The organism is Streptomyces sp. NPDC001732, assembly GCF_053596315.1.
Map to the genome: position 1 here is coordinate 1 of NZ_JBSFFY010000043.1, position 54599 is coordinate 54599.

Here is a 54599-nt window from a genome sequence, read left to right on the forward strand (position 1 = left end):
GCCGTTGTGACATGTCACAACGGCGACACCGGGCCCGGGGGAACGGTCGCCGCCGCCCGCCCGCGGCGCGGCAGGTGCGGAACGAGTCCTGCGGGGGCGCGAGTCGGAGGCCGGGGTGCCGTCAGGCGGCGTCGCCGGGCCGTTCCCCGAGCAGCCGCGTGCGGAACAGGTCCAGGACCGTGTCCAGGGCCTGCCGCGTGGGCTGGCCGGGCTCGTCGACGAGATGCTCCGTCAGCACGGAGTGCGGCGGCATGACGGCCGCCGGGTTCGCGGCGCCGTCGTCCAGCTCGACGGCGACGAAGGCATCGCCCAGTTCGCGCCGCAGATACGCGAACCGGTCCCCGGGCACCAGCCGGTCGCCCCGGAACCGCAGCCCCAGGACCTGGAGTCCCTCGCGCTCGCACCGCCGCCGGACGACGGCGAGTTCCTCGGCCCCGATGTCGATGGTGCCCGCACGGCGCGGGAGAACGGCGAGCGGCAGCGACGGCTGGGAGAGCACCGGCGCGACGAGCCGTTCGTCCGTGGCCATGGCCAGGGCGAAACCACCGGTCACGCACATGCCGACGGCGCCGACGCCGGGGCCGCCGCAACGCTCGTGCTCGGCCGCCGCCAGCGCGCGCAGCCACCGCACGACCCGGGAGCTGCGCCCCGTGGCCAGGACCGTGAACTCCCGGCTCACGCACACCTGCCGCATCGACGACGCCATGCAGCGGGCGGTGCCCGTCCAGCCGTGGGCGGCGGGGTCCGCGTCACGACCGGGGGTGCCGAAGAGCACCGGGAGCACGGCGGTGCAGTTCAACGCCGCCACGCGCTCGGCGAACTCCAGGACCTTGGGGGTGATGCCGGGAATCTCCGCCATCACGATCACGGCGGGTCCTGTGCCCCGGCGCAGTACCCGGCGGGTGGTGCCGTCATGAGTGAACGTGTCCTGCGTGAAGCCGTTGAGATCGTGGTCGGCCATGGGCCCGCTCTCCCTCCGTCGTCTTCTCCGCGCCACAAGTTACCGTGAAGTAAGGCTTGTTGGCGAGGAACGACGGGACGCCGTCCGGCGCGCGGCCCCGGTCGCCGGGGAGCGGGCCCGCCCCGCCGGGCGGAGTCAGTCGGTCAGCGCCAGGCGCAGCGCGAAAGCGGCGATGACCGTACCGCTCACCCGGTCCAGGAGCTTGCGCGCCCGGGGCTTGCGCAGCCAGGTGCCCAGGGCGGACACGGAGGCGATGAGAACACCGGACCAGAGCACTCCCAAGGCGATGTGAACGCCGGTCAGCAACAGGCCCGTGGAGAAGTGCGGGGCGCCCGCCGGGATGAACTGCGGCAGCACCGCGACGTAGAAGACGCCCATCTTCGGGTTGAGGAGGTTCGTCAGGGTGCCCTGGCGCCAGCCGGCGAAGAAGGTGTCCGTGCTGCCCGCGGCCTCCACCGGCGCGGTGTCCCCGGCCCGGCCGCGGAAGGTGTCGCCGATCATCCGGGCGGCCATCCACAGCAGATAGGCCGCCCCGGCCCAGCGCAACACCTCGTAGGCGACGTGGGAGGCGGTCAGCAGGGCGGTCACACCGAGCGAGGTGAGCGCGCCCCAGAGGAAGGTGCCGGTCTGGATGCCCAGGACCACTCCCCAGGCGCGGGCGCGCCGGCCGAGAGCGGCGGTGCGCAGGACGAGGGCCGTGTCCAGGCCGGGGGTGAGGGTGAGGAGCCCTACGACGAGGGCGAAGGACCATAGCGCAGTGCTGGTTGCCATGGAATTCCACGATATACGCGCAGACGCACGGCGCAGCCGCCAGAGGCTGTGCCGTGCGTCACCGGCCGGGGCCGTGAGGCCCCGGGCTCACACGGCCGGCAGGCCGGTCAGCTGCTTCCCGTGCAGGGCCGCCAGCCGGTTGCCCTCGGACGCCAGGTACCACCGCTGGATGTCCTTGGTGCCGTCGTTGTAGGTCCAGCGCAGTTCCCCGTTGCCGGCGTCGAAGGCGAGGATGCCGCCGTTGTCGTCGAACTCCGTCGCCCCGTAGAGGGTGTTGCCCACCTTGACGAACTGCCACGGGTAGGCGACGTCCAGCGAGCCCTTGTTGTGCCAGATCTTCTTCCCGGTGGCGGGCTCGACCGCCCACAGGCCGTGCGCGGTGTCGGACGCGTAGAGAACACCGTCCAGGAGCGCCGGGTCGTTGAACCGGTTGAACTCCTCGGTGGCCAGCGACCAGCGTTCCTTGCCGTCGGCCAGGTCGAAGGCGCGCAGTTGGCGGCCGTTGGCGATGACGACCAGATCCTCGTGGATGACGAAGTCGAGGTTGTTGGACCGGCCGATCTTCTTCGTCCACGTCTGCTGCCCGGTCGCGGTGTCGCGGACGGTGAGGTTCTCGCGGAAGTCGGTGTAGACGAGGCGGCGGCCGACGGCCTTCGCGGTGACGCCGGTCTCCTCCGTGCCGTGGTCGCGCTGCTCGCGCCAGACGACCTTGCCGCTGGTGGTGTCGATCGCGGCGATCACGTTGTCCGGCGTCCGGAAGTCCTTGTCGAGGATGCCCGCGAGGACGTACACGTGGTCGCCGTCCGCGGCGATCGGACGGGGCTGGGAGTACTGGGTGCCCAGGTGGCTGCGCCAGGTCTCCTTGCCCGTGGCCGGGTCCAGGCCGACGACGTTCCCGTCGTACTGGGCGCTGGCCAGGTAGAGGGTGCCGTTGCCGATGAGCATGTTGGCGCCGGGGGTGGTGACCTCCTTGCGGGACCACACCTCCTTGCCGGTGGCGAGGTCGCGGCCCACCAGGGGGTCGCCGGACACGAGGACCACGCCGCCGACCACGGTGAGGGCGTGGTTGCCGGACAGGGCGTTGTTCGCCGTCGCGTTCTGCCACAGGGCCTTGGGCGCGGTGTTCGGCGGCGGAGTGGTGAAGGAGTCGTCGCCCTTGCCGCCACCCGGCTTCTGCGTGGTGCCGCCGGATGTGTCCTCCGGTGTGCAGCCCCACACACCGGCCCCGAGCAGCGCCAGTCCCAGGCCCTTGCCGGCCAGCTTCATCACCTGTCGGCGTGACGCGTTCTCTCGGATCATGGTTCTGTCCCCGTCTTCCTGCGATGTCGATGCCCGGCGCGCCGGATGCGGTGGGCGCTCGGGAGTGTCCGTGGAGCCCCGCCCTGCCTGCGGCCTGCGGATGGGGCTCCGCGGGCATGCCCTCGGAGCCGGATCAGATTAACCATCGAATTTCGGCCACCCGCGGCTCAGAACGCGGCCGGGACATCCCTGTGACCGAGCTGTCACGGTGATACAGAGAAAATTTGCCGGAGTTGCCCTGCTCTGTGCGGGTGGGGCCGGAGGCGATCCGGCCTCCCGCCCCGGCCGGCAACGGAGCGCCCCCGGATCCGCCGCAACGACCGGGAGCCCGGCCGGCGGGGCGGCGGTTTTGGCCGTGAAGCGGCGCTCGCGCATCGTATGTACACGGCAGGGGGCGCTCGATAGCCTGGCCGCATGGGGGAGAAGTTACGCGCGGTCGTACGGGATGTGGTGACGGAGAAGGCCCCGCAGGAGCTGGTGCTGCTCGATTCCCTGGAGTCCGTCGACGACGAACGGGTCACCGTTGTGTTCGCCGGACGGACGGCCCGGGAGGACACCCTCGGTTTCGGCCTGACCGAGGCCGCGGCCCTGGTCACACCGGTGGTGTGGCTGGTCCTGAACGAATTCGCCACCAAGGGGGCCGGCGTCGCGGCGGACAGCCTGCTGGCCCGGACCCGGGTGGGGCTGCGCAGGGCCCTTCGCCGCCCGGAGGTTTCCCCGGAGCGCGAGATGCCCGCCCTGACCCCCGACCAGCTCCGTGCCGTTCACGGGCGCGTGCGGGAACGGGCGGTGGCCGGAGGGCTCGACGACACGGTGGCCGAGGGGCTGGCCGACGCGGTGGTCTCCAGGCTGGCCAGGGAGGAACCGGCCGGCCCGCGGCGGGACGACACCGGGGAGCAGTCGGGCCCGGAGTGACGGGGAAGGCGCCGACATGGCTTCCGTCGAGACCCGAGACCTGGCGGGGCGCGCGACGACGCGGCGTTTCCTGCTGCTGGTCCTGGTTCTGCTGGCATCCTGCACGGCCCTGATCAGCAGGACGGCGCTGACCGTCGACGCCGCCGTCGCACTGCCGCGGTGCATGCGGAACAGCGGCGTCGACCCGGACGCACCGGCCTGGCAGATCGGACTCGCCGTCCGGTTCCATCAGGACGTCGTCGGCTGCCGGTCCGGCGCGGCCGAGGCCGCGGTGTACACCGCGCTGCTGTACACCGCGGCCGTCGTCGCGGCAGCTCTGCTGCTGTACTGGTGGCTGCCCCGCTGGAAGCGGCGGGGCGGCCGGCTCCCCGAGGTGCCCGGCACCGGCGAGGACGGGACAGCGATGCGCCGCCGGATGCCGAACGAGATTCACCGGCAAGCGGGTTGGCCGGTCCGGCCGGACCAGGGGGCCGCCCCGGCCGTGCCCGGCCGGGAGGAGACGGTGGACCGGGCCGGGGAAGGAACGGCGGACCGGGCCGGTGCGGGAACGGCAGGCCGAGCCGGAGCAGGAACCGGCGGCGACGCCCCGGATTCCCTTCCGGCGCACCTGACCCTGCTGGTGCGCCGGGCCGGTCTCTCCCGCGCCCCGGACTTCGTCGTCCGCCCCCGGGCCCTCTCCGCCGGTGCCGTGGCCTTCGGCCGCGCCCACCGGTACACCGTCTGCCTGCACGCGGGACTGCTGGCGCGCCGGACGACGGACCCGCGCAGGTTCGAGGCCGTGGTGCTGCACGAACTGGCCCACATCCGCAACCGTGACGTGGACCTGGCCTACCTCACCGTGGCGCTCTGGCGGGTCTTCCTGGCCATGGTGCTGATGCCCTGCCTCGCCGTCCACGGCCTGCTCGTCGTCCAGGACCGGGTGCTCGGGCCGGGACGTCTCTACTGGGAGGGGGCCGCGCCCGGCCTCGGCGAGCTGGTGCTCGGCGTCGCGCTGGTGGCGCAGACCCACCTGGCGCGGGCCGACATCCTCCGTCACCGGGAACTCGTCGCCGATCACGACGCCGTGACGTGCGGCGCCGACCCCGAGGTCTGGTCGGCCCAGCGCCCGTCGGCACGCGGCGCAGGACGGTGGGCGGCCGGGGTGCGCCGGGTGGCACGGCCGCTGCGCACCCACCCCTCCTGGTCGCAACGGTACGAGGCGCTCACCCGGCCCCCGGTTGCGGACCGCGGGGGCACGAAGACGCAGTTCGCGCTGTTCCTCGGCGCGCACGTCACGCTCGTCTACTGCGTGGTGTCCTGGTTGCGGCTCGGCGCGGTGCCCGCGAACACGGTCTTCTCGCTGGCCTATACGACCGTCCCCCTGATCGTGGCCACGGGCAGCGCCGTGGTGCCCCGCAAGACGGAGCGCTCCTCCGGCCGACCGGCCGGCAGACCCACCGAACCCACCGAAGCCGCCGGACCCGTCGAGGGCACCGGGCCCACCGCCCCCCGTGCGGGCCGGGCGCCCCTGATCGGCCCGGGTCCGGCAGGGCACGCACATCACCCCCGGCCGGGGATACGCCGGGGATCGCGAACCGTTCGTGCCTTCTGGCTGGGGCTCTGGATGCTCCCGGCGCTCTACGTCTACAACCCCCTGGCCGGCCTCGCGGAACCCACCGACACCATGGACGATGCCCTCACCGCGCCGTGGTTCTCCCCGCCGCTCCCCTCGTCGCCCCGGCCGCCGCGACCGGACGCGGTCACCCGCGACCGGATGGTCGCCTGGTACGCCGACGGCGGCCGGGAGATCCTCCGGCGCTACGAGTTCCAACTCTCCCGGAACCCGGGGAAGGACACCTCCGACGGCGCGGGGGACGAGCTCCTGCGCAGCCGCTGCGAGGCGATGCGCAAGGTTCTGGCGGACAGCCTGGAACTGCCTCCGTACCCCGAGCCGTCCGGCGAGAGGAGTCGGCGCACCCTGCTGACCTCGGTCGCCGAGGGCGACCGGCTCGCCTGCGCGTCCGGGAGCGATCGCGCGGCCCGTCTGCGGCTCACCGCGAGCATCTGGTACCTGGGAGCGGGCAACGCCCTCGCGCGGTTGCAGGGACTCGACCCCGAACAGGGCTGAGCCCGGCCGTCCCGTGCGCGACGGCGGCCGACTCTCTCCTCCGCCCCGGCGCGCACACCGGGCGCCCCCGAGCCGGACCGCCGACGCAGGGGGCGCCGCACCGGAAACGGTCCGGTGCGGCGCCCTCGGGTCTCTCGTCCGGGTCAGGCCAGGGACGCGGCGCGGGCGGGGTCGATGGCGTGCTGGAGGGGCTCGTTCCGCACGAAGCGGCTCAGTTCGTCGAGCACGAGCTGCCCGAGACGGTTGCGTTCGGCCCCGAGAGCGCCGCCCAGATGGGGAGTCAGGACGACATTGGGCAGGGTGAAGAGCGGCGAGTCGGGAGAAGGGGGCTCCGGGTGCGTGACATCGAGTACGGCGGTGAGGTCCGGCCTGGTCCGCAGCACCTCCGCCACGGCCGCCTCGTCGACGAGCGCGCCGCGCGCGGTGTTGATCAGTGTCGCGCCGGGCTCCATGGAGTTCAGCAGCCGGGCCCCGATCATGCCGCGGGTCTCGGGCAGGAGCGGTGCGTGGAGACTCACCACCTGGCAGGTGGCGAAGAGCTCCTCGACGCCGACGAGCCGCACGCCCGCCTGCCGGGCGGTGTCCGCCGAGGCGACGGGGTCCGTGGCGAGGACCTCCACGTCGAAGCGGGCGAGGTGGGACGCGACGAGACGGCCGATGTGCCCGAGCCCCAGCAGACCCACGCGCGACCGGTAACCGCCGGGGACCCTCGGGTTGTGGGGGAAGCCGCGGCTGCTCGCCACCTCCCGGCCGATGCGGTGGACCTGCTTCAGCCCCAGGAGGATCTGGGCGAGGGAGAACTCCGCCACCGGGACGGCGTTGGCCGCGGCCGCCGAGACGATCGGGATGCCGCGCGCCCAGAACTCCGGTGTGGTCAGGTGCCGCACGGAACCCGCCGCGACCAGAACCGCCTCGAGGCGGGGGGCGTGGGACAGGAGTGCGGCGTCGAGAACGGGCGCGCCCCAGCCCGTGAACAGTATGTCGACCTCCCGCAGCACCTCGGGGTCCTCGCCGAGCTGCTGCCCGGTGAGGGGCGGACCCTGCCAGCGCGCGAGCCTGCCGATTCCGGTCAGTACCTCGTCGGGGTAGACGTCCGCCCTGCGTTCTTCCTCCATGACCAGCAGTGCTGTCGGTCCGGTGGCCGGCTCGTTCATGTCGGTGCGCTCCTCAGCTCTTCCGCTGACGGAACGTCAGCGAATCGACCCACGACTCCCGGTCGGGCGTGTGGGGAAATGTCTGACTGGATGTCGAGGATTGGCGTGGCTTGTTCGGTACCTCGGCCGACGCGCTTGCAGCACGATACATCGGATGACTGCAAAGCCCCTCAGGTGAAGCTTAGCCGCCTGCCGTTCGAAGTCCCGGGGGTCGTTGCGGGTGCCCGTGATCGTCGCGAAGCGGAGTGATCGGTTCCTCGGAGGGCCGTACTGTCGCCCCATCAGGCAATACCTCGGGATGTCCGGCCTCTTCGCGGAGGTGTCTGGCCACAAGTGCGGTGCGGGGGAGAGGATGTGCCCGGAGTCTCGCGGGCTTCCGCGAGATTTTTGTATTCATCGGACTATTGACCGTGGATTCGGACCCCGTTAGCGTCCCGGGCAAGCGCTTTCCAGGCCAGCTGTGATGCGTCGAAACAGGAGTTGTCATGCAGAGATCGCGGTGGATCGGTGCGGGTGTTCTCGCTTCGGCACTGGTCCTCACCAGCTGTACATCAGGGCCTGCGGGAGTGGACGCCAAACAGGATCCCAAAGCCCCCCTCGAACTGTGGACCAGGACGACACCGGGCGGACCGGGGGAACAGGGGGCGCTCCGGCTCGCCGCCGCCTTCGAGAAGGCCACCGGCTACAAGGTGAAAGTCACGGCGATCTTCGACGACTTCGAGACCAAGCTGCAGCAGCGGGCCGCGCAGAAGAAGCTCCCCGACATCGTCATGAACGACGTCACGCAGCTCGGAGCCATGCACAGCCAGGGCCTGCTGCGGGAGATCGACCTGGGCAAGCTCAAGAACAGCGGACAGGTCGTCGGCCAGGGGCTGGACTCCGGCAAGAGCGTGGACGGCAAGCAGTACGGCCTGCCGTACTCGGCGCAGGCGTCCGCACTGCTCATCCGCAAGGACTGGCGGGAGAAGCTGAAGCTCCAGGTCCCCGGCAGCTGGGACGACTTCGCCGCGATGGCCAAGGCCTTCACCGAGAAGGACCCCGACGGCGACGGCAAGAAGAACACCTTCGGCCTCGCCGCCCCCCTGTCCACCAAGCGCGGCTACGCCTCCTGGTACTTCTCCAACTTCCTCTGGGCCGCGGGCGGCGACTTCATCACCGAGACCGGGGACGGCAAGTACAAGCCCGCGATGGCCACGAAGGAATCGGCCGCGGCGATGAAGTGGTTCCGCGACCTCGGCTGCAAGGACAAGGCGGTCCAGCCCGGCGCCGTGACCATGGAGACCCCGCCCACGAACGAGACGTTCGAGGCGGGCCGGACCGGCATGTTCGTCGTCGGCCCGTACCTGCTGCCCCGCTTCGACGAGACGCTCGGCAAGGACAAGTACGAGGTCGTGCCGATGCCCAAGGGCCCGAAGGACGCCACCGTGCTCGCCGAGGGCGGCTCCGTCTACCTCATGGCCGGTTCCGAGAACATGGCGGGCCAGGACGCCTTCGCCGACTTCGCCATCTCCGCCGAGGGCCAGAAGACCGGCATGCAGGGCGAGACCGGCTTCACCGTGCAGCTGCCCGTCAACAAGACGGTGAAGATCTCCGAGGTCCGCCCCGACCCCCGCTGGACGACCTACGCCGAGGTGTACCAGAACTCCGGCCGGTACGCCCCGTCCGTCCCGAACTGGACCCCCGTACGGCAGACGACCGCCGAGACCGTCAACGCCCTGATGGCCGACTGCAGCCTGGACGTCGACACCAAGCTCGGCGAACTCGACAAGCAGCTCGCCGACATCCTCCAGGAACAGGGAATCGCCGCGTCATGAGCCTTGACCAGGCGGATCCGGCCGCCCTCCCGGCGGCCGGCCCCGCCGCCCGGACCACGGGCGGCCCGGCCGGCGGGGCCGCTGCCGGCCGCCGCGGGCGCAGCGGCCGGGGCGGCCGGTGGTGGACGCCCTGGCTGTTCCTGGCCCCCGCACTGCTCCTCTTCCTGTACTTCAAGTTCATCCCCATGGCCAGCGCGCTGACCATGTCCTTCCAGGAAGTCCAGCCCTACCTCGGCAACAAGTGGGTCGGCACCGAGAACTACTCCACGGTGCTCCAGTCCGACGGCTTCCGCGAGGCGGCGTGGCACACCGTCGTCCTCGCCGCCGGGCAGACCGCCGGCTCGATGGCCCTCGGCCTCGTGCTCGCGCTGCTGATGGAAGGCCAGGGACGCCGCCTCGGATTCGTGCGCTCCGCCGCGTTCCTGCCGGTGGTGGTACCGATCGCGGTCGTCGCCGAACTGTGGCGGATCATGTACCACCCGACCGGGGACGGCATGCTCAACTCCCTCCTCGGCCTGGTGGGGTTCGGCCCCTCGGGGTTCATCAACGACCCCGATTCGTCGATGGCCTCCATCATGGTCACCGGCATCTGGCGCGGCGCCCCCTACGACATGATGATCTTCCTCGCCGGTCTCACGAGCGTGGACCGCGGCCTGTACGAGGCGGCGAAGGTCGACGGCGCGTCCAGGCTCCAGCGGGTGTGGCACGTGACGGTGCCCGGCCTGCGCTCGGTGTTCTCGATCCTGTTCATCCTCGCCGCGATCCGCGGACTGCGCGTCTTCACCGAGGTGTTCCTCCTCACCAACGGCGGACCCGACGGCTCCACCGAAGTCGTGATGACCCTGATCTACAAGCTCGGGCTGGAGCAGAACCGACTCGGTGTCGGCGCGGCGGGAGCCGTCCTGCTCTTCGTCGCGACGCTGATCCTGACCATCGCCGTCCACCTGTTGCGACGGAGGGAGAGCAAATGAACGCGCCGACCGAGACGGCCCTGGGCCTGACCGAGAGCAGGAGCGCGGGCGGGCGGATCCTGAAGGCCGTCACCTACCTGCTGGTGCTGATCGTCTTCGCGGGCCCCCTCCTGGCCCTGCTCGTCAGCGCCTTCGGCCACGTCAAGGACCCCACGCAGCTGAGCATCATCCCCTCGGGCACGACCCTGGACAACTTCAGGATCGCCTTCGACCAGGGCGTGCTCGCGTACCTGCTGAACTCGTTCTTCGTGGTCGGCTTCGGACTGCTGCTCCAGGTGGCCGTCTCCGTCCTCGCCGGATACGCGCTGGCCAGGAAGGTCTTCCCCGGGATGACACTGGTGCTCGTCGCCATCCTGGCCACACTCATGCTGCCCGAGGAGATCCTGGCCCTCCCGCTGTCCGTGATCCTCGCCGACCTGCCGGTGGTCCACTTCAACCTCATCGGCACCCTGGCCGGAATGATCGTCCCGCTGGGCGCGTGGGGATTCTCCATCCTGGTGATGACCGAGTTCATGAAGGACGTGCCCAAGGAACTGGAGGAGGCCGCGCGCATCGACGGCGCCGGGGACCTGCGCATCTTCGCGCAGATCATCATGCCGATGTGCAAGCCGGCGCTCGGGGTCATCGGGGTCTTCGGCTTCACCATGATCTGGGACCAGTACCTGCTGCCCCTCCTGGTGTCCACCGACTCCTCCTCCTACACGCTCCCGCTGGCGCTGCGAACCCTGCGGGTCGACCCCGCCGTCACGCCCGGGGTGGTGATGGCCGCGTCCCTGCTGGCCCTCCTCCCCTCCGTGATCGTCTTCCTGTTCTTCCAGCGTTCCTTCGTCCACGGCCTGTCCTCCGGAGCCCTGAAGGGCTGACCCGGCAGAACACCCGGCGCCCCTGCTGCGCGGGCCGGCCACGAGAGACCGCCGGCCGGCCCGCCACCACGCGCCGCGCCCGCCCCGCCCCACCCCGCACGCCCCCCTTCCGGTCACACCGCACGGAGCGCCGACAGCGCCCCGACGGACATCGACGACAAGGAGCAATGCCCCCATGACCCCGAGCGCCGACACCCCCTCGGTGGCCCCGTCCGAGCCCGCCGCCACCCCGGCCCCCGCCGGGAGCCCGGAGACGACCTGGTTCACCACCGACCGGTTCGGCATGTTCGTCCACTGGGGCCTGTACTCCCTGGCCGCACGGCACGAGTGGGTCAAGAACCGGGAGAAGCTGACCGACGAGCAGTACCAGGTCTACTTCGACCACTTCGACCCCGACCGCTACGACCCGGCCCGGTGGGCCAGGGCGGCCAGGGCGGCGGGCATGCGCTACGTCGTCCTGACCACCAAGCACCACGACGGCTTCTGCCTGTGGGACAGCGCCCTCACCGACTACAAGGTCACCAACACCCCCCACGGCCGCGACCTCCTCGGGCCGTTCGTCGAGGCGTGCCGCGCCGAAGGGCTCAAGGTCGGCTTCTACTACTCGCTGATCGACTGGCACCACCCCTCCTTCCCCGTGGACGGCACCCACCCGCAGCGCGACGACGAGGAGTTCAAGGCCGCCCACGCCGACCGCGACATCCGCGACTACCAGCGCTACCTGCACGGCCAGGTCCGGGAGCTGCTGACGTCCTTCGGACGCATCGACTACCTGTTCTTCGACTTCTCGTACGCGGGCCGGATCTGGTGGGGAGGCAAGGGCCCCGACGACTGGGACTCCCCGAAGCTCCTGGAGACGGTCCGCGAACTCCAGCCGCACATCCTCGTCAACGACCGCACCGGCCTCCCCGGCGACTTCGTCACCCCCGAGCAGTACCAGCCCTCCGGCCCCATGACCGAGAACGGGCGGCCCGTGCTGTGGGAGGCGTGCCAGACTCTCAACGGAAGCTGGGGCTACGACCGCGACAACCTCGACCACAAGAGCGCCGACCTGCTGATCCGCATGCTCGTCGACGGCGTCTCCAAGGGCGGCAACCTGCTGCTCAACGTCGGCCCCAACGGCCGAGGCGACCTCGACCCGCACGCCGTCGCCGTCCTCGACGAGATCGGCCGCTGGATGGAGCTGCACGAACGGTCCGTCCGCGGCTGCGGGCCCTCCCCGTACACCCCGCCCGCCGACTGCCGGTACACCCAGCGCGGCAACCGGCTCTACGTCCACCTGTTCGCCTGGCCGCTGGGCCATCTGCACCTGCCCGGACTCGCCGGCCGGGTACGCTACGCCCAACTGCTGAACGACGCGTCCGAGATCATCCGGGTCCGGATCGACCCCGGCCGGCCCGCGCTCAACACGGAGATGGGCGGGCAGCCCGCCGGCACGCTCACGCTGAAGATCCCCGTCCGGCGTCCCGACACCCCCGTACCCGTCATCGAGCTGTACCTCGACACCCCGGACGACGGGGCCGACGGCTGAGAGCCCGGCGGGTGGCCTCCGGCCGGGCGGCCACGCCCCGGCAGGCACTCCCCAAGGCCTTGAGGGCCAGGGAGGGACCCTCCCGCGTGGCCGAAATGTCCGGGCAGCTCCTGCCCCGAGCCCTCGACGAGCGGGGGAGACCCCGCCCGAGGACATTCCGGCGCCCTGGATCGCAGGCACCGGACCGCGTCCGCTCCCGATCGAAGGCCACCCGACAGGCTCCGAGCCGGCTCCCGTCCCCGGCCCACCACCACACTCACGGAGGCATCATGCAACGCCGCACGTTCCTCATGGGCACCGCGGCAGGGGCGGCGCTGGTCGCCGTCCCCACCGGCGGACTCCTCACCGCGAGCGCGACGGCGGCCCCGGCCGCGGTCGGCTCGCTGGACGAGCTCCAGTCCGCGATCGACCGGGCCCGGCCCGGTGACCGGATCGTCGTCGCCGACGGCAGATACACCGTCCCGCCGGACAGGCCCCTCACCATCCGGGACAAGCAGGGCAGCGGGCGCGCGCCCATCACCATCGCCGCCCGGACCACGGGCGGCGTCGTCCTCGACGGATCCCACAGCTTCGTCCTCGACCGCTCCAGCCACATCACCCTCAGCGGCTTCTCCTTCCGCCAGAGCACCACCCTGGAGATCCCCGAGACCTGCTCGCACATCAGGCTCACCCGCAACGACTTCCAGCTCGCCGACATCGAGGGCCTGCACTGGGTGATGGTGCGCGCGGACGACAGCACGGTCGACCACAACCACTTCCACCACAAGAGCACACTCGGCATCTACCTCGGCATCGAGGGCGCGGGCACGGAGGAGATGGCCCAGCGCGTCCACGTGTACCGCAATTACTTCTCCGACCACAGCTTCACCGGCTCCAACGGCGGCGAGCCGATCCGGCTCGGCGTCAGCCCCCGCGCCCTGTCCAGTGCCCACGCCGTCGTCGAGTACAACCTGTTCGAGCGCGCCGACGGCGACCCCGAGGCCATCTCCGTCAAGAGCTCCGACAACACCGTCCGGTACAACACCATCCGCGACAGCTTCGGCGGCATCGTCCTGCGCCACGGCAACCGCACCCGCGTGGAGGGCAACCACTTCCTCGGCGGCACGGAGGGGATGCGGATCTACGGCAACGACCACGTGATCGTCAACAACCACCTCAACGGCCTCGCCGGCCGGGCCCTGGTGATCGGCAGCGGTTCGGAGCGCGACCACCTGCCCGGCGAGACACCCGAAGCGCGCCGCGGCAATGACGCGCCCGACCGGGTCCTCATCGCGTACAACACCCTTGTGAACAACGACGGCACGCTCTCCGGGGAGAGCCACCGCCCGCACGAGCCGAGGGACGTCACCGTCGCCGACAACCTCTTCGTCGCGGACTCGGGCGAACTGGTCGCGATGGCGAACACCGTACGTTTTGCCTGGTCCGGCAACATCCTGTGGGGTGCGGCCCCCGACGGCAACATCCCGGCCGACGGCTTCACCCGCGTCGACCCGAAGCTGGTGACGGGCCCCGACGGCGTCGCCCGGCTGTCGGCGGGCAGCCCGGCGATCGGCGCGGGCACCCTCGGGCAGCCGCCGGTCACCCACGACATCGACGGCCACCCGCGCGGCCGGCTCCGGGACGTGGGCTCCGACGAGTACTCGGACAGGGCCCCCAGGCACAGGCCGCTGACCCCGGCCGACGTCGGCCCCCACGCCCGCTGAGCACGACCGGAGGCGGGGCGGCCGACCAGGACCGGCCGCCCCACCACCGGTCATCCGGCACGTCCAGCCGCGGGGGCTGTACGGATCGGCCCGGTCACGTTCTCGTCGCTACAGGAGGCACCATGCAACGACGCACGTTCCTCAGAAGCACCGCGGTGGCGGCCCTCGCCGCCGTCCCCCTCGGCACCTCGATGGCGGTCGAGGCCTCGGCGGCCGACACGCCCGTCAGCACCCTGGCCGAACTCCAGAGCGCGATCAACGCCGCCGCCCCCGGCGACCGGATCGTCGTGGCCGACGGAACCTACACCGTTCCGGCCGGCGGAGCGATCAACATCTCGGGCAAGAACGGCACCGGCGCCGCGCCGATCACCATCGTGTCCAAGAGCCGGGGCGGCGCGGTCCTCCGCGGCGAACGCAGCTTCGTCCTCGCCAATTCGAGCAACATCACCATCAGCGGCTTCGCCTTCCGGCAGAGCACCACGCTGGAGATCCCGGTGACCTGTTCCTCGATCCGGCTGACCCGCAACGACTTCCAGCACGCCGACACCGGCGATTCGCACTGGGTCGTCGTACGGGCGGACAACACGAAGATCGACCGGAACCACTTCCACGACAAGACCACCGTCGGCGTCTTCCTCGTCGTCGACGGCCCCGGCTCGACCGCCATGGCCCAGAACACCCACATCCTCCGGAACCACTTCTCCGACCACAACTTCGCCGGGGCCAACGGCGGCGAGTCGATCCGGCTCGGCGTCAGCAGCCGGGCCCTGTCCAGCGCCCACGCCGTCGTCGAGTACAACCTGTTCGAGCGCGCCGACGGCGACCCCGAGGCCATCTCCGTCAAGTCCTCCGACAACACCGTCCGGTACAACACCATCCGCGACAGCCTCGGCGGCATCGTCCTGCGCCACGGCAACCGCTCCAGGGTGGAGAGCAACCACCTGATCGGCGGCACCAACGGCGTACGGCTCTACGGCAACGACCACGTGATCGTCAACAACTACCTCGCCGGACTGTCCGAACGGGCCCTGGTCGTCGGCAGCGGCACCACCCGCGACCACAACTCGGGCGAGACGGCGGACGAGCGGCGCGGCAACGACGCGTGCGACCGTGCCGTGATCGTGCACAACTCCCTGATCAACAACGGCAGTACGCTCTCGGGCGAGAGCCGGACGTACGAGCCCCGGGACGTCACCGTCGCCGACAACCTGCTCGTCGGTGACACCGGCAGTCTGGTCGCGATGGGGACGACCACCAACTTCACCTGGCAGAGCAACATGTTGTGGGGCGCCGCCTCCAACGGCAACATCCCCTCCGGCGGTTTCACCCGGGCCGATCCGAAGCTGGTGGCGGGTTCGGACGGTGTGTTCCGGCTGTCGGCGGGCAGCCCGGCGATCGGCGCGGCCACCCTGGGCAGCCCGGCCGTGACCGACGACATCGACGGCGACCAGCGCGGCAGCATCCGGGACATCGGCGCCGACGAGTACGCGACGGTGCCCGCCCTGCGCCATCCCCTCACGACCGCGGACGTGGGACCGAACGCGGCGTGAGCGGACGGGGATGACCCGGTACGGGTGAACGGAGAACGGCGAGGCGGCCCGCTCGGGGGCGGGTCATCTCACCTTTCCCGGACGACGGCCGGGAACCCCCCACCGCACGGCCCCGGAGGAGAGCCGTGCGAGACCATGGAAGAACCGCCACGGGGCGGCCGCGGAAAGGGAAGCAGTGACCATGAGGAGAAGCAGCCCGGTGCGACGCACCGCGTTCCGACCGGGCCGGGTGGCCCCGTGACCGGGCTGGGGCTGTGCTCGGTCACCTTCCGGGGGCTGCCCGCCGAGGAGGTCGCACGCCGCGCCGCGGACGCCGGGCTCGACGTGATCGAGTGGGGAGCGGACGTGCACGCTCCCTGGACGGAGCCCGACACGCTCCGCGCCGTCCGCGACGCCTCCGACCGGTACGGGCTCACCTGCTGTTCGTACGGCTCGTACTACCGCGCCACCCCCGGCGAGACGGACGGGTTCCCGGCGGTCGCCCGCGCCGCGGCCCTCCTGGGCGCACCACGGATACGGGTGTGGGCGGGCGGCACCGGATCGGGCACGGCCACCCCGGAGGAACGGCGGGAGACCACGGCCTGCCTGCGGGAGGCGGCCCGGATCGCCGCGGACCACGGACTGGAACTCGGGCTGGAATTCCACTCGAAGACCCTCACCGACACCGTCGCCTCGACCGCCCGGCTGCTGGACGAGGTGGGCGCGGACAACCTCCGCACCTACTGGCAGCCACCGCTCGACGCGCCCGACGACGAGGCGCTGGCCGGGCTCGCCGAACTCGTCGACCGGGTCGGCGCGGTGCACGTCTTCTCGTGGTGGCCGGGCAACCACCGACTGCCACTGGCCGAGCGCGAGGACCTGTGGAACGGAGTCTTCGACCTGCTGCACCGGCGGGGCAAACGGCCCCAGGCCCTCCTGGAGTTCGTGCCCGGCGACGACCCCGCCGTACTGGTACGCGAGGCCACGACACTGCGACGCGTGACGGCCCACCGGTCCGGGGCCGCGGCACGGACGAACGGTTCCCACCCCATCACTCCGACGTCAGGACGGTAGACGACACACATGCGCATCACGGAGAAGGACACACTCCTGTTCATCGGTGACTCCATCACCGACTCGGGCCGCGACCGCACGGACCCGGCATCGCTCGGCGACGGATACGTCCACGACATCGCGCGGACCCTGCGCGACCGGGCGGGCACCGGACCGGGCCCCACCGTCCTCAACAGGGGCATCAGCGGCCACCGGGTGTACGACCTCGCACCCCGCTGGACCACCGACGTCATCGACCACCGGCCCACCGTGGTCACGGTCAAGATCGGCATCAACGACACCTGGCGCCGCTACGACCAGGAACTCATCAGCCCCGTCGACGAGTTCGAGGCATGCCTCGACCGGCTGCTCACGGAGACGGAACGCAGGCTCTCCGCACGACTGGTCGTCATCACCCCCTTCCTGCTCCCCGTCACCCCGGGGCAGGAGGAGTGGTTCGAGGACCTGGCACCCCGCACCGACGCAGTCCTGCGCACCGCGCTCGCCCACAACGCCCTGGTGGTCCGCGCGGATCTCGTCCTGCCCCGCGCCGCCGAGGACGAGGGGGCGGCGGAACTGGCCCCGGACGGGGTCCACCCGACGCCTCTCGGCCACCGGCTGATCGCCGATGCCTGGTTCGCCGAGGTCGACTCCGCCCCGTCGAACTCCTGACGGCCGTGCGGTACGGAAGACGGCGTCGACGCCGGCAATTCGACCCGGCACACGTGCATGTGATGTCCCGTCAGGAATATCTCGCGGCAGTCCGGTGAAACCGGGCGGCCCCCGTTGCGAGGAGCGCCGTGCGCTGCGGCGCTCCTCGCAACGCGCTGCCCGGCCGACGCCACCCGGTGTTGGGGTCGTCGCGCCCGCCTCGTTGGGAGGAGCACGCGATGGATCTCGCCTTGACGATCGTCTTCGGCGCACTGGCCGTGATCGCGGGCGTGGCAGCGGTTTTCTTCTGGATGCCGGCGGTCATGGGCCTGCGCGACCGCACACCGCCGAGCCCGCACGACCCCCAGGAGCACATCCGCCGGTTCGTCGAGCGGTGGAACGGGCCGCTGCCCGACGTCGCGGGCTGGCTGGGCACCGGGCAGGGCGGTCGGAACCCGGACGCGCGGATCGCGGTGCTGCTGAACTGCCGGGGCGGCGAGGCGACGGACACCCACACGGTCTGTTCGCTCACGGTACGGCTGCCCGACGGGGCGACCGCCGAGATCACCGGTGTCCAGCTGTCGGAGCCGGACCGGGCGGCGCGCGGTTCGTTCCTCCCCGTGCACGGCGGCGGCGCCGACGGCGAGATCACGCCCGCGGACAGCCTGGACGAGAAGGACACCCGGCGGCTGTTGCTCGACCACAAGCAGGCACTCGGGCTGATCGACCTGATCACGCGCATCGTGCTGGAGAACGGGCGGGCGGGCACGGCCACCGTCGCCGAGATCCGCCCGACGGGCCGTTTTCGGTACTGAGATGACCCACTCCGCCGGACACCGGGAAGCACGGGAAACACCAGAAACGCGGGAAACACCGGAAGAACCCGACGCATTCATGCTGCGGGCACACGCGGCCGACCGGCGCGTACTGATCCGGCGGTTGCGGTGGACCGTGCCCGCGACCGCCCTCGCCGCCACGGACTCGGCACGGGCCGCATGGAACGACACACCGACGGCCACCGTCCCCGGCCCGGCCGTATGCGTCCTGCTTCCCGCCCCCGGCCGGGGAGCGGGAGAACGCTGACCGGCCGGTGACGGCGGCTGTCCGGCGCCGGGCCGGGAACCGGTGCGCAGCGGCACCGTCAGCTGCTCGCGCCATGCCCCCGTGGTGAAGCCACGGCCTTGATACCGAAAACGCGCGGCCCCAAGTGCCATACGTCCAGGGGCTACCGGGTCACCGGGTGCGGTAGGCGTCGACGAGGGTCTGGGTGAGGGTGCGCCCCTCGGTGTCGGTCAGTTCCGCGCGCAGGGAGACGCCGGTGTTCGCACGCGGATTGTGGACCGTGACGGCGCCGCGCTCGACCGGGAGCCGGGTCCACGAGGCGCCGCCGTCCGTGGAGACCGACACGGCGAGCGAACGCACCTGCCCGGATGCGCCGGCCCCCAGCACGGTGACCGGGACCTGCAACGTCGTGTTCGCCGCCGCGGTGCCGGTCGCATCGAGCACGGGCGAGAACCGCACGACGCTCACCGGCACCGGGACGGGCCCGGCCGTGGTGTCCGAGACGAAGGTCCACGACGCGGTGACACGGGTGGCGGTGCTGGGCGCGCCGTCACGCCTCACGGTGCTGGTGACGCGGTACGCCGCACGCCCCGGCGGCACGGTGAAGCGGGCCTGCCCGGGGGCACCGGTCCGGGTCGCGACGAGCACGCCGTCGCGGTACAGGCTGGTCGACGCCTTGGCGTACGACGGCGCCGACGGCACATGGCCGTCGCCGTCGGCGAGCAGCGGGACGTCGACGGCGAGCTCGTCGCCGTCGCGCACGACGCCCGGACGGCCGGTGAGCGTGGGACCGAAGACGGCGTTGTCGAAGGTGTGCGTGGTCGTGGCCCCGGCGCGCACGGCGATGCGGTCGGCCGAGTACCGGTTCGAGGGCGCGCCGGGGGCGCCCGGGGCCGTGTAGGTGATGTCCCAGGTGCCGCGTCCGGGGGTCACGAAGTGGGTGACGCTGCCGGGGAGCGCCGTCCGCTGGGCGACGCCGACCGTCGGCCCGGCGCTCGGCTGCAGGTCGATGGAGCCCGCGTCCGTGCTGCCCGGCCGGGCGGCGGCATGGACCCGCACCGTCGCCAGTTCCTCGGCGCAGGGGTGCCGGGTGAGACCCGTCAGGGCGCGGGTGCCGGTGAAGACGTAGCCGAGCGCGTACCCGGCGGACCCGGTCGTCCAGTACGAGTCGAACCACTGCTTCACCGACCCGGCTTCGGCGGCGGGACCGAGGTGGGCGACGCGCAGTTGTGACGAGGAGGAGATCCGGTTGAGGAGCCGTTCCGTGCCGCCGTGCGTGACCTGGACGAACATCCCGCTGTGCAGGAAGCTTGCGGAACGGTCGGGCGGTCGTACGTCGACCGGGGCGGTGGTCCGGGCGTCGACGGTGACGGTGGTGTCGCGGTCGAGGTCCAGGCGCGGCTGCACGATCCAGTCCGTACCGGCCGCGTTGTCACCGGAGGTCAGGGAACTGTCCAGCAGGTACCGGCCCCTGGGCAGCCGCACCGTGGTCGTGCCGGAGGCGTCGTGGGGCCGGACGACCTGGTCGGCGCCCGCCCCGGAGATTCCGGTGACGGTGGTTTCGTAGTCCCCGGTCGGACGGCCGGAGCGGTCGAGGTGCGTGATGGTGAGTGCGTACGTCTCGGGCTCCGCGGCGGAGGCCGCGGTGCCCTGAAGGGGCGTCAGGCCGCCGACCAGGGCGACGGCGAGAGTCAGGGTGCGCAGGGCGCCCCGGCGGGACACGGAAGAATCGCTCATGACCTGCACTGCACCGGCGAACCACCGGGTTCCCGTGAGCTGCGTCACTCCGGGTGCGGGGTCCGTCCCCGGCTCGCGGGTGTGGCGCACGTCACGGGAACCCGCGCGACGAAACCGGCAGAACCAAAGTGTGGAATCACTCATGAGGAACCGCTTCCGCAGCGGAGACCGCGACGCCCTGGGGGAGCTGTACGACGAGCACGCCCAGGTGCTCCACCGCTATGCCCTGCGGGTCACGGGCGACTGGACGGAGGCCGAGGACGTCGTCTCGGCGACCTTCCTGGAGGCGTGGCGCAGCCGGGAGAGCCTGCGGCCCGAAGGGGACAGCCTGCGCCCGTGGCTGTTGGGCATCGCCACCAACGTCATGCGCCGCAACTCCCGTGCCCGCAGACGCCGCGAGACGGCGCTGGCCCGTGTCCCGGAGCGCGGCTCCGTACCGGACTTCGCCGACGACCTCGTCGCGCACCTCGCGGACTTCGAGCAGTTGCGCGCCGCGCACCGGGCACTCGCCCGGCTGCGCCGCCGCGACCGGGAGGTCTTCACGCTCGTGGTGTGGGAGGGCCTGGACTACGCCGCCGCGGCCGAGGCGCTCGGCGTACCGGTGGGCACCGTCCGCTCACGGCTGTCCCGGGCCCGGAACCGGCTGCGCGAACTCACCGGTGCGAAGGCCCCCGCCGCACGCACCCGGCCCGGCCCGGCCGGCCCCGGCCGCCCGCCCGCGACGGAGCACCGTGAGCACCCCACCACACCCGACCAGCCGGTACCGGGCCGCATCGCCGTGGCCCGCCCCTCGATCCAGGAGAACCACGGATGAACACGCCCCCGCGGCACCGCACCCACCACCGGCCGGAGGAGGACGAACGGCGCGACCTCACCGATCTGCTGCCCCCGCCCCCGGTCCCCGCCATGAGGTCCGACCGCGAACGGCTGCTGAAGGAAGCCCTGTTGCGCGAGGCAGGCCCTGCCGCACCGGCCGGTGCCCGCACCGCCAGGCCCTCGTATTCGCGCCCGTGCCTGCGGTCGGTCCGGTTCGTGGCCCCGGCCGTCGCCTGCGCCCTGGTGGTCGGCGGTGTCATGGCGGTGAACCTCGCCGACGCACCCGGACGCGGCACCTCCACGACCACGGGCGGCGGCACCCCCCACGCGTCCGAGGCGGCACACCTCCTCGACCGCATCGCGCTCGCCGCGGCGGAGGAGGAACGGCCGACGGTCCGCACCGGCCAGTTCGTGTACGTCGAGAGCAAGGTCGCGTACGCCGCGCAGAGCGCCGGGGGAGGCCCCGTGACCATGCCTCCCGTGCACCGGCGACAGGTGTGGCTGTCGGCCGACGGCAGCCGCCCCGGCCTGCTGCGCGAGGAAGGGCAGCCCGACTCCGTGCTCGACGCGCAAGGCGCCGAGGGACCGGTACAGACCCTCGACGGTCCGGGGGCGACACCCCGGCCGGGCACCCTGCACGGCTCCGGCCCCTCGATCGACCACCCGACCCACGCGTACCTCGCCTCGCTGCCCACCGACCCCGACGCCCTGCTGCGGCTGATCCGCGATCAGACCCGTGGCCGGGGACAGGACCCGGACCAGCAGGCGTTCACCACGATCGGCGACCTGCTGGCCGAGACCTGGGCCCCGCCACGGGTCGGCGCGGCGCTCTACCGGGCAGCCGCGAGGATTCCCGGCGTCACGGTGGTCCGCGCGGCAGCCGACGCCACGGGACGTGAGGGCGTCGCCGTCGCCCGTACGGCGCACGGACAGCAGACGCAGTGGATCTTCGACCGGACCACGTACGCGTTCCTCGGGGAACGCACGGTCCTGGCCGAAACCGGGGACGAGGGCCCGGCGGGGACCGTCGTCGGCACCTCCGCGGTACTCACCAGGGCCGCGGTCGATCGCGCAGGCGAGACGGGGTAGCGCACCGGCTCGTCGTCGATCCCGAGCGTTTCCACGGAACAAAGCCCTGTCACGGGGGGGTGTGGCACGCCACCCCGGGGAAAGTGTCGGTCGGATGCACGGAACCCTCTAGAGTGCGAGGTCCAAGGAGCGGCAAGTCTCCGGACGTGAGCCGGGTTTGAGCAGAGGTCCCGGCCCGACCGAGTCGGGCACGGGTAGGGGAGCGGAGCCTGAATGAGGGTGGAACTGCCGCCGGAGCCGATGCACTTCGTCAACCGGGAGGAGGAGAAGGAACGGGCCTTCCGCGCGGTGGAGGAGTGGCAGGGCCGGTCCAGGCCGTTGGTGCTGTCGCTGAGCGGGCCGGGAGGTCTGGGAAAGACGGAACTGGCCTACCTGATCGCCCGGAAACTGAGCGACCGCTTCCCGGACGGTGTGCTGTCGGTCGACCTGGACGACTTCCGGGCGGGTGGCGAGCTGGACCCCGGTGACGTGCTCGCGCAGCTGCTGGATTCCCTCGGTGTGGAACCGGACTCGCTGGCACGCCAGTTCAAGGCGCGGTGCAGGCAGTACTGGAGCAAGACCTTCGACAGCCGCCTGGTGATCGTCGTGGACAACGCGCGGTACGCCTCGGAGGTCGTCCCCCTGCTTCCGTCGTCGGGCGACAGTGTGGTGATCGTGGCGAGCCACGGCCCGCTGTACGACCTGGCGGACGGCGCCGCCGTCGACCTGGTGCTGCCGCCGCTGGAGGACCCGGCGGCGATGGAACTGCTCGAACTGATCGTCCGGGACCGCCGACTGGCCACCGACCCCGAGGCGGCGCGGACGGTGGTGCGGTTGTGCGGCGGCCTGCCCGCCGCCCTGCACGTCGCGGGCCGCTGGCTGCGCGCACACCCCTTGCGGCCACTCCCACGACTGCTCGAAGAGCTGCGGGCCGAGCTGGACGAGAAGGGGGTCTTTGGGGTGGAGGGCATCTGGGACACGGCCTACCGGGGCCTTTCCCCGTCGGCGGCCCTGCTCTACCGGCTGCTGCCCCACCACCCCGGCGCGACGTTCACACGGGAGTCCGCCACAGCGCTGTCGGGGCTGGGGCCGGAGTCGTGCCAGGACGCGTTGGAGGAGCTGGCCGCGGCCGGGTTACTGGAACTGCGGGTGGCGCGGCGGGCGGAGGACGGCCGGATGAGGCTGCCGGGACCGCTGCACGCGCATGCCCGGCGCCGGGCCCGTGAGCACGAGGCCCGGGGCGAGGCGGCCGAGGCGCAGGTGCGGGTGCTGCGTTGGTACGTACGGCAGGCCCAGCTGGCCGACAGGTTCGCGGCGGGCGCGCGCCTGATCGTCGCGGACGCCCACGGCCCCGTCCCCGATGCTCCGGACGTCCCCCTGGAGGACCCGAGGGAGACCGAGGACCGCGATGCCCGGACCGAACGGTCCGAACGCGCGGCGCGCTGGCTGTACACGGAACGGCACGCGTTGTTCACGTGTGTGCGGCTGGCCCATGCGCGAGGGCTGGACGCGGAGACCGTGGCCCTGTGCGAGCCCGTGTGGACGTACGCGATGGACCACCCTCACCAGTCCGACGTGACCGAGGTCTACCGGCTCGGGGTGAACTCCGCGGCCCGGTCCGGGAACACGGCCTGGCTGGTGCGCATGCGGTGCCAACTCGCCCGTTCCCTCTGGGAGACGGGGCGGCCGGACGAGGCCGGGCGTGAACTCGACAGCGCGTTCGCCGCCCTCGATCTGCTGGGGAACGACAAACCGGACTTCAAGCTCCGCGCCTCGACGATCGAGTTCCGCGGCATGCTCAGCTCCGTGCGGGGCGACTGGACGGCCGCGGTGGCCGACTTCGCCCGGTCCCGCGAGGTGCACCTGGCCATCGACAACGGCTACGGAGCCATGCTCCAGACCTACCGGATGGGCGAGGCGAACGCGGCGCTCGGTGACCTGGAGGCGGCGGCCCGTCAGCTGTCCGAGGCGTACGCAGAGGCCACCGAGCAGGACCGCGCGAGGCTGATCGCACGCACCGGATTCGCGCTCGGCGGCGTCCTGCGACGTCTCGACCGTGCCGAGGAAGCCCGCCCCTTGTACGAGCGGGCACTGGACGGGGCACGCCGCCGGGGTTCCGGATCCGAGCAGGCACGCGTCCTCGACGCGCTCGCCGAACTGGCCGACACGGAAGGCCGGACCGGGGCGGCCGACGGGTACCGGACGGAGGCGGAGACCATCCGGCGGAACAACGGCCTGGCCTAGAAAGGCACTTGGACCCCACCGGGCGTCCGCTGCGCGGGGCCGGCGGAACCGGTGGTACGGGATCGGGCACGCCCGGCCCCGTACCACCGGCAGTTCCTCCTCCCCCGGCTCCGGCCCGTGGACCGGGGCCCGGACCCGCGGACACGTACTCGCCCGCCTGTACATCCAGTACTGCGACACCTGGTGAGGACGGGTGCGACGGCCCTTCCGGGGACGGTTCTCCCGAGGCCGTGCCGTGTTGTATAGGAGAGATGTGACGCAGACAGCCGATCTCCGGTCCTTCGACCGGTTCGCCCTCGACTACGACCGCTTCGTGAGCCTGCTCCCCGGCCGGAACACCGCCTGGCTGCTCGGGCTCGGCCCGGAGGGCGGGCGTGCCCTGGACGCGGGCTGTGGTTCGGGGCACGCGGTCGAGGCCCTGGCGGACCGTTTCGAGGAAGTCGTCGGCCTGGACCTGAGCCGCCCCCTGATCGAGATCGCCGAGGCCAGGAGGGCGCGGCCCAACGTGCGCTACGTGGTGAAGGACCTGTTCGACCTGGAGGACGAGGACGGCTTCGACCTGGTCTACAGCCACACCACGCTCCACCACCTGGAGGACTGCCGCGCGGGCCTGGAACACCTGAAGAGCCTCGTGCGGCCCGGCGGCACCGTCGCACTGGTCGACAACGTGTGTGATCTGTACCCGACACCGCCGCGCAAGGCGTACACCTGGCCCGCGCTGTGGAACTTCCCCGGCGAGATCCGCCGCGTGGGGCTCCGTGACGCATGGTTCCAGCTGCGCTTCTGGCACAGTCGTCCCTGGCTGGCACACCTCCTCAGCGATCGCTACCTGTCGCGCGAGCAGTTCCGCGAGCTGTACGGGAGCGTCTTCCCCGGCGCCCGGTTCGACGACCTCGGCTTCGCCCTGGCAATGGCCTGGACGGCTCCACCGGCCGGGAACGAGACCCAGGCACCCCTCGACGATTCGTCGCCGGGCCCGGCATGATCCAAACGAAAGGTCCTAGATCGCTTGCCCGGCTTCCTCGTCCGTGGCCGGGGCGAGAAGAACGCGATGGGCGTGGCCGCCTACGACACAGGCCAGGGTGGCCGGGCCGAGTGGAACGCCCGGTCGGGCGGATCGCCAGGCATGGACGGCGGACACCGCGGCGGCAGGATCGATGCGGATGATGCGGCCGTCCGTGGACCGGGGCTCGACGTGGACGGCGTGGACGCGTTCGTCGCCGCGGACCGCGAGCACGCACAGGTCCGGGGACACGACGGCCGCGGCCGAGCGGCAGCCCGGGTACTCGGCGAGAGCGTGCCGGGCCCAACCGGCGGCGCTCCAGGCCATGTCCTGCGGAGCGGAGGACGGCGGGCCCGGACGGCGGTAGAGAAGACCGGCCGAACGGGCGAGCCGTTCGCCGGCAGCGCCGTGTTCCACCGCCAGATGGTGTCCGGGCAGACCGGTCCCGGCCGGACGCCGGTCGATCCGAACCCCGTCCGCGGCGACCTCGGCACGTACGTCGAACGCCGCGGGTGCACGGGAGGAAGGTGCCGGAGACGGCAGCAGCCGAGGCGACACGCAGCGGGGCGGTGGCACGAGGCCGAGAAGCGCGTACAGCTCGGTCCGCAGAAGGCCCAACGCCTCTCCCCGACCGGCGAACGCGGCTTGCGCGGCCCTGCTCCCGCTGCCCGGACGGTACGCGCCCAGTGCCTCCCGCACCGTTTCTGCGGCCCCCAACTCCGGTACCCGGCTCAGGAGTTCATCCATCGGGCTGCCGGGGATCAGTTCGCTGCCGCCCCGGTGGACGTTCACCACCGGGCGATCGCGGGCAGCGGAGAAATACAGGGCCGTCGAGCCGTGATCGGTGACGAGCGCGTCGGCGGCGATCAGCACGGAGGCCCATTCCTCGTGCGGTCCCGCGAGCACCATGCCCGCGTCGAGGGCCGGAGCCAGACGCTCGGTCAGTTCGTGGCTGCCGAGGAGACTCCGTTCGTTGGGGTGCACGATCAGCGCCAACTGGTACTCGTCGTACGGCAGATGGGCGGCCAGTTCGGCCGGCAGTCCGGGGCGTCGGCGCAGCAGGGACTCCGGGCCCCAGGTCGAGGTGAGGACGATCAGTTTGCGGGCCCCGGTGCCGAGCGCCGTCCGGTAGCGGTCGCGGAGGGACAGCGAGGCGAGGATGCGTTCCAGGGTGGGGTCGCCGACGACTTTCGCCCTGTCCGCGGCCCGCGGGCTCACCGCGGCAAGCCTGGCGATCTGACTGGGGTGGGCGAGAGCGTGCAGTGCGGTCGGTGGGGCGTTGTCGGCCGGCGTCAGGAATTCCGGGTCCAGCCCGGATGCCGAATCGGCCGAACCCTCGGTCACGATCGACTTGTTGAACCCGGCACCGTGCGGAAGCAGTACGCGGCTGCCGCGCAGTAGTCCCAACTCGCCTTTGGGGCTCGCGGCGAGAACCAGGTCGTACGTGCGTCGGCACGCCTCGTCCCAGGGGATCGTCCGCCCACCGACGGCGTCGATCACGGACAACGCGTCGACATCGAATTCGGAACCGGGCACCAAGGTGAAGAGACGGGTGATGCGGTCATCGCCGGCAAGGGCCGGAAGCGCGTCGAGGAGACGGTACAGGGCTACTGCGGACCGGGCCGCAAGAAGCACAACCCGCCCGTCGCCCGTCGCCCGTCGCCCGTCGCCCGTCGCCCGTCGCCCGTCGCCCGTCGCCCGTCGCCCGTCGCCCGTCGCCCGTCGCCCCAAGTGTCCATCGTAGTGGGGCATTGCTGGTCATTTCCGGGGTTTCCGCAGATGGGGGGTGGTATCTCCGCGCCGTCCGGCGGCGCGGTCCGATCGTACCGCGTCGGCGACCAAGGGGGTTCGGGCGTGATCCACAACGCACATTCGGCAACCCCGGTGCGGGCACCGGCAGGCGACGGGGAGGATGGCGGAATGAGCGAATTGGGAATCGCGCTGATCGCCGCGGGGTCCGCGATCACGGGAGGTGTCGCCACCGGCTGGTTCACCCGTAGCGCGGGATTCCGGCAGGCCGAAGCCGCGCGTCGGGCCGGTGACCGGCAGGCCGACGCATTGCTCGAAACGGTGCGGATGACGCTTCGGGAGCAGGCGGCCGTTCGTCTGCTGGACATTCGGCGTCAGACCTATGTGCGGTTCCTCGGGGCGGCGGAAGCGCGGATCCGGACCGAGCGGACCGGGAGGGGCAGGGGTGACGACGACGCCCTTCTGGAAAGCGCCCTGGGCGAGGTCGTCCTGGAGGGACCGGCGGAGGTCGCCGCGGCCGCGCAGGATGTCGTCGACCGGCTGCGCCGCCACGAATCGCCGGACAGCCTCCTGGGCGCGAAAACGGCTTTCGTCACCGCCGCACAGCAGGTCCTGAACACACCGCCCCCGACTCGGTAAGCAGTAAAGGGGCGGTCGGGGCCGCGCTCGTGGTGGGCGGTCCGGAACCGTCCACCGCGAGCGCGGCCCCTGGTCCTGTCAGCTTTCCTCGTCCTCCGAGCGGCGCTCGCCCTCCGCCTGGGACGGCTCGGTGCGGGTGGTGGCGGGATGCCGCTGTTCCATCGGATCCCTGTCCTCGTCCAGCCGCTCGCCCTCGGCCTGCGAGGGGGTCGAGTACTCGACATTCTTGGTCATGATGGCCGCCTCCGGGGTCGGAACGCGTGCCTGCACGGCGCGTGGTGCCTACAGAACGAGCCTATCGCTCACCCGGCCGGAAGGGGTGGCGAGCAGGTGGGCCGCGGGGTGCGGCGCCGTGGCTCGTTTTCGGCCAGTTGGAAGGGTTCGGAAGGTGGGCCGGGCCGACGGCCGCGAAGATCGACGCCGGAGCGCGTCGCTCCGTATGGCACAGCTGTCACGGCACATCCCACGAGCGACGTCCAGCCGTCCGGCGCACGCCACCCGGCACGCCTCGGTCGGTGCCACCCCCCCCGTGCCCAAGTCCACATCACCGGGCACACGGTTCATCGACGCAGGAGACGGAACATGCAGGCGATCGTTTTCGAGGAGTTCGGCGGCCCCGAGGTGCTGCACCTGGAGGAGCGGGCCGATCCGCGTCCCGGCCCCGGCCAGGTGCGGGTGACGGTGCGGGCGGCCGGCGTCAACCCGGTGGACCACAAGATCCGCAGCGGTGCGATGGAGGAGGTCTTTCCCACCGCTCTCCCTGCGACACCGGGCGGTGAATTCTCCGGTGTAGTCGCCGAGGTGGGCGACGGTGTCACGGGCATCGCGGTCGGTGACGAGGTGCTCGGCTGGAGTGCCACCGGCGCCTACGCGACCTCGGTCCTGGCCGACACCAACGCCATCACTCCCAAGCCGGCCGGGCTGAGCTGGGAGAACGCGGCGGCCCTGCCCATCGTGACGGAGACCGCGGCCCGGGTGCTCGACGCCCTGGAGGTGGGCGACGGCGACACCCTGCTGCTGCACGGGGCGGCCGGCGGCGTCGGTTCGGCCGGGGTCCAGCTCGCGCTGGCCCGGGGCGCGACGGTGATCGGCACGGCCTCTCCCGGCAACCACGCCTACCTGCGCGAGCTCGGCGCGATTCCGGTCGCGTACGGGGAGGGCCTGGTCGCCCGGGTGCGGGAGGTCGCGCCGCAGGGCGTGGACGCGGTCTTCGACGCGGCGGGCCGCGGCGTGCTGCCGGACTCCATCGAACTGCGCGGCGGTACGACCGACCGGATCGTCACCATCGCCGATGCGGACGCCGCGAAGTACGGAGTGGCCTTCTCCGGCGGGCGTCTCGCCCGGACCAACGGGGGGCTCGCGAAGTACGCCCGCGCCGCCACGGAGGGCCGGCTGACGATTCCGGTCGCCCGGACCTTCCCGCTCGGCGAGGCCGCGAAGGCGCACGAGCTGAGCGAGGAAGGGCACGTACGGGGGAAGCTGGTACTGCTGCCCTGACCGGTCGGGTCACCGGACCCGGGACAGTGGCCCCGGCTGTCCGGGCTGCCCCGGCCTTCCCGGGCGAGCGCCGGGTCGGGGCGGCAGCATCGGCTTTTCCGGCCGAGCTCCGGGCCGGGGTGATGCCACCGGGCCGGGGCGGTGCGGCGACGGCCCCGGCCCTGCGCCCGGGGCGGCCGTCGCCGCGTCCCCGGTGCGTCAGGCCGTCAGCGCGCGCCAGGGCCGGTCACGGGCGTCCAGCGGTGAGCCGTCGACGACGCGTGCCGTACGACTGCCGGGGTCGAGCATGACCGTGGCGAGCGTCGCCCAGCGTTGGCCGAGAGGGAGGGCCATGTCGGGCACACAGCACAGCTGCGGCTGCCCCGGACCGGAGACGAGGAACTCCAGCAGTTCGTCCGAGCCCTGCGGCCGAGGCTTCGGGTCCCGGGCGAAACGGGACGCCACCAGGTCGTGGCGGTCTTTGGAATCGGGCTGGTAGAGCTCGGTCTTCTCGGCCGCGCGGGGCACCGGGCTCAGGAAGTGATTGGTCCGGATCAGGGTGCCGTCGGTCGGTTCGATCACGAACACGCCCACCGGGGTGATGTCGGTGGTGACGGCTGTCGTCAGGTCGAAGAGCGTGAAGGAGCTGGAGGCGGTGACGGGGGCGGACCGGACGATCTCCAGCGCTTCCGCGACCGATGCGGCCTCCTCCAGCACGGTGGCGGCGAGGAGGTGGACGGGCACGCCGCCGACGCCGTCCTCGCGGTGCCCGAGAATGTTGAAGTGCAGGGCCAGGCCGGCACTGTTGACGCCGATCTTGCCCAGGATGCCGTGCTCGGTGACCCCGACCACGTCGTGGTGCCCGCCCCGTATCTCGTGCGTGTGCCAGTACGGCGCGAGCTCCACGTGCCAGTCCCAGGTCTGCACGCCGAAGGTGCGCGGCCCGGCCGGGTCCGACCCGAGGCGTCGGGCGATGGTCGAGCACTCGCCGGGGCGACCCGTCCTGCTCCGCGCGAGGATCTCCGTACGCGCGTTGAGGGCGGCCGTCCGCCACGGCTCCACCCCGGCACCGGCGGCGACCCCGTCCATCTCCTCGCGCAGCCGCGGCCGGAACGCGCCGACCGCGTCCGCCGTGCGCAGCGCGTCCTCGCGGACCCCGGCCTCGGTGAGCTGTGCGAGGCGGAAGAGCCGGTCGTAGACCTCCAGGCCACCGGCGAGGGTGTCCCGGAGCTGCTCGCCCCGCTGCCGGCCGCGTGCGAACGGATCGGCCGCGTCGACGCGGATGTGCTGTCGTTCGGTGTTCATTTCTTCCTCGTGCGGTCTTTCGTGTGGTCCGGTTCCGGTGGTGCCGTGCGATGTCGTGCCCGACCGCCAAGGGGAGAGGCCCTGGCCGTCGGGGCCGGTGCGGTCAGTGCGCCCGGGGGGTGGGGGAGGGGCGGTGGCGGCGCATGGGGATCGCGTAGACGGTGGCGGCGATCAGCATGCCGACCGGGAGAGCGAGGTCGAGCCCGCCCGCCGCGCGGGCCAGCGGCCCCGTGTACAGCTCGGTGCTCACGCACAGCAGGGCGGCCGCGGTGCCGGTGACCAGGGCAATGGCCCCGGCCCAGTTGACGCCCCCGGTGTACCAGTACGCGCTGCCCGGGGTCTCGTCCGTGAGCGCGGGGCCCTCGTAGCGGTTGCGGCGCAGCAGGATGTCGGCGGCGTAGATGGCCATGCCGGGGCCGAGCAGGACGACGGTGAGCTGGAGGACGTTGCTGACCGTGTCGAGGAAGTCGGACACGAGCAGCGCGTACAGGGTGAGCGCCACGGCGATGATTCCGTACACCATCACGCTGAGGGAGCGGCGGATCCTGACGCCGACGGCCTGGAGGGCGAGCCCCGAGCTGTACGTGGTCATGGCGTTGATCGCGATGGTGCCCACGACGAGCGAGACCAGGAAGACCGGCGTGAACCAGCCGGGCAGGATGCCTTCGAGTGCGGTCTGCGGGTCGGTCATGTCGATCGCGGTGCCGGCCAGCGTGCCCAGCGCGGTGACCACGACGCTCGGGACGAAGCCGCCGAGTGCCGTCCAGCCCGCGACCCGCGTCGGGGACGTGGCGGGCGGCAGGTAACGGGCGAAGTCGGCACCGTTGTTGAACGACAGCGGGCCCGAGGCGATGAGGGCGAAGCCGCCGAGGAGGGACGCCCACAGGGGGCCGCCGTGGAGCGGTTCGGCGGGCGTGTAGTCCCAGTGGGCGTGCCGCAGGATGCTGACGCCGACGACGGCGAAGACCGCGACCAGGGCCAGGGTGATCGGCAGGTAGAGCTTCAGGATCATGGCGTGGCCGTAGACGCTGATGGCCAGGGTGAGCGCGGCGATGGCCGTCACCGTTGCGATCTTGACTCCGGTGCCCGGCTCGATGCCTGCCTTCCGCAGGAGGGAGAAGGCGGCGATCGCGGCTGCGGACAGGTTCAGGGAGACGTAACAGAGGCAGATGGCCCAGCCGGTGATCGCGGTGTTCACCCGGTTGCCGCGGATGCCGTACATCGTCCGTGTGATCACCGAACTCGGGGTGCCCGAGGCGGGGCCGGAGACGGCCAGGAGCCCGACGAGGGCCCAGAACAGATTGCCCGCCACGATCACGGCGAATGCCTGCCAGAGGGTCAGCCCCATGAGGACCAGGGCGCCGCCTATGACCAGGCACAGGTAGTTGACGTTCGCCGCGGCCCAGACCGAGAACAGCTCCCGGGGGCGGCCGTGGCGTTCCCGTTCGGGAACGTAGTCGATGCCGTGGGTCTCGACGCGTCTGGGCTGATCGGACGTCGGGCGAGGGCCCGGGGCATCCGTCTGAGGGCCGGGAACCGTGGAAGTCATGCGCGCCTCCGCGTGGTGGGCTTACCCACGTACTTGTCTATTGGTCGCACACTCAATAGCATCGGCATCACGGCGTCAAGGGTTCGGCGGCCATCAATCCGGAAGGCTCTGGCCGGTCGACGTGCGGAAACGTCGGACGCGTACGCCGCGACCGCTCGGGCCGAGAAGGCGGAGGAAGCGGAGGGCTGCCCGTCGCGTCGGCCCGGCCGTGGCTTCGGCGGTCGGCCCGGGGTGCGGGGCGTCGCCTGCCCCGGTCGGGGCGTTGTGAAGGTGCGCGGCCGGTCGACGGAGCCGGACCTGACGTGTTCGTTCCGGGCCGCGGGGACTCGGGGCGTTCCTTCGCGCCCGTGACCGCTTGGGCCGTCCTCCTCGGTGGCGTGCGTCGCCGGGCGTCCGGTCGTCGTGTCCACGTCCGGGACTCGCATCCAGGCGTCGCGTTCAGGCGTCACGCCCAGGTGTCGCGTCCGGGCGGCACGTCCGGGTCTCGCGTCCGGGCGCCCGGCGGGCGTCTGATGGAATGCCCCGCATGACTGCTCGCGATGTCGCACGGCGACTGCCGGACATACCCGTACTGCGCAACCTCTGCCGGTCGATGGCGGTGCTGGACGCGATCCTCCAGCCGGACAGCCCGGAGCTGCGGCGGCACGGTTTCGACGCCGACTGGTCCGGTGGGCGGGAGCTGGCCTGGATGGACAACGGGGGAGGGGACGAGTACTCCATCGTCCTCTCCGGCGCCGGGGCGTACATCCGCGGGTTCGACCACGCCTCCCCCATGAGCCCGCACGCCGGGGACGGGACGCCCTGGCCCGGCGTGCTCGACTCCGTCCCGGAGGCGTTCCGGTCCTGTGTCGAGGAGCCGTCCTTCGGGATCGGCGGAATTCCGGCCGTGACCTTCTGCATGTGGCGGGAGGCGGGGGACGGGCAGTGGCGGACGGGAGACGTCGACTTCGACGGCGGCGGAGAGCTTCCGGACGGCGCAGACTGGCTGCTCGACTTCCTGACCGACGGATCACCCGAGAAATACCAGGACTGGGCCACGTACTACTACGACGTACCGGTGGACCCGGCCGCCGTGCGCCATGTGTACGAACTGCGTCCGCTCACCCCCGAGGTGGTGTCCGCCCTGAACCCCGGCACGACCCTGGACCGGCTTGCCGACGGCATCGCCGCCATCGGATACCCGTAGACCCGCCGGCGTCCGGGCCGGAGCGGCCGGGCGGGGCGCGCCGTGGCGCCCGGACCCGGCGCAGGCCGATGCGGTCGGCCGACGGCGCACGTCCCGAGGACGCCCCGCACCCCGAGGGGCCGGGGAGACCCGGAGGAGGCCCGAGGGCGTACGGGGTGCGGCCTCCCGGTCACCCCGTGCGGTCGACGACGAACGGGAGCAGACCGAGGATCTCGCCGAGCGCGGCCGGGGCGAGCGGAACGCTCTCCAGGGTCCGGCGGGCCTGCTCCAGCTGCTGCTGGGCCTCGGCCAGCGCGGCGCGACGGCCGCCCGCCTCCTCGACCAGTCCGGCCGCCCGCCGGGCAGTGGTGTCGTCGAGCGGGATTTTGCTGCCGAGCAGGGCCGCGAGCCGCCGGGCGGCGGGGTGGCCCGTGGCCAGGGCCGCGAGGACGGGGTACGTCTTCTTCAGCCGTCGCAGATCGTTGTGCACCGGCTTGCCCGTGGCCTCCGGATCTCCCCAGATTCCGAGGAGGTCGTCCACCGCCTGGAACGCCACCCCGAGATGCCGCCCCGCCCGGGTGAGCGCTTCGACGGTGGTGGCGGGGGCCCCGGCGAGCACGGCGCCCAGCCCCGCCGCGCAACCGAGCAGCGCCCCCGTCTTGTGCTCGGCCATCCATCGGTACTCGTGCGGCCGCACCGCCTCCGGCCCGGTCCAGGGCCGGGACTCGAAGAGCAGGTCGTCGGCCTGGCCGCGCACCAGGTCGGCCAGGGTCCCGGCCAACTGCCGCACCGCCGCCGCGCCGTGCGGTCCGGGTGCCTCGGCCAGGGTCTGCACCGCCGCCGCGAAGAGCGCGTCGCCCGCGAGGACCGCCGGGCCCGTTCCGTACGCCTTCCACGCGGTGGCCCGCTGCCTGCGGGTCTCGTCGCCGTCCATGATGTCGTCGTGGATGAGGGAGAAGACGTGGATCAGCTCCACGGCGACGGCACCGGCGACCGCTTCCCGCGCCGGTGCTCCGGCGGCCTCGGCGCCGAGCAGCGCGAGAGCCTGGCGCAGCCCCTTGCCCTGCGAACCCGGCACGGGGGTGCCGTCCACCGTGTCCCACCCGAGGGAGAAGGCGGCCATCTCGGCGTGCCACGGGTGCAGGCGCCGCACCGCCTGCGCGAGCGCCGGACGCACGAGGTCGCGGCAGCGGGCGAGCACCTCGGGCGGAGTGGCCCGCCGGGTCACTGGCGATGAGGTCATCGTCGTTCGCTCTTCTCGTCCGTGTCGTCACCGGCCGGTGTCACCCCGAGTTCGGCGTACGCCTTGTCCACCATGTCCCGGGCGTTGAGCAGACCTATTCGGTCCAGGGTGCGGCGCAACTCGTGCAGGTCCTTCGCGGTGTCGTCGCGGTCCCGGCCCAGCCGCGCGAGCGACTTGACGAGGCCGAGCCGGGCCAGTGCCTCGCCCCGGGGTTCGGTCATGGCACGGAACTCCGTGAGCGCCTCCTCGTACATCGCGCGCGCCTCCTCGTAACGGCGGGCGCGGAAGAGGACGTTGGCGCGCATCTTGTGGTTGTAGGCGAGCGCACTGGACAACTTCATTTCCCGGCACGTGAGTTCGGCCTCCGTGAGCAGGGCCAGCGCGCGCTCCGGATCCTCCCGCAGGGAGACGATGTCGGCGATGCCGCGCAACGCCCACGCCCGGCCGCGCCGGTCGTCGGCGTTGCCGGCGAGTTCGGCGGCCTCCTCGAACATGGCCAGGGCGGTGTCGAGCGAGCCCGTGTTGCGGTGGATCTGCGCGATGCCCTCCAGCGCCCACACGGTGTGGCGTGCCTCGCCGCGTGCGCGCGCCTCCGCCAGCAGTTGTTCGTGCAGGGCGGCGACGGTCCGGTAGTCGCCCTGGATCCGCCCGGTCTCCGCGAGCCCCGCGAGCGAGTAGCCACGGGCGACGATGTCCCCGCCGCGCTTGCCCATGTCGGCCGCGAGTCCCAACAGCCGGAAGGCCAACCTGAGTTCGCCGCGCTGACGGGCCAGTGTCCCGCCGCTCCACAACGCCCAGGCCATCGCCCCGAGATCGTCGGCCGAGCGCGCGGCCCGGTAACTGGCCTTCCACGCCCGGTCGGCCTCCGCCACGTTGCCGAGTCTGCGGTGCGCCTCGGCCACGGCGAGATTGCACCGGGCCACCTCCCCGGCGGAGCCGGAGCGTTCGGCCTCCCTCAAGTGGCGTACGCCTTCCGCCAGTACGTCGGTGAGGGAGGAGTTCACCGACATCTTCGTGAGGGCGCCTTGGTACTCGGGCGCCAGTGCCTTGTTGTGCATGGGAGCCTTTCGCGTGTGGCCGGGGCAGCGCCGGGACAGCTGTACACCATGTGTATACATTCGGTGTATAGCTGTTCGGTGTGCGAACCCGGGCACTCGTGGGGGTCGGACGTGGCCTGTCACTCGCGGCGAACCGCCTTGTTGTGGATCAAGACGACGTACGCGCGTCCCGGGTTGCTCGGCGATCAACAGAAGTCGACATCACCGGTACGGGACGGCGACGGCCGGGCACCGCGTCCCGGGCCCGGCGCGGCGCCCGGCCGGACCGCGAGCACACCCGCCGGGACCCGGTCCTCCTTGCGGAGCGCCGATCGCGCCCACTGGATAAGCTCGACGAGGGGCCCGGTACGAGAGGGACGGAGGCTCCCATGACGACAATCGAACCGCGCGACGTGCCCCCTCGCCTCGCCACCGGCGCGTTCATCCTCAACTCCGGCCTGGGCAAGCTGAAGGCCGACGCGGAGACGGCGCAGGGCCTGCACGGCATGGCCTGTGTCGCCTACCCGTTCCTGCAGAGGATCGAGCCCGAACGGTTCACCCGGCTGCTCGCCTGGTCGGAGATCGCGATCGGTGGCACCCTGCTCACCCCCTTCGTGCCGACGCGGTTGGCGGGGCTGGCACTGACGGGGTTCGCGGGGGGCCTGGTCGGGCTGTATCTGCGGGTCCCCGGAATGCGGGAACCCGGCAGCCTGCGGCCCACCGAGAACGGCATCCCCATGGCCAAGGACTTCTGGATGCTGGGCATCGGGCTCGGCTTCCTGGGCGCGAACGCCCGTTCCTCGGCCCCGGGCGCTTCCCGGTGTCGACGGTGCCGGTGCCGGTGCCGGGGCTGAGGAACCCACCCAAGGAGTGATCATGAGTGATTCGGACGAACTCCGCGGCCGCGTACGGCAACTGCGCGCCAAGGCGAAGGACCTGAAGGAGGAGGCCGAGCGGGCCGCCGACCCGAAGGAGCGTCGACGGCTGGAGGACAAGGCCCGCAGGCTCGAATCGGAGAGCGAGCAGGTGAGCGGCATGGCGAGCGGGGACATCTACCCCATGGAATAGCGAGGACGTCTGCCTCGTGGGACGGCGAGGCACCCGTCCCGGGGAACGGGTTCGGGCCCGGGGAATCCTGGCGCCGTGCGGGTGTTGCACAAGGGCGTGAGTTCCGTGATCGCATCCACCCGGTTTTCCGTGCTCGACCGTTCCCGCACCCGCGAGGGGCACGACGGCCCCGAGGCGCTGCGCGACACCGTGCGCCTCGCCGAGGAGGCCGAGGCGCTCGGGTACCACCGGTTCTGGGTGTCCGAGCACCACAGTGTGCCGGGCGTCGCCGGTTCCGCGCCGACCGTGCTGGCCGCGGCCGTCGCGGCGGCGACCTCCACCATCCGGGTCGGTACGGGCGGAGTGATGCTCCCCAACCACCGGCCCATGGTGGTGGCCGAGCAGTTCGGTGTGCTGGAGTCCCTGTTCCCCGGCCGGATCGACATGGGCATCGGCCGCTCGGTCGGCTTCACCGACGGCATCCGCAGAGCACTGGGCAGCGACAGACCGGCCGCCGACGACTTCGCGGCGCAACTGGCCGAACTGCTCGGCTGGCTGGACGGTACCCAACGGACCCACCCGCAGGTCCACGCCCGCCCCGCCGAGGGCCTGCGCATCCCTCCGTTCGTGCTGGCCACCGGAGAGGGCGCGGGCATCGCGGCGGCGGCCGGGCTGCCACTGGTGATCGGAGACCTGCGGGGCCGGGAGGAACTGCTGCGCGCCGTCGAGCGCTACCGACGGGACTTTTGCCCCTCCGCCCGGTCCGCGGAGCCGTACGTGGTCGTGGCGGGCACCGTCGCGGTCGCCGGGAGCGCGCGGGAGGCCCGGCGGCTCCTGATGCCGGAGGCATGGTCCATGGCGCACTCCCGTACCCACGGCGTCTTCCCGCCGCTCGGCCCGCCCGACCGGATCGGGACGAGAACCATGACGGAGAAGGAGCGCCGCTTCTACGAGGACGGGCTGCGCGGCCACCTCCAGGGCACGGAGGACGAGGTCGTCGCCGGTCTGGAAACGGCCATCGAGGAGACCGGGGCCGACGAGGTGCTCGTCACGACCAGCACGTACGACCGCGCGGCCCTGGTGGACTCGTTGCGCCGCCTGGCCCGGATCGCGCGGCTGACCCCGCACGGGGGAGTGCCGGCCGCGCTGTCCTGACGACGCCGGGCAGGTGACCGCAGCGCGCCCGGCCCCGGTACGGCGATCGTGGCTCCGCTCTGCTCCGGGGCGGTCGCGGCCTCGTGCCGTACCTGTCCGGGGGCCCGAGGCGCCTGCACCGGGCCGACCCCGGCCTTCCGCCGAAGAGTCCTCGCGGCCCGGTGCCCGGTGCGTGTCAGTGTTTCCGCGCCGGTCGGTCCAGCAGGCTCGTGGCGATGGCGATCTGGGCCGGGTCCAGAGCGGTTTCGCCGTCCTCGACGTCCCACAGCGCGTTCTGCAGGACACGGCCCAGCGTCCAGCCGACCGCCCGTCCCCGGTCCAGGCCGAGCACCTCGGTCAGCAGGTCGAAGCGGCGGAGCACCGCGCGTGTCGCATCGCCGGTCGCCACCGCCTCCGCCCAGCGGTTGGTCAGCGCCGGCAACAGCTCGAAACAGGGGTCGCCGGCCAGGGGTTCGGGGTCGATGGCGAGCCAGGGCTCCCGTTCGGAGGCGAGGACGTTGTCGTAATGCAGGTCCCAGTGCAGCAGACGGTCACCGGACTCGCCGACGAGTTCGGCCACCGCGGACGCGCAATCGCGCACCAGCCGTCGCTCGGCCGGATCGCTCAGCTCCGGCACCGCGCGGGGCACCTCGTCCAGCATGGCCGCGGCGACGTCGGCCAGGCGCCGGATGTCCGGCGGCGCGGGCACAGCGACCAGCCGGGCCAGCAGCCCGGCCAGGACCTGCACGGCGGCCGTGTCGTCGGCCACCGACGACAGCGGCCGGTCCGAGTCCAGCCGTTCCAGCAGCATGGTGCCGGTGTCCGCGTCGTGGTCGAGCAGGCGCACCACCCCGTCGCCGTTCCACACGCGCAGACCCGACGCGGCACCGGCGTTGTCCTCGGTGAGCTGCTGGAGCTTCAGCACCGCGGGCGTACCGTCCGCACGGGCCACCGGCAGGACGAGGGAGGCCATGCCGTGGTCAGGGGGGCCGTCCGGCCGCAGCGTCCAGCGGTCCAGGAACTCCCCGGCCAGGCCGGGCAGCGCGGCGATCCAGGCCCGGCCGGAGGCACCGCTGTGCCGGCTGTAGCACGCGGCGAAGGCGTCGGGAACGCGGATGGGACCGGAGGGGCTCATGCTCATACGGATCTCTCCTTCGTCGGGTCCGGACGTCGCGCCCCCCGGGCCGCCGGAGCCGGACGGGCCGAGCAGTTGGTACCGGCCGAGGGACCGGCACCCGGCCGAGGGACCGGCACCCGGCCGAGCGGGTGTTCCGTCCGGCCCGGCACATGATCGATAGGTTGTTCCACACGGTTCGGTCGGAGCCGGCCGCTGCGTCTGGGGGCACACATGGGAAATGACATACGGTCACGCGTCTCGGCCTACGCGATGGCTGTCGTGGAAGGCCGACTGCTGTTGACACAACTCTCGGACAGTTCGCCGGTGTTCCCGCCCGGACTGTGGCACCTTCCGGGCGGCGGGATCGACCCGGGCGAGCAGCCGGAACGGGCGCTGGCACGCGAGCTGTACGAGGAGACCGGCCTAGAACCGCGGGAGGCCCGGCTGGTGGCCGCCCGGTCCTACACCGCCCACCGGCTCGGAAGGCACTGGCACCTCGTGGGGCTCTTCTACCGGGTCGAGCTCGCACCCGGCACGCTCGCGGTCACCGAGGCCGAGGGCTCCACCTCCGCCGTCGCCTGGCTGCCCGTGGCGGACCTGACGCGGTCGCAGCTGTCGCCCGCCGCGATCGACGGGCTCGACATGATAGAGGCGCAGGAGGCGCAGGCCGCCGTGCGCCGGGCCGGAAAACCGGATGAGGAACCGGTGGCCGGCGTGGTGGAGTGATGCGATGCACAGTGACGAGTCGATGACCGTGGACCGGGGGCGGTACCCGGACGCGGTGACGCCCTGGGAACGCAGGACATGGCGGGAGGCCGCCCTCGACTGGGCCGGGCAGGGGCTCGCCGCGCACGGGCTGCGCGGGACCGGGCCGTGGAAGGTGCGCCTGCGGCCGTGGTCCGTGCTGGTACGGATGCCCGTCGCGGACGGCGGCACCGTCTGGTTCAAGGCCAACCCGCCCGCCAGTGCCTTCGAGGCCGGGCTGACCGAGGCGCTGTCCCGCTGGGTGCCCGAGCACGTGCTGCGGCCGCTCGCCGTCGACGCGGATCGGGGCTGGTCACTGCTCCCGGACGGCGGCACGCTCTTCCGCGACGCGCTCGACTCGGCCCGCCCCGCCGCCGACCCGCGCGCCTGGGAGGAGCCGCTGCGCCGGTACGCCACGATGCAGCGCGCGCTCGTCCCGTACACCGAGGAGATCGAGCGGCTCGGCGTTCCCGCCGCGCGCACGGCCACGCTTCCCGACGTCTTCGACCGGGTCGTCGAGGAGAACACCGCACTCGGCCCCGCCGACCGCGGGAGACTGCGCGGGCTCCGGCCCCGGCTCGTGGAGTGGTGCGAGGAACTCGTGGCCGTGGGCATCCCCGACACGCTCGACCACTCCGACCTCCACGACGGCCAGCTCTTCGCCGCCGGGCCCGGCCGTTACACGTTCTTCGACTGGGGCGACGCGGCCGTCAGCCACCCCTTCTGCAGTTTCCTGGTCCCCGCCGGGTCGGCCCGTGAGCGGTTCGGCCCCGACGTGCTGCCCCGGCTGCGGGACGCCTACCTGGAACCGTGGACGGGCGCCGGGCGCACGGCGGCCGGACTGCGGCGTGCGACGAGCCTGGCGTGGCGGCTCGGGGCGATCGGTCGGGCCTGCTCCTGGGGACGCCTCTTCCCCGGCGCGTGCGACGACCTCGGCGCGACGGGCGCCGCAGAAGGGGCGCACTGGCTGTCGGAGCTCTTCGCCGAACCGCCGCTGTGACTCCTCGCCCGCGACTCCTCGCCCGCGACTCCTCGTCTGTGGCTCCTCGCCGAATCCGTGACTGCTCGCCCAGCCGTCGCCGCAGGGCCCCGGGGGCAGCGGCGGGTGTTCAGGCGTCGATGCGCAGGGACTTCGCGACGGCCGGAGGCACCGGGTAGATCCGTTCGGGAGGAAGCAGCCGGGTGGCCTGCGCCGCCCGGCCGCCCTGGCCGAGCTTCGCGATCTTGCGGACCTGAGGGGTCACATCGGTGAGACCGACGACCCACTCCTCGGCGAACGTACGGATCAGCCCGCGCCCCACCCCGACCTGGATGCTGTAGTGGTTGAGAGCGGCTCCCCGCAGCGAACGCTCGGGATCCCACTGGACGTGCACGGCGGCCCGGGAGACCGCGGCGGGATCGGACGTCGTCAGCACCGCACGGGACAGGGCCTCCTCCCACCCCTCCCGGGTCATCCGCACGGCGAGGATCCGCTCCTGCCCCGGCTTCCGCGCCCAGTTGCTGCGGTGCATGAGCCACAGGAACGACGGCTTGATCCAGGTCATCCGGCTGAACGAGAACGGCGGCACGAACCGGTTCGCCCGCAGGGCCGGATCGGCCACCGCCGGTGAGTACGCCTGGTAGACGACGATCGTCCGGGCGTCGTAGTCGGCCCGTATCTGGTGCTGCGCGGTCATGGACCACAGGCTGCCAGGGGCGTGCCCGGCCCGCGAAAGGTTTTCCTCCCCGGCCGGGCGGGCCTGCGCGGCTCCGTGCCCCGGCCCCCCGCGGCCGTGCGTCCCGGTCCGTGCCCCGGCCCCCCGCGGCCGTGCGTCCCGGTCCGTGCCCCGGCCCCCTGCGGCTGTGCGTCCCGGCCGGGCGGGCCCCCCGTCGTACGTCTTCGGTGCGGCGCACCAACGAAGGGCCGGTTTTTCGTGCGGCGCCACCAACCGGGCCCGTCCGGCGCCGCCTACCGTCCTCCTGGTGGCGGCGTCGTGCCGCTCCTTCGGAGGTGACCATGGCGAGTACGACAGACCCGACGGCGAGAACCGCGACGGCGCGCGGAGGCCGGCCGGTGGGCCGGACACCGCGGCGGGGCCGCCGCGCTCCGGCCCCGCGCCGGCACCGGGGCGAGCCGACGTGACCGGCCTCCTCACCACTCTGGAGGCCGGGCTGCCGCGGATGCTGGCCGACATCGGGCAACTGGTGTGCACCGAGTCGCCCAGCGAGGACCCGGCCGCGGTCGCCGACTGCGCGAGGACCGTCGCCGGGCTCGGCACCCGGCTGACCGGTGCGGCACCCGAATGGCTCGACGGCTCGGGACGGCCCGCCCTGCGCTGGCGGTTCGGCTCCGGCGACCGGGTGCTGCTGCTCGGCCACTTCGACACGGTGTGGCCGGTGGGCTCACTGGCCACGCACCCCTTCGAGATCACCGGAGGCCGGCTGACCGGACCCGGCTGCTTCGACATGAAGGCGGGCGTGGTGCAGCTGTTCCACGCCCTGTCCGCCCTCGACGACCTGGACGGGGTGTCGGTGCTGCTCACCGGGGACGAGGAGATCGGTGCCCCCACCTCGCGCGCCCTGATCGAGGCCGAAGCCCGCCGTACCCGGGCCGTGCTCGTCCTGGAGGCGAGCGAGAACGGCGCGCTGAAGACGGTCCGCAAGGGCGTGTCGAGCTACGGACTGGGCATCGCCGGCCGTGCGGCGCACGCCGGGCTCGAACCCCATCGCGGCATCAACACGACCACCGAACTGGCCCACCAGATCCTCGCGTTGTCCGCCCTCGCCGACCCGGCGACCGGCACCACGGTGACCCCGACCGTCGCCTCGTCGGGCACCACCCGCAACACCGTGCCCGACGCCGCCCGCCTGCTGGTCGACGTACGGGTGGAGACGGCCGCGGAGCAGGACCGGGTGGACCGTGCCGTGCGCGCTCTCCGGCCGGTGACCGAGGGCGCCTCGCTCACGTTCACCGGCGGCCCGGACCGGCCGCCCCTGCCGGCCGACGCGTCGGCCGAGCTCTTCGAGCTCGCCCGGAGACACGGTGCGGAACTGGGGCTCGGCACCCTGCGTGCAGTGGCGGTCGGCGGCGCGTCCGACGGCAACCTCACCGCCGGAGTCGGCACCCCCACGCTCGACGGGCTCGGGGCCGTGGGCGGCGGGGCGCACGCCGACGACGAACACGTGCTCGTCGCCGAACTGCCCCGCCGCACGGCTCTGGTGGCCCGCCTGGTGACCTCCCTGCTGCGCGAATCGCCGACCGGGCCCGAGGGGGTGGAGAGGTGAACGGAACCCGAGCGGCGGCGGACGCCGCGGCACGGGCGGCACACCGGGCGGGCGTGACCGTGTCGGAGCTGCACCGGCCCGAGGAGATGCACGAGGCGTGCCGGGTGCTGGACCGGATCTGGCGGCCCGCCTCCGGCAACCCGCTGATCCCGCCGGAGCTGCTCCGGGTCTTCGCGCACTCCGGCAGCTACGTCGCCGGCGTCCACCGGGACGGCCGAATGGTCGGATTCTGCCTGGGCTTCCTGGCCGCCACCGGACTGCACTCGCACGTCGCCGGGGTGGACGACGCCCTCCGGGGCCACCACGTCGGCTTCGCCGTCAAACAGCACCAGCGGGCCTGGGCCCTGGCCCGCGACATCACCACGATCACCTGGACCTTCGACCCGCTGATCAGCCGCAACGCCTACTTCAACCTGGCCAAACTGGGCGCGGAACCCAGCGAGTACCTGCCCGACTTCTACGGCACCATGCAGGACGAGGTCAACGCGGGAACCGAGACGGACCGACTGATGGTCCGCTGGGAGCTGACCGGCCCGCGCGCCGTCGCCTCCGCGACGGGCACGCTCCCTCCCGCCACGGTCGGCGGGACGGGCGGACACACCGTGGTCGGGCTGGAGGCCGGACCCGACGGCCGCCCCGTCGCCGGGCACCAGAAGGGCGACACCGTCCTGGTCCGGATCCCGGCGGAGACGGAAGCGATGCGCCGGGACAACCCGTCCCTCGCCCGCGAATGGCGGCACGCCCTGCGCGAAGTGCTCGGCGGACTGATGGCCGAGGGACACGCCGTCACCGGATTCACCCGGGACGGCCGGTACGTGATCGACAGACGTCAGGAGAACCGGACATGAAACTCGTCGGTGTGGAACTGCGCCGGATCGCGATGCCGCTGGTCGCCCCGTTCCGGACCTCGTTCGCCACCCTGAACACGCGGGAGATCCTGCTGGTCAGGGTCGAGACCGGGGACCAGGAGGGCTACGGCGAATGCGTCACCATGGCCGACCCGCTGTACTCCTCGGAGTACACCGCGGGCGCCGCGGACGTGCTGCGCCGCCACCTCGTGCCCGCGCTCACCGCCCTGCCGGACCTCGACCCCTGGGCGGTCGCGCCCGCGCTCGCCGCGTTCAAGGGACACCGGATGGCCAAGGCCGCCCTGGAGACCGCGGTACTGGACGCCTGGCTGCGCACCCACGGGGTCTCCATGGGCCAGTGGCTGGGAGCGACGGCCGCACGGGTACCGGCCGGGGTGTCGGTCGGCATCATGGAATCGGTCCCCGCCCTGCTCGACGCCGTCGACGGCTATCTCGCCGAGGGCTACCGGCGGATCAAACTGAAGATCGAACCCGGCTGGGACGTGGCACCCGTGCGGGCGGTCCGGGAACGCTTCGGCGACGACGTGCTGCTCCAGGTGGACGCCAACACCGCCTACACCCTGGCCGACGCCGCGCAACTGGCCCGGCTCGATCCGTACGGGCTACTGCTGATCGAACAACCCCTGGACGAGGAGGACCTCAGGGGTCACGCGGAACTCGCCCGGCGGGTGCGCACCCCCATCTGCCTGGACGAGTCCGTCGTCTCCGCCCGCTCGGCGGCCGACGCGATCGCGATGGGCGCCTGCTCGGTCGTCAACATCAAACCGGGCCGGGTCGGCGGCTACCTGGAGGCCCGGCGGATCCACGACGTGTGCGCCGCCAACGGCATCCCCGTCTGGTGCGGAGGCATGCTGGAGACCGGCCTCGGCCGCGCCGCCAACGTCGCGCTCGCCGCCCTGCCCGGCTTCACCCTGCCCGGCGACACCTCCGCGTCCGACCGGTACTACCGGACCGACATCACCGAGCCGTTCGTGCTGGAGGACGGCCACCTCGCCGTGCCTCGGGGCCCGGGGATCGGTCTCTCCCCGATCCCGGAGAAACTGGCCGAGGTCACCACCGGGTCCCCCGAGTGGATCGGCCGGTGACGGGCCCGCCGCCGGGGCCGGCCGCGTGACGGTGACTCCGGGCCGCAGTGGGCCCCGCCCGCCGCGGCCCGCCGCGCACGGAGACCGGTCGGCCGAGGGCCGGCCCGCCGGGTACCGCGGGACAGCCCTTACCTTGTGACGATGACGGAACAGTCGCGGGCCGTGCTCGGCCGGATTCTCGACGACCTCGGATCCACTCTGATCGAGGTGGCGGCCGGTGAGGCCGACCGGGCCCGCGCCATCAGCGGAGTGCTGATCCAGGACCCGTTGGACGAACCGGCGAGACTGCCCGGCGCGGTGGTCCTCGGCGTCGGCGTGTACGGGGCCGAGTCCGTCGCCGCCCTGATCGACCGGGCGGACGGGCTCGGCGCGGCGGCCGTCGTGGTCCGCTCCCCGGTCCCGGTGGACGGGCCCGTGTCCGAGGCCGCCGCGCGCACCGGAGTGACCGTCCTCGGCCTGACCCCCGGCGCGTCCTGGGCCCAGGTCGCCGCGCTGCTGCGGTCGCTGCTCGCCGTCGACGAACTGGGCACGGTGGGCGGCCCCGGCGAGTCCGACGGCGCCGAACCGCTCGCCGGGGACCTGTTCGCCCTGGCCAACGCGACGGCCGGACTGCTGGACGGCCCGGTCACCGTGGAGGACCGGAACGGGCGGGTGCTGGCCTTCTCCAGCAGACAGGACGAGGGTGACGACGACCGGATCGCGACCGTTCTCGACCGGCAGGTGCCCGCCGGGAAACTGCGCGCCCTGGAGGCGACCGGAGCCTTCCAGGCCCTCTACCGCAAGGAGGAACCCGTCTACCTGGACGGGCTGTCGGACAAACCCCGGGTCGCGATCGCCGTCCGGGCCGGCGGCGAGATCCTCGGATCCATCTGGGTCGTCGTCGACGCCCCGCTGGACGAGGACCGCACACAGGCGCTCCAGGAAGCGGCGAAGGTGGCCGCCCTGCACCTGCTGCGCCGCCGCACCGGCGAGGACGCGGAGCGGCGGCTGCGCACGGACCTGCTCGCCACGGTCCTGGACGGCGGCACGCACGCACCGCAGGCCGCCGCACGGCTCGGCCTGTCCGCACAGCCCGCCTGCGTGCTCGCCCTCACGGTGACCGGCGAGCCGTTCGCGCCCGACCGGGTCGCCGCCGGTCACCGCGCCGCCGAGGCCCTCGCCCTCCACCTGGCCGCGATCCACCCCCGGACCGCCACGGCCACCCTCAAGGGCGTCACCTACGCGGTCCTGCCCACGGGATCGGACGCGCAGGGGCTGCGGGTGGCCGAGGCGTTCCTCGGCCGCATCGGCGACCGGGTCCCCGCCGTCATCGGAATCGGCCGGCTCGCCGCCCGCCCGGCCGAACTGCGCCGCTCCCGGGCAGACGCGGACCGCGCGCTGCGGGTCCTCGGCTCCGGCCGCACCCGGCGCAGGGCCGCCCGGCTGTCGGACGTCTACGCCGCCGCGCTGCTGGAGGAGCTGACGGACCGGATCGCCGCCGAGGACGACCTGCCGGACGGCCCGGTCGTACGCCTCCTCGCCCACGACGCACAACACGGCACCGCCCTCACGGACACCCTGGACGCCTGGCTGAGCACCTTCGGCGACGTCCCCGCCGCCGCGGCCGCCGTGCACGTCCACCCCAACACCTTCCGCTACCGGCTCAAGCGGCTGGCCGCGGTCGCGGACATCGACCTCGACGACCCGGAGGCCCGGTTCGAGGCGATGCTGCAGCTGCGTCTGCGGCCGCCGCGCACCTGATCCACCGCCCACACGAGGAGCGCGAGCGCGCTGGTCACGGCGCCGAGCAGACACACCGCACCCCACCCGGCCCACGCGTGGACGGTCGTAGAGGCGAGGGCACCCGCGGCGCTGCCGACCGAGTAGAAGACCATGTAGCCGCCGATCAGCCGGCTTCCGGCATCGGGGCGGACCGCGTAGATCAGGCTCTGATTGGTGACATGGACGGCCTGCACCGCCAGGTCGAGGAGGACCGCGCCGATCGCCAGTGCCCACAGCGACTGCCTGGTGAGGGCGAGCGGGAGCCACGCCACGGTGAGCAGGACCAGTGCGGTGCCGGTCGTCCACCCGGCGAGCCCCCGGTCGTGCAGACGGCCGGCCGGCGCGGCCGCCAGCGCGCCCGCTGCTCCCACGAGACCGAACGCCCCGATCGCGGTGTGCGACAGGGACAGCGGGGGTTCGCTCAGCGGGAGGGCGACACAGCTCCACAGGGTGCTGAAGGCGGCGAAGACGAGCAGGGCGAGCAGAGCGCGGACCCGCAGTACGCGTTCCTCGGCGAACAGCACGAGCGTCGAACGCAGCAGTCGGACGTAGCGCATGGAGGCCGGTGGCGTCGACCGGCGCGGCAGCACGCGGGAGAGGGCCAGGGTGAGCACCAGGGTCAGCGTGGCCGAGGCGAGGTAGACCGTCCGCCAGCCCGCGAGGTCGGCCAGCGCGCCGGAGACCGTGCGGGCGAGCAGGATCCCGATGACGATTCCGCTGGTCACCAGGCCGACCGCGCGGCCACGCCGGTCCGGGGCGGACAGTGACGCCGCGAAGGCCACGAGCGTCTGGGTCACCACGGCGAGGAAGCCCACGGCGGCCAGGGCGGCCAGCAGGACCGGCGCGGCGGTCGCCGCGCCGGTGGCCACGAGCGCTGCCGCGAGCAGCGCCAGCTGGGCCACGACGAGGGTCCGTCGGTCGACCAGATCGCCCAGCGGCACCAGCAGGAACAGCCCGAGGCCGTAGCCGATCTGGGTGAGGGTCACGACGATGCCTACGGATGCCGCACCGATCCGGAATTCCTGGCCCAGGGTGACCAGGAGGGGTTGCGCGAAGTAGACGTTGGCCACCGCGGCTCCGGAGGCGACCGCGAAGAGCACCGTGGTGCGCCCGGACAGGGCGGGCACCGGTGTTCCGCCGTCCGCCTGCCTGGTCCTGATCGTTCTCTCGCTGTCGGTCACGGGCACCCCTGGGCCTGTTCGGTTGCAAGTTGCTACCTGACGGACGTTAATGCCGACTGGTAGCATGTTGCAACCGACGAGGTGAAGAGGATCGACATGGTGAAGCGGACACGCCTCGACGACAGCGACTGCCCGGTGGCCCGCTCGGTCGACGCGATCGGAGACTGGTGGGCGCTGCTGATCGTCCGGGACGCGTTCGACGGCAGCCGCCGCTTCGGGGAGTTCCAGCGCAGTCTGGGCATCGCGAAGAACATCCTGGCGACGCGGTTGCGCGAGCTGGTCGGGGGCGGGATTCTCGACCTGGTTCCGGCAGCCGGCGGCGGCGCCCGCCACGAGTACGTGCTGACCGCCAAGGGCAGGGACCTCTTCCCGGTCGTCGTGGCGCTGCGGCAGTGGGGCGAGGCGCACTTCTTCGACCCCGGCGAACCCCACTCGGAGATGGTCGATCTGCGCCACGGCCGTACCCCCCGGCCGCTGGAGATCCGCGCGGCCGACGGACGCCTGCTCGGACCGGACGACGTCACGGTACGAAAGGTCGAGCGGCCCGGGGCGTCGGCACCCGCGTAACGGCCCGAGGAGCCCGCCCCGTCACCCACCGCTCCGCCCCCCGGACAGCCGATCAGGACGCGCGCCCGCCCGCGCCCGCGCGCTCCAATGGAGGGGTGACCGCGCCCCCCGACGACTGCCTCGCGCGCAACGAGTGGCTCTGCGGGGCCTACCTCTCCAGCCGGCGCGAGATCCTCTGGGACGCCGTCGTCCAGCACGTCCAGCTCACCGCGGCCTCCGTGCTCATCGGGCTGCTCCTCGCCGTTCCGCTCGCCCTCGCGGCATGGCACCGGCGCTGGGCGGCGGGCCCCGTCCTCGGCATGACGACCGCCCTGTACACCGTCCCCTCGCTCGCCATGTTCTCGCTGCTGCTCCCGGTGTACGGACTGTCCGCCCCGCTCGTCGTCGCCGGACTCGTCCTGTACTCGCTCACCCTCCTCGTCCGCAACCTCCTCGCCGGACTGCGCGCCGTGCCCGAGGAGACCCGACAGGCCGCGCGCGGCATGGGATACGGTCCGCTGCGGCTGCTGCTCACCGTCGAACTGCCCCTCGCCCTGCCCGCCGCCATGGCCGGACTGCGGATCGCGACCGTCTCCGCGATCTCCCTGGTCACGGTCGGCGCGATCGTCGGCCACGGCGGGCTCGGCAACCTCATCTACTCCGGCATGAACACCTACTTCAAGGCCCAGGTGCTCACCGCCTCCGTCCTCTGCGTGATCATCGCCGTCGCCGCCGACCTGCTGCTCCTGCTCGCCCAGCGGTTCCTGACCCCGTGGACCCGGAGACGGTCGTGAACACCCTCGCCGAAGCCTGGTCCTGGCTCACCACCGCCGCGAACTGGACCGGCGAGGGCGGCATCCGGGACCGCCTCCTCCAGCACCTCTTCCTCACCGTCGTCTGCCTGCTGATCAGCTGTCTGATCGCGCTGCCCGTCGCCGTGCTCCTCGGCCACCTCGGCAGGGGCGGCGCACTCGCCGTCAACCTCTCCAACATCGGCCGGGCCGTCCCCACCTTCGCCGTGCTGGTGCTGCTCCTCCTCACCCCGATCGGCGGCCACGGCGAATGGCCGACCGTCGTCGCCCTCGTGCTCTTCGCCGTACCTCCGCTGCTCACCAACGCCTACGTCGGCATGCGGGAGGTCGACCGGGACGTGGTGCGTGCCGCCCGGGGCATGGGAATGACGGGCCGGCAGCTGATGCTGGGCGTCGAGGTGCCGCTCGCCCTGCCCCTGATCCTCACCGGCGTACGGATCGCCGCCGTCCAGCTCGTCGCGACCGCCACCCTCGCGGCCCTGGCGGGCGGCGGAGGACTCGGCCGCATCATCACCGCGGGCTTCAACCTCGCCTCCACCGCGCAGGTGGTCGCCGGAGCGGTCCTGGTGACCCTCTTCGCCCTGATCGTCGAAGGGCTCTTCGAAGCGGTGCGGCGACTGCTCCCCGGCCGGCTCCGCGGCGAGGCGGCCGGATGAGACCGCGCGGCGCGTTCCCGCTGCTGCCGGCGCTGCTGCTGGCGGCGACCGCCTGCGCCACCGGCCCCTCCCTGGAGAACCGGGGCGAGGTCACCGCACCGCCCGGCGACAGCAAGCACCTCACCATCGGCTCCGCCGGATTCACCGAGAGCGAGCTGCTCGCCCGGATGTACGCGCTGCTGCTGGACCGGGCCGGCTACACCACGAGGATCATCACCGTCACCAACCGGGAGATCTACGAACCCGCGCTGGAGAACGGCCAGATCGACGTCGTGCCGGAGTACGCCGCCACCTTCGCCGACTGGCTGAACGCCAGGGAGAACGGCGCCGACGCCGCCCCCGTCGGCTCGCCCGACCTCGCCGCCACCATGAAGGCCCTGCGCGCACTGGCCGGACCCCGCGGCCTCACCGTCCTCGACCCCGGACGCGCCCTCGACCAGAACGCCTTCGCCGTCACCGCCGCCTACGCGGCCGAACACCGCCTCCGGACCCTGAGCGACCTGGGCGCGTCCGGCCTGCCCGTACGGCTGGCGGCCGGGGACGAATGCGTACGGCGCCCCTACTGCGCGCCCGGACTGAAGAAGACGTACGGCATCCGCGTCACGGCCGTGGACCCCAAGGGCGTCGGCACCACCCAGGCCAAACAGGCCGTCCGCAACGGCCGGGACCAGATGGTCCTGACCACCACCACCGACGCCACCCTGGACACCTTCGGCCTCGTCCTGCTCGCCGACGACAAGCACCTCCAGAACGCCGACCACCTGGTCCCGGTCGTCAACCGCTCCCGGGCGGGCGGCGAAGGCGTGCGCCGGGCACTGGGCGCGCTCGGCACCGTACTGACCACCGCCGACCTGGCCCGCCTCGACGAGCAGGTCGACAGCTGGCGGCGGCTGCCCGAGGACGTGGCGCGCACCTACCTGGAGTCCCGGCGCCTCCTGCCGCGCGACTGACGGCCCCCCGGCGAGGTCAGGCCCTCAGCTTCCCCGGCAGCCAGCCCAGCTGCACGGCCTCCTGGAACGGCCCGCCGCCCTCGTGGTCGTTGAAGTCGTACACCTCGATGGTCTTGTCCGGGTGGGCGTAGGCGTTGAACGCGGCGAAGACCGTCGAGGGCGGACAGGTCATGTCCTCCAGGGCGGTCGAGAACAGCGCCGGCGCCCGCCCGCGGGCGGCGAAGTGCACCCCGTCGAAGTAGGCCAGGGTCGTCCTCGCCCGGTCGGACCGGCCGCGGTGCGTCTTGAGGTAGTTGCCGATCTCGCGGTACGGGGTGCGGTCGGTGACCGTCAGCGCGCGCGGGAAGTCGCACAGGAACGGGACGTCCGGCGCGATCGCCGCGAGGTCCGGTATCAGCCCGCCGACGGCGAGCGTGATGCCGCCGCCCTGGCTCTCGCCGATGGCCGCGGTGCGTGCCGCGTCGGCCAGCGGGTGCGAGCGCGCCGCCTCCACCGCCCGCACCGCGTCGGTGAACACCCGCCGGTAGTAGTACGCGTACGGGTCCTCGATGCCGCGGGTCATGAAACCGGGGAACGCGGGCCCGCTGCCCACCGGGTCCGGGGTGTCGCCGACGCGCCAGCCGCTGCCCTGGCCCCGGGTGTCCATCACGAAGTGGGCGAAACCGGCCGAGGCCCAGAGCAGATGGGTGTGTGCCAGGCCCCGCCCGCCGCCGTAGCCGATGAACTCGACGACCAGCGGCAGCGGCTCCGTGGCACCCGCCGGGACGACGAACCAGCCCTTGACCGGGTGGCCGCCGAAGCCCGCGAACGTCACGTCGTGCACGTCCACGGTGGCCAGACCCGTGCCGGCGCGCCGCTCGAACCGGGCGGCGAGGTCGTGGGACCTGGCCTCGTCGAGCGTCTTCGTCCAGAACGCGTCGAAGTCCTCCGGCTCCACCGACGTGCTGCGGTGCTCGCGCAGCCGGTCGAGCGGCAGATCGAACAGGGACATGCGGTACCGCCTTCTTCGCAGGGAATGATCACCCGGGGGGATGGCCGATCACACCGTACGGCGGCGGACGGCACGGGGCCGGTCCGGGGCCGGGAGTCCGGTGGCCGGGGGGACAACAGGAGAACAAGTGGTATGAGGCGTTCGCGCGGCTGCCCGGCCGCGACGGGCCCCGGCGCCACCGGCCCGACGCGTGCGGCTGCTGACGGACCACCCCGAACCGGTGGCGCGCAGGGGGCTCCACTCGGACCGCCCGCGCCCCCTCTGCACGTCCGCTCTACGCGTCCGCGATCGAGTCGAACCGCACCTCGTCCCGGCCCACGCCCCGCGCGTCCGCGTCCACCGAGCGGCGCAGCGCCTCGTGGAGCCGGGCCGGGGTCAGCACGCCGAGGAACCGCGACCCGTCCAGCACCGCCACCCACCCCGCGTCGTGCTGGAGCATCTCGCTGAACGCCTGCTTCAGCGGGGCCCCCACCGGCACCCAGGCATCCATCCGCCGGGCCAGAGCACCGACCGTGCCCCGCCCGCCCGCGGCCCGCAGCGCCTCCGCCGAAACCCAGCCGTGCAACTCGCCCCCGCCGTTCAGCACCACCGCCCAGCGGGCATCCGCCTCGCCCAGCCGGGCCGCGGCCGACCCGGCCGGCTCGTCGAGCCGGGCCACCGGCGGCTCCTCCAGGTCGTCCGGCTCGATCGCCGTGACCGAGAGCCGCTTCAGGCCCCGGTCGGCGCCCACGAACCGGGCCACGTACGGGGTCGCGGGAGTCCCGAGCACAGCCCCCGGGCTGTCGAACTGCTCGATGCGCCCCGCCCCGTACACCGCGATCCGGTCGCCCATCCGGACCGCCTCCTCGATGTCGTGGGTGACCATCAGGACCGTCTTCCTGACCGCCGCCTGCAGGCCCAGGAACTCGTTCTGCAGCCGTTCGCGCACCACCGGATCGACCGCGCCGAACGGCTCGTCCATCAGCAGCACCGGCGGATCGGCGGCCAACGCCCTTGCCACGCCCACCCGTTGCCGCTGGCCGCCGGAGAGCTGCGCGGGGTAGCGGGAGCCGTACGTCTTCGGGTCGAGGCCCACCAGATCCAGCAGCTCGGCCGCCCGCTCCCGGGCCCTCGCCCGTTTCCAGCCGATCAGCGCGGGCACGGTCGCGGTGTTGTCGAGGACCGTGCGGTGCGGGAAGAGCCCGACCTGCTGGATGACGTAGCCGATCCGGCGGCGGAGCCGTACCGGGTCGACGCCGGAGACGTCCTCGCCGTCCACCAGGATCCGGCCCGACGACGGCTCGATCAGCCGGTTCACCATCATCATCGTGGTGGTCTTGCCACAGCCGGACGGCCCGACGAGAGTGACCAGTTCCCCCTCGGCGACCTCGAAGGACAGGCCGTCCACCGCGGTCGTGCCGTCCGGATAGACCTTGCCGACCTGCTCGAACCGGATCATGCCTGCACGGTAGGAGCCGTCCGGGCACCGCGCACACGGGCCGCGACCGTCCGGGTCACGGCCGTGTGCTGAACTGTCCGCGGCACATCTGATTCAGGAGCACCTTGTGAGCAGCTACCGGCACCCCGGCATCGTCTTCACCGACCGCTACTTCACCGTCCCGCTCGACCACGACGATCCCGACGGCGAGCAGATCGAGGTCTTCGGCAGGGAGGCCGTGGCGAGCGGGAGGGCCGGCGAGAAGCTGCCGTGGCTGGTCTACCTGGAGGGCGGTCCCGGCTTCGGTGCCCGGCGCTTCGTCGGCACGGAGGCGTGGCTGGGGCGGGCCGTGCAGGAGTTCCGGGTGCTGCTGCTCGACCAGCGCGGCACCGGCCTCTCCACCCCGGCCAACCGGCAGACCCTGCCGCTGCGCGGCGGTCCGCGCGAACAGGCCGACTACCTGGCCCGCTTCCGGTCCGACAACATCGTGCGCGACTGCGAGCTGATCCGCCCGCAGCTGACCGGCGGCGAGCCGTGGACGGTCCTCGGCCAGTCCTTCGGCGGCTTCTGCGCAGTCCGCTACCTGTCGGCCGCCCCCGAAGGGCTCGGGGCCGTCCTGATCACCGGCGGACTGCCCTCGCTCGACGCACACGCCGACGACGTCTACCGGGCCGCCTACCCGCGCGTCGAACGCAAGGTCGCCGCGCACTACGCCCGCTACCCGCAGGACGTCGAACGAGCCCGGCAGATCGCCGCCCACCTGCTGGAACACCCCACCGACAGCGCGGGACACCTGCTGACGCCCGAGGGGTTCCAGTCCCTCGGCATCATGCTGGGCGGCGGCAACGGCAGCCACCAGCTGCACTACCTGCTGGAGAACGCGTTCGTCCGCACCCCGTACGGCACCGAGCTCTCCGACACCTTCCAGGAGGCCGTGCGCACGGCCAACTCGTTCGCCGGCCACCCGCTGTACGCGCTGATGCACGAGGCGATCTACGGCCAGGACGCCCGGCCCACCGCCTGGTCCGCCGAGCGGGTCCGCGCCGAGTTCCCGCAGTTCGACGCGGCCGAGGCGCTCAAGGGCGAGGGACCGGTGCTCTTCACCGGCGAGACCATCCACCCCTGGCACTTCGAGGTGGACCCGGCGCTGCGCCCGCTGCGCGAGACCGCCGACCTGCTGGCCGCCCGCACCGACTGGGCACCGCTGTACGACCCCGACCGCCTGGCGGCCAACCGGGTACCGGTCGTCGCCGCCGTCTACCACGACGACATGTACGTCGACACCGGGCACGCCCTGCGCACGGCGGCGTCGATCCGCGGGCTGCGCACCTGGGTGACCGACGAGTACGAGCACGACGGGTTGCGCGCGAGCGGGCCGCGGGTGCTGGACCGGCTGCTCGCCATGGTCGGGGGCGACGCCTGAGCCACGGCGGGTGACGCTCCGGGGCGACGTACGGGCGGACGCCGGGCGGCGTTCCGGGCGACGACGCCCGGTCCGGATGATGGCCGGTCCGGAGCTGACGCTCACCACCCATGTCGTGCGCGCCGGGGTGACCCGGCTGACGGACGACAGCGCCCACCTGCTCGTCTTCCTCGACCAGGTCTACGAG

Annotated in this window: 49 protein-coding genes; 33 read left to right on the forward strand and 16 right to left on the reverse strand. The window is 72.6% G+C overall.

Annotated features, from left to right (window positions below; translation table 11 throughout):
• Positions 1 to 121 precede the first annotated feature (121 nt).
• From ACWCXX_RS29615 to ACWCXX_RS29625, 3 genes are all read right to left on the reverse strand, one after another.
• On the reverse strand, positions 122 to 961 hold the full coding sequence (locus ACWCXX_RS29615) for a dienelactone hydrolase family protein (protein ID WP_451132526.1): 840 nt from the start codon (positions 959 to 961) through the stop codon (positions 122 to 124).
• Positions 962 to 1096: 135 nt separating this feature from the next.
• Positions 1097 to 1732 carry a LysE family translocator gene (locus tag ACWCXX_RS29620; protein ID WP_451132528.1) on the reverse strand — a complete coding sequence of 212 codons (636 nt, stop codon included), beginning with the start codon at positions 1730 to 1732 and terminating at the stop codon, positions 1097 to 1099.
• A gap of 87 nt (positions 1733 to 1819) precedes the next feature.
• Entirely contained in the window at positions 1820 to 3031 is a 1212-nt protein-coding gene (locus ACWCXX_RS29625) for an outer membrane protein assembly factor BamB family protein (RefSeq protein ID WP_451132530.1), read from the reverse strand.
• Between the two features lie 414 nt (positions 3032 to 3445).
• Here ACWCXX_RS29625 and ACWCXX_RS29630 point away from each other — a divergent pair, with 414 nt between their 5' ends.
• The gene (locus tag ACWCXX_RS29630) at positions 3446 to 3946 is read left to right on the forward strand and encodes a hypothetical protein (protein WP_451132532.1); all 501 of its coding nucleotides are present in this window, start codon (positions 3446 to 3448) and stop codon (positions 3944 to 3946) included.
• A 16-nt stretch (positions 3947 to 3962) separates the two neighbouring features.
• Positions 3963 to 6053, forward strand: coding sequence for a M48 family metalloprotease (locus ACWCXX_RS29635; protein WP_451132534.1), 2091 nt, complete (start codon positions 3963 to 3965; stop codon positions 6051 to 6053).
• A gap of 143 nt (positions 6054 to 6196) precedes the next feature.
• Here ACWCXX_RS29635 and ACWCXX_RS29640 read toward each other — a convergent pair whose 3' ends face one another.
• Positions 6197 to 7207 (reverse strand): hydroxyacid dehydrogenase, encoded by a 1011-nt coding sequence (locus ACWCXX_RS29640; RefSeq protein ID WP_451132536.1) that lies wholly within the window; start codon positions 7205 to 7207, stop codon positions 6197 to 6199.
• 485 nt (positions 7208 to 7692) lie between these two features.
• Here ACWCXX_RS29640 and ACWCXX_RS29645 point away from each other — a divergent pair, with 485 nt between their 5' ends.
• The 10 genes from ACWCXX_RS29645 (at position 7693) to ACWCXX_RS29690 (ending at position 18405) form a co-directional block, all read left to right on the forward strand.
• Entirely contained in the window at positions 7693 to 9021 is a 1329-nt protein-coding gene (locus ACWCXX_RS29645) for a sugar ABC transporter substrate-binding protein (RefSeq protein WP_451132538.1), read from the forward strand.
• Complete coding sequence (locus tag ACWCXX_RS29650) at positions 9018 to 9992, forward strand: carbohydrate ABC transporter permease (RefSeq protein ID WP_451132540.1); 975 nt, start codon at positions 9018 to 9020, stop codon at positions 9990 to 9992. The genes ACWCXX_RS29645 and ACWCXX_RS29650 overlap by 4 nt, the downstream gene beginning before the upstream one ends.
• Entirely contained in the window at positions 9989 to 10855 is an 867-nt protein-coding gene (locus tag ACWCXX_RS29655; protein WP_451132542.1) for a carbohydrate ABC transporter permease, read from the forward strand. Before ACWCXX_RS29650 ends, ACWCXX_RS29655 begins: the two co-directional genes overlap by 4 nt.
• A gap of 175 nt (positions 10856 to 11030) precedes the next feature.
• The gene (locus tag ACWCXX_RS29660; RefSeq protein WP_451132544.1) at positions 11031 to 12386 is read left to right on the forward strand and encodes an alpha-L-fucosidase; all 1356 of its coding nucleotides are present in this window, start codon (positions 11031 to 11033) and stop codon (positions 12384 to 12386) included.
• Positions 12387 to 12655: 269 nt separating this feature from the next.
• Positions 12656 to 14089: a polysaccharide lyase 6 family protein gene (locus ACWCXX_RS29665; protein WP_451132546.1), complete on the forward strand. Its 1434-nt coding sequence runs from the start codon at positions 12656 to 12658 to the stop codon at positions 14087 to 14089.
• 122 nt (positions 14090 to 14211) lie between these two features.
• On the forward strand, positions 14212 to 15639 hold the full coding sequence (locus ACWCXX_RS29670) for a chondroitinase-B domain-containing protein (RefSeq protein WP_451132548.1): 1428 nt from the start codon (positions 14212 to 14214) through the stop codon (positions 15637 to 15639).
• Positions 15640 to 15876: 237 nt separating this feature from the next.
• Entirely contained in the window at positions 15877 to 16692 is an 816-nt protein-coding gene (locus tag ACWCXX_RS29675) for a sugar phosphate isomerase/epimerase family protein (protein WP_451132550.1), read from the forward strand.
• A 9-nt stretch (positions 16693 to 16701) separates the two neighbouring features.
• Positions 16702 to 17343, forward strand: a complete 642-nt coding sequence (locus ACWCXX_RS29680; RefSeq protein WP_451132552.1) for an SGNH/GDSL hydrolase family protein — start codon at positions 16702 to 16704, stop codon at positions 17341 to 17343.
• Between the two features lie 218 nt (positions 17344 to 17561).
• Entirely contained in the window at positions 17562 to 18137 is a 576-nt protein-coding gene (locus ACWCXX_RS29685; protein ID WP_451132554.1) for a hypothetical protein, read from the forward strand.
• Between the two features lie 79 nt (positions 18138 to 18216).
• The gene (locus ACWCXX_RS29690) at positions 18217 to 18405 is read left to right on the forward strand and encodes a hypothetical protein (RefSeq protein WP_451132556.1); all 189 of its coding nucleotides are present in this window, start codon (positions 18217 to 18219) and stop codon (positions 18403 to 18405) included.
• A 150-nt stretch (positions 18406 to 18555) separates the two neighbouring features.
• On the opposite strand, the gene ACWCXX_RS29695 is transcribed toward ACWCXX_RS29690, so the two are convergent.
• Complete coding sequence (locus tag ACWCXX_RS29695) at positions 18556 to 20121, reverse strand: serine protease (RefSeq protein WP_451132558.1); 1566 nt, start codon at positions 20119 to 20121, stop codon at positions 18556 to 18558.
• 142 nt (positions 20122 to 20263) lie between these two features.
• Between ACWCXX_RS29695 and ACWCXX_RS29700 the strand changes: the two genes are divergently transcribed.
• The 4 genes from ACWCXX_RS29700 (at position 20264) to ACWCXX_RS29715 (ending at position 25234) form a co-directional block, all read left to right on the forward strand.
• Entirely contained in the window at positions 20264 to 20935 is a 672-nt protein-coding gene (locus ACWCXX_RS29700) for an RNA polymerase sigma factor (protein WP_451132560.1), read from the forward strand.
• Positions 20932 to 22026 carry a CU044_5270 family protein gene (locus ACWCXX_RS29705; RefSeq protein WP_451132562.1) on the forward strand — a complete coding sequence of 365 codons (1095 nt, stop codon included), beginning with the start codon at positions 20932 to 20934 and terminating at the stop codon, positions 22024 to 22026. Before ACWCXX_RS29700 ends, ACWCXX_RS29705 begins: the two co-directional genes overlap by 4 nt.
• 213 nt (positions 22027 to 22239) lie before the next feature.
• Positions 22240 to 24249 carry an NB-ARC domain-containing protein gene (locus ACWCXX_RS29710; RefSeq protein ID WP_451132564.1) on the forward strand — a complete coding sequence of 670 codons (2010 nt, stop codon included), beginning with the start codon at positions 22240 to 22242 and terminating at the stop codon, positions 24247 to 24249.
• A 253-nt stretch (positions 24250 to 24502) separates the two neighbouring features.
• Positions 24503 to 25234 (forward strand): class I SAM-dependent methyltransferase, encoded by a 732-nt coding sequence (locus tag ACWCXX_RS29715; protein WP_451132566.1) that lies wholly within the window; start codon positions 24503 to 24505, stop codon positions 25232 to 25234.
• A 15-nt stretch (positions 25235 to 25249) separates the two neighbouring features.
• Here ACWCXX_RS29715 and ACWCXX_RS29720 read toward each other — a convergent pair whose 3' ends face one another.
• On the reverse strand, positions 25250 to 26788 hold the full coding sequence (locus ACWCXX_RS29720; protein ID WP_451132568.1) for a translation initiation factor 2: 1539 nt from the start codon (positions 26786 to 26788) through the stop codon (positions 25250 to 25252).
• Positions 26789 to 27172: 384 nt separating this feature from the next.
• Here ACWCXX_RS29720 and ACWCXX_RS29725 point away from each other — a divergent pair, with 384 nt between their 5' ends.
• Positions 27173 to 27640: a hypothetical protein gene (locus ACWCXX_RS29725; protein ID WP_451132570.1), complete on the forward strand. Its 468-nt coding sequence runs from the start codon at positions 27173 to 27175 to the stop codon at positions 27638 to 27640.
• 78 nt (positions 27641 to 27718) lie between these two features.
• On the opposite strand, the gene ACWCXX_RS29730 is transcribed toward ACWCXX_RS29725, so the two are convergent.
• Positions 27719 to 27874 (reverse strand): hypothetical protein, encoded by a 156-nt coding sequence (locus ACWCXX_RS29730; protein ID WP_451132572.1) that lies wholly within the window; start codon positions 27872 to 27874, stop codon positions 27719 to 27721.
• Positions 27875 to 28222: 348 nt separating this feature from the next.
• On the opposite strand from ACWCXX_RS29730, the gene ACWCXX_RS29735 reads away from it, so the two are divergent.
• The gene (locus tag ACWCXX_RS29735) at positions 28223 to 29137 is read left to right on the forward strand and encodes an NADP-dependent oxidoreductase (RefSeq protein WP_451132574.1); all 915 of its coding nucleotides are present in this window, start codon (positions 28223 to 28225) and stop codon (positions 29135 to 29137) included.
• Between the two features lie 198 nt (positions 29138 to 29335).
• On the opposite strand, the gene ACWCXX_RS29740 is transcribed toward ACWCXX_RS29735, so the two are convergent.
• Positions 29336 to 30421 carry a C45 family autoproteolytic acyltransferase/hydolase gene (locus tag ACWCXX_RS29740; protein ID WP_451132576.1) on the reverse strand — a complete coding sequence of 362 codons (1086 nt, stop codon included), beginning with the start codon at positions 30419 to 30421 and terminating at the stop codon, positions 29336 to 29338.
• Positions 30422 to 30524: 103 nt separating this feature from the next.
• Complete coding sequence (locus ACWCXX_RS29745) at positions 30525 to 31970, reverse strand: purine-cytosine permease family protein (RefSeq protein WP_451132578.1); 1446 nt, start codon at positions 31968 to 31970, stop codon at positions 30525 to 30527.
• A 526-nt stretch (positions 31971 to 32496) separates the two neighbouring features.
• Here ACWCXX_RS29745 and ACWCXX_RS29750 point away from each other — a divergent pair.
• Complete coding sequence (locus ACWCXX_RS29750) at positions 32497 to 33156, forward strand: hypothetical protein (RefSeq protein ID WP_451132580.1); 660 nt, start codon at positions 32497 to 32499, stop codon at positions 33154 to 33156.
• Between the two features lie 169 nt (positions 33157 to 33325).
• Here ACWCXX_RS29750 and ACWCXX_RS29755 read toward each other — a convergent pair whose 3' ends face one another.
• Positions 33326 to 34378, reverse strand: coding sequence for a polyprenyl synthetase family protein (locus ACWCXX_RS29755; RefSeq protein ID WP_451132582.1), 1053 nt, complete (start codon positions 34376 to 34378; stop codon positions 33326 to 33328).
• Positions 34375 to 35436 (reverse strand): tetratricopeptide repeat protein, encoded by a 1062-nt coding sequence (locus ACWCXX_RS29760; RefSeq protein ID WP_451132584.1) that lies wholly within the window; start codon positions 35434 to 35436, stop codon positions 34375 to 34377. Before ACWCXX_RS29760 ends, ACWCXX_RS29755 begins: the two co-directional genes overlap by 4 nt.
• Positions 35437 to 35804: 368 nt before the next feature.
• Here ACWCXX_RS29760 and ACWCXX_RS29765 point away from each other — a divergent pair, with 368 nt between their 5' ends.
• The 3 genes from ACWCXX_RS29765 (at position 35805) to ACWCXX_RS29775 (ending at position 37617) form a co-directional block, all read left to right on the forward strand.
• Complete coding sequence (locus tag ACWCXX_RS29765) at positions 35805 to 36269, forward strand: hypothetical protein (RefSeq protein WP_451132586.1); 465 nt, start codon at positions 35805 to 35807, stop codon at positions 36267 to 36269.
• A 22-nt stretch (positions 36270 to 36291) separates the two neighbouring features.
• Entirely contained in the window at positions 36292 to 36483 is a 192-nt protein-coding gene (locus ACWCXX_RS29770) for a DUF6381 family protein (RefSeq protein WP_451132588.1), read from the forward strand.
• A 105-nt stretch (positions 36484 to 36588) separates the two neighbouring features.
• On the forward strand, positions 36589 to 37617 hold the full coding sequence (locus tag ACWCXX_RS29775; protein WP_451132590.1) for an MsnO8 family LLM class oxidoreductase: 1029 nt from the start codon (positions 36589 to 36591) through the stop codon (positions 37615 to 37617).
• Positions 37618 to 37792: 175 nt separating this feature from the next.
• Here the strand turns inward: ACWCXX_RS29775 and ACWCXX_RS29780 are convergent, their stop codons facing one another.
• Entirely contained in the window at positions 37793 to 38731 is a 939-nt protein-coding gene (locus ACWCXX_RS29780) for an aminoglycoside phosphotransferase family protein (protein ID WP_451132617.1), read from the reverse strand.
• Positions 38732 to 38944: 213 nt separating this feature from the next.
• On the opposite strand from ACWCXX_RS29780, the gene ACWCXX_RS29785 reads away from it, so the two are divergent.
• Both ACWCXX_RS29785 and ACWCXX_RS29790 read left to right on the forward strand, forming a co-directional pair.
• A complete protein-coding gene (locus ACWCXX_RS29785) occupies positions 38945 to 39439 on the forward strand; it encodes an NUDIX domain-containing protein (RefSeq protein WP_451132591.1) in 495 nt (164 codons plus the stop codon).
• Positions 39440 to 39443: 4 nt separating this feature from the next.
• A complete protein-coding gene (locus tag ACWCXX_RS29790) occupies positions 39444 to 40457 on the forward strand; it encodes an aminoglycoside phosphotransferase family protein (RefSeq protein ID WP_451132593.1) in 1014 nt (337 codons plus the stop codon).
• A gap of 109 nt (positions 40458 to 40566) precedes the next feature.
• Here the strand turns inward: ACWCXX_RS29790 and ACWCXX_RS29795 are convergent, their stop codons facing one another.
• Positions 40567 to 41133, reverse strand: coding sequence for a DUF4291 domain-containing protein (locus ACWCXX_RS29795; protein WP_451132595.1), 567 nt, complete (start codon positions 41131 to 41133; stop codon positions 40567 to 40569).
• Positions 41134 to 41617: 484 nt separating this feature from the next.
• On the opposite strand from ACWCXX_RS29795, the gene ACWCXX_RS29800 reads away from it, so the two are divergent.
• The 4 genes from ACWCXX_RS29800 to ACWCXX_RS29815 all read left to right on the forward strand — a co-directional run bounded on the left by ACWCXX_RS29800 (position 41618) and on the right by ACWCXX_RS29815 (position 46415).
• On the forward strand, positions 41618 to 42721 hold the full coding sequence (locus tag ACWCXX_RS29800) for a M20 family metallopeptidase (RefSeq protein ID WP_451132619.1): 1104 nt from the start codon (positions 41618 to 41620) through the stop codon (positions 42719 to 42721).
• Complete coding sequence (locus ACWCXX_RS29805; protein WP_451132597.1) at positions 42718 to 43569, forward strand: GNAT family N-acetyltransferase; 852 nt, start codon at positions 42718 to 42720, stop codon at positions 43567 to 43569. Before ACWCXX_RS29800 ends, ACWCXX_RS29805 begins: the two co-directional genes overlap by 4 nt.
• On the forward strand, positions 43566 to 44675 hold the full coding sequence (gene menC / locus ACWCXX_RS29810) for an o-succinylbenzoate synthase (protein ID WP_451132599.1): 1110 nt from the start codon (positions 43566 to 43568) through the stop codon (positions 44673 to 44675). The genes ACWCXX_RS29805 and menC overlap by 4 nt, the downstream gene beginning before the upstream one ends.
• A gap of 141 nt (positions 44676 to 44816) precedes the next feature.
• On the forward strand, positions 44817 to 46415 hold the full coding sequence (locus ACWCXX_RS29815) for a PucR family transcriptional regulator (protein WP_451132601.1): 1599 nt from the start codon (positions 44817 to 44819) through the stop codon (positions 46413 to 46415).
• On the opposite strand, the gene ACWCXX_RS29820 is transcribed toward ACWCXX_RS29815, so the two are convergent.
• Positions 46310 to 47623, reverse strand: a complete 1314-nt coding sequence (locus tag ACWCXX_RS29820) for an MFS transporter (RefSeq protein WP_451132603.1) — start codon at positions 47621 to 47623, stop codon at positions 46310 to 46312. The two genes, ACWCXX_RS29815 and ACWCXX_RS29820, sit on opposite strands and share 106 nt — an antisense overlap.
• A gap of 90 nt (positions 47624 to 47713) precedes the next feature.
• Between ACWCXX_RS29820 and ACWCXX_RS29825 the strand changes: the two genes are divergently transcribed.
• The 4 genes from ACWCXX_RS29825 (at position 47714) to ACWCXX_RS29840 (ending at position 50581) form a co-directional block, all read left to right on the forward strand.
• Positions 47714 to 48184, forward strand: a complete 471-nt coding sequence (locus tag ACWCXX_RS29825; RefSeq protein ID WP_451132605.1) for a winged helix-turn-helix transcriptional regulator — start codon at positions 47714 to 47716, stop codon at positions 48182 to 48184.
• Between the two features lie 95 nt (positions 48185 to 48279).
• Positions 48280 to 48957 carry an ABC transporter permease gene (locus ACWCXX_RS29830; RefSeq protein ID WP_451132607.1) on the forward strand — a complete coding sequence of 226 codons (678 nt, stop codon included), beginning with the start codon at positions 48280 to 48282 and terminating at the stop codon, positions 48955 to 48957.
• Positions 48954 to 49631, forward strand: a complete 678-nt coding sequence (locus tag ACWCXX_RS29835) for an ABC transporter permease (protein ID WP_451132609.1) — start codon at positions 48954 to 48956, stop codon at positions 49629 to 49631. Before ACWCXX_RS29830 ends, ACWCXX_RS29835 begins: the two co-directional genes overlap by 4 nt.
• On the forward strand, positions 49628 to 50581 hold the full coding sequence (locus tag ACWCXX_RS29840) for an ABC transporter substrate-binding protein (protein ID WP_451132610.1): 954 nt from the start codon (positions 49628 to 49630) through the stop codon (positions 50579 to 50581). The genes ACWCXX_RS29835 and ACWCXX_RS29840 overlap by 4 nt, the downstream gene beginning before the upstream one ends.
• A 16-nt stretch (positions 50582 to 50597) precedes the next feature.
• On the opposite strand, the gene ACWCXX_RS29845 is transcribed toward ACWCXX_RS29840, so the two are convergent.
• Together ACWCXX_RS29845 and ACWCXX_RS29850 are read right to left on the reverse strand one after the other, a co-directional pair.
• Positions 50598 to 51572, reverse strand: a complete 975-nt coding sequence (locus ACWCXX_RS29845) for an acetylxylan esterase (RefSeq protein WP_451132612.1) — start codon at positions 51570 to 51572, stop codon at positions 50598 to 50600.
• A 274-nt stretch (positions 51573 to 51846) separates the two neighbouring features.
• Positions 51847 to 53010, reverse strand: coding sequence for an ATP-binding cassette domain-containing protein (locus ACWCXX_RS29850; RefSeq protein WP_451132614.1), 1164 nt, complete (start codon positions 53008 to 53010; stop codon positions 51847 to 51849).
• A 106-nt stretch (positions 53011 to 53116) separates the two neighbouring features.
• On the opposite strand from ACWCXX_RS29850, the gene ACWCXX_RS29855 reads away from it, so the two are divergent.
• Positions 53117 to 54412, forward strand: a complete 1296-nt coding sequence (locus ACWCXX_RS29855; RefSeq protein WP_451132616.1) for an alpha/beta fold hydrolase — start codon at positions 53117 to 53119, stop codon at positions 54410 to 54412.
• Positions 54413 to 54599 lie beyond the last annotated feature (187 nt).

Excerpts from the sequence above, each read along its gene's own strand:
- menC (WP_451132599.1), top strand. The coding sequence starts at position 43,566 with ATGAAACTCGTCGGTGTGGAACTGCGCCGGATCGCGATGCCGCTGGTC.
- ACWCXX_RS29795 (WP_451132595.1), bottom strand. The coding sequence starts at position 41,133 with ATGACCGCGCAGCACCAGATACGGGCCGACTACGACGCCCGGACGATC.
- ACWCXX_RS29630 (WP_451132532.1), top strand. The coding sequence starts at position 3,446 with ATGGGGGAGAAGTTACGCGCGGTCGTACGGGATGTGGTGACGGAGAAG.
- ACWCXX_RS29730 (WP_451132572.1), bottom strand. The coding sequence starts at position 27,874 with ATGACCAAGAATGTCGAGTACTCGACCCCCTCGCAGGCCGAGGGCGAG.
- ACWCXX_RS29650 (WP_451132540.1), top strand. The coding sequence starts at position 9,018 with ATGAGCCTTGACCAGGCGGATCCGGCCGCCCTCCCGGCGGCCGGCCCC.
- ACWCXX_RS29815 (WP_451132601.1), top strand. The coding sequence starts at position 44,817 with ATGACGGAACAGTCGCGGGCCGTGCTCGGCCGGATTCTCGACGACCTC.
- ACWCXX_RS29620 (WP_451132528.1), bottom strand. The coding sequence starts at position 1,732 with ATGGCAACCAGCACTGCGCTATGGTCCTTCGCCCTCGTCGTAGGGCTC.
- ACWCXX_RS29645 (WP_451132538.1), top strand. The coding sequence starts at position 7,693 with ATGCAGAGATCGCGGTGGATCGGTGCGGGTGTTCTCGCTTCGGCACTG.
- ACWCXX_RS29800 (WP_451132619.1), top strand. The coding sequence starts at position 41,618 with ATGCTGGCCGACATCGGGCAACTGGTGTGCACCGAGTCGCCCAGCGAG.
- ACWCXX_RS29755 (WP_451132582.1), bottom strand. The coding sequence starts at position 34,378 with ATGACCTCATCGCCAGTGACCCGGCGGGCCACTCCGCCCGAGGTGCTC.
- ACWCXX_RS29665 (WP_451132546.1), top strand. The coding sequence starts at position 12,656 with ATGCAACGCCGCACGTTCCTCATGGGCACCGCGGCAGGGGCGGCGCTG.
- ACWCXX_RS29680 (WP_451132552.1), top strand. The coding sequence starts at position 16,702 with ATGCGCATCACGGAGAAGGACACACTCCTGTTCATCGGTGACTCCATC.
- ACWCXX_RS29790 (WP_451132593.1), top strand. The coding sequence starts at position 39,444 with ATGCACAGTGACGAGTCGATGACCGTGGACCGGGGGCGGTACCCGGAC.
- ACWCXX_RS29635 (WP_451132534.1), top strand. The coding sequence starts at position 3,963 with ATGGCTTCCGTCGAGACCCGAGACCTGGCGGGGCGCGCGACGACGCGG.
- ACWCXX_RS29840 (WP_451132610.1), top strand. The coding sequence starts at position 49,628 with ATGAGACCGCGCGGCGCGTTCCCGCTGCTGCCGGCGCTGCTGCTGGCG.
- ACWCXX_RS29850 (WP_451132614.1), bottom strand. The coding sequence starts at position 53,010 with ATGATCCGGTTCGAGCAGGTCGGCAAGGTCTATCCGGACGGCACGACC.
- ACWCXX_RS29690 (WP_451132556.1), top strand. The coding sequence starts at position 18,217 with ATGCTGCGGGCACACGCGGCCGACCGGCGCGTACTGATCCGGCGGTTG.
- ACWCXX_RS29695 (WP_451132558.1), bottom strand. The coding sequence starts at position 20,121 with ATGAGCGATTCTTCCGTGTCCCGCCGGGGCGCCCTGCGCACCCTGACT.
- ACWCXX_RS29615 (WP_451132526.1), bottom strand. The coding sequence starts at position 961 with ATGGCCGACCACGATCTCAACGGCTTCACGCAGGACACGTTCACTCAT.
- ACWCXX_RS29750 (WP_451132580.1), top strand. The coding sequence starts at position 32,497 with ATGACTGCTCGCGATGTCGCACGGCGACTGCCGGACATACCCGTACTG.
- ACWCXX_RS29780 (WP_451132617.1), bottom strand. The coding sequence starts at position 38,731 with ATGAGCCCCTCCGGTCCCATCCGCGTTCCCGACGCCTTCGCCGCGTGC.
- ACWCXX_RS29705 (WP_451132562.1), top strand. The coding sequence starts at position 20,932 with ATGAACACGCCCCCGCGGCACCGCACCCACCACCGGCCGGAGGAGGAC.
- ACWCXX_RS29770 (WP_451132588.1), top strand. The coding sequence starts at position 36,292 with ATGAGTGATTCGGACGAACTCCGCGGCCGCGTACGGCAACTGCGCGCC.
- ACWCXX_RS29740 (WP_451132576.1), bottom strand. The coding sequence starts at position 30,421 with ATGAACACCGAACGACAGCACATCCGCGTCGACGCGGCCGATCCGTTC.
- ACWCXX_RS29640 (WP_451132536.1), bottom strand. The coding sequence starts at position 7,207 with ATGAACGAGCCGGCCACCGGACCGACAGCACTGCTGGTCATGGAGGAA.
- ACWCXX_RS29845 (WP_451132612.1), bottom strand. The coding sequence starts at position 51,572 with ATGTCCCTGTTCGATCTGCCGCTCGACCGGCTGCGCGAGCACCGCAGC.
- ACWCXX_RS29745 (WP_451132578.1), bottom strand. The coding sequence starts at position 31,970 with ATGACTTCCACGGTTCCCGGCCCTCAGACGGATGCCCCGGGCCCTCGC.
- ACWCXX_RS29670 (WP_451132548.1), top strand. The coding sequence starts at position 14,212 with ATGCAACGACGCACGTTCCTCAGAAGCACCGCGGTGGCGGCCCTCGCC.
- ACWCXX_RS29710 (WP_451132564.1), top strand. The coding sequence starts at position 22,240 with ATGAGGGTGGAACTGCCGCCGGAGCCGATGCACTTCGTCAACCGGGAG.
- ACWCXX_RS29625 (WP_451132530.1), bottom strand. The coding sequence starts at position 3,031 with ATGATCCGAGAGAACGCGTCACGCCGACAGGTGATGAAGCTGGCCGGC.
- ACWCXX_RS29825 (WP_451132605.1), top strand. The coding sequence starts at position 47,714 with ATGGTGAAGCGGACACGCCTCGACGACAGCGACTGCCCGGTGGCCCGC.
- ACWCXX_RS29700 (WP_451132560.1), top strand. The coding sequence starts at position 20,264 with ATGAGGAACCGCTTCCGCAGCGGAGACCGCGACGCCCTGGGGGAGCTG.
- ACWCXX_RS29785 (WP_451132591.1), top strand. The coding sequence starts at position 38,945 with ATGGGAAATGACATACGGTCACGCGTCTCGGCCTACGCGATGGCTGTC.
- ACWCXX_RS29725 (WP_451132570.1), top strand. The coding sequence starts at position 27,173 with ATGAGCGAATTGGGAATCGCGCTGATCGCCGCGGGGTCCGCGATCACG.
- ACWCXX_RS29760 (WP_451132584.1), bottom strand. The coding sequence starts at position 35,436 with ATGCACAACAAGGCACTGGCGCCCGAGTACCAAGGCGCCCTCACGAAG.
- ACWCXX_RS29735 (WP_451132574.1), top strand. The coding sequence starts at position 28,223 with ATGCAGGCGATCGTTTTCGAGGAGTTCGGCGGCCCCGAGGTGCTGCAC.
- ACWCXX_RS29685 (WP_451132554.1), top strand. The coding sequence starts at position 17,562 with ATGGATCTCGCCTTGACGATCGTCTTCGGCGCACTGGCCGTGATCGCG.
- ACWCXX_RS29660 (WP_451132544.1), top strand. The coding sequence starts at position 11,031 with ATGACCCCGAGCGCCGACACCCCCTCGGTGGCCCCGTCCGAGCCCGCC.
- ACWCXX_RS29655 (WP_451132542.1), top strand. The coding sequence starts at position 9,989 with ATGAACGCGCCGACCGAGACGGCCCTGGGCCTGACCGAGAGCAGGAGC.
- ACWCXX_RS29765 (WP_451132586.1), top strand. The coding sequence starts at position 35,805 with ATGACGACAATCGAACCGCGCGACGTGCCCCCTCGCCTCGCCACCGGC.